The sequence below is a fragment of the Polaromonas sp. P1_E3 genome, from assembly GCF_056405935.1.
The window spans coordinates 1-55,773 of the sequence record NZ_JBFUBD010000009.1; the positions used below are offsets into that span (position 1 = coordinate 1).

Sequence of the window (55,773 nt, forward strand, 5' to 3'; positions counted from 1 at the left end):
CATCTTTAGGAGACAAACATGGGTACGCCACAAGACTTCAAGACTTTCATGAAGCAGCGCAAGGAGGCGGCCACCGCCTATGTGGGTGGCAACGCGGCGCCGCTGGCTGCCKTGTCGGCGCAGGACTTGCCGGCCACTTTTATGGGCCCAGGCGGTGGGGCGGTGCATGGCACGGAGGAGGTGTCGGCGCGGTATGCGCGGGACGCCCGTGTGTTTGAAGCGGGTGGCACTACCGAGCTTGAAATCCTGGACATGGCGGAGAGTGAGACGATCGCTTACTGGACGGGTTTTCAGAAAGCGCGGGTGCGCATGCATGGCAAGCCGGATGTGATCACGATGAAGTTGCGGGTCACTGAAGTGTTTCGCCGCGAGGGTGATGAGTGGAAGCTGGTGCACCGGCATGCGGACTCATTGGCTGAGGTGAATGAGCTGGCCGGCTAGTGCGCTTATTGCTGTTGCGCCGTTGATGTTCGCCTCATGTGAATGAGTGCGTCTGGCAAAGGCGCAAGGGAGTTATGCCGCCAGCGAAAAAGCTTCAGGCGTGCAACACTTCGGCTTTCGTTCGGCCCCCTTGTTGTCTGTTCCGTTGAGTTCCTTAGGTTCAGGCAGCAGCGCCGAAACGCATCAACACCCCAAGCAGCCCAGCAAAGGAAACCCGCATGCCCACGCCTGAAACCGTAGACCGCTTTATTGCCCGCGTTGAACAGAACGCGCACACCGAAGCGATTGAAGAGTTCTACACGCCTGATGCGACCATGCAAGAAAACCAGCAGCCGCCGCGCCGTGGGCGCGACAAGCTGGTGGAAGGTGAAGCAAAAGTGATGGCACGCGTGAAGTCGATGACGTCAACCTGTGTGCGACCGGTGTTTATCAGCGGTGACAAGGTTATCATCCGCTGGGTCTTCAATTTTGTGTGGGCCGACGGCAGCACCATGCGCATGGAAGAGCTCGCCTACCAGCGCTGGGAAGGCGAGCGCATTGCCGAAGAAACGTTTTTCTACGACCCGGCGCAGCGCACGCCGGTGCCGGCCAAGTAAGCAGGCCGGCGGGCCGGCGCGGCGTATGCCGCGGGTTGCCGCAGAGGCGCCGGGGCGCAATCAGGCTGCCTTGATCTCGATGCGCCGGGGCTGTGCGTGCTGCGCCTTGGGTATGCGCAGCTTCAGCACGCCGTTGGCCAGCTCGGCGCTCACTTTCTCGGTGTCGAGCTCCTTGCTGAGCGTGAACACGCGGTGAAAGCGCCCCAGCCCCACTTCGGTGTGGGTGGACTGCAGGCCCTCGGGTGTGGACAGGGCCGACTCGGCGTCAATCGTCAGCGTGTCGGCTTCCACCTGCAGGTGCAGCTTATCGCGCGGTACGCCGGGCAGGTCGGCATACAGGGTGATGCCGTTGCTGTCTTCAATCACGTCGACAGGCGGAGTCAGCGCGCCGTTGGCGTAGCGCGAGGTGTCTTTCTGCGCCACTTCACCGCCCTGCTGGCTGGTTTGCATGCCGCGGCTGGTGCTGCCGTTGCTGGCGGTGCTTGCGTCGCCGTAGCTGCCGTTACTGCGGGTGGCGCCGTTGCCGCCATTGCCGGTATTGCCGCTGTTACCCGTGTTGTTACTGGTTTGGGTGTTTGCGTAGTTCATGGTTTGCCTCCTTTCACTGGATGGTGATGCGGCGCGGCTGGGCCGATGCGCGCCGCTGGATGGTGATATGGACCAGGCCGTCCTTGAAGCTGGCGTTCACGGCGTCAGGGTCGGCTTCGTCGGGCACGGTGAGCACGCGGCGGAAAGCGCCGGAAAAGCGCTCGTTGATGTGCACGGTCGACTGCGAGCCGGCTTCGGGCAGCTCGGTTTTGCGCTCGCCGGCAATGGTGAGCAGGCCGCGCTCCAGGCTGACTTCCAGCGACTTCGGGTCAATGCCCGGGGCAAAGGCATACACCTCTATCGTTTGCGGAGTGCCGCCAATGTTCAGGGCGGGGTAGCTGCTGCGGCCAAAGCCGCGAATGCTGGGAGACAGATCGAAGGCCTGCTGCAGATCACGCTGCAGGCGATCGAGTTCGGCGAACATGTCGCGCGGAAATAACGATCGGTACATGGTGAGTCCTCCATTCGGGGTTTGAACATCAGTGCACCAGGAAGCGGTCCCGGCGCTCCGGATCAGGATGTAGGAGTTGCCCCAAAAAATTTCAAGAGGGCAATTTCATGGAAATCGAATGGCAGGTGCAGCGGGCTCAGCGGCCGGGCTGGGTAAAACTTTTTTCGCAAAAGAAGCCGCATCAAGTCCCCGCGCCAGCCACACAGCACAACACCCCGGCGCACGTGAATGCGCCGGGGTGTCTGGCTGGGGTTCCTGGTGCGTTCTGGCTAGCGCTTGATGAGAAGCCGGTAGAGCAGCAGCAGCACGATGGAGCCCAGCACGGCGGCGATGAAGCCGGCCGTTTCGCCTTGCTGGTACCAGCCCATCGCCGCGCCCAGGTAGGTGGCCACAAAAGAGCCGGCAATACCGATGAGCACGGTGATGATGAAGCCGCCGGGGTCGCGGCCGGGCATCAGGAACTTGGCAACAAGGCCAACCAGAAAGCCGATAAGGATGGTCCAGAGGATGGTCATACAGCAGTTCCTAAAAAGTTAAACAAAGAAAAACGAAACAGGCTCAGCCGCGTGGCTGTTTATTTGGCGGGCACCACGGCCTTGGCCATTTCAAGGTGGCCTTCCACCTTGGGCAGCATCTTGCCGGCAAGGGCCTTCAGGTCGGCGTCTTTGGCGTCCTTCTGGATCTTGTTCAGCAGCTTGATGGTGGCTTCGTGGTCGCCCACACCGGCGCGCTTGGCGTATTCCGTGTCAAACAGGTTGCCTGACAGCGCCTTCAATGCGGTGGCCTTGGTTTTGGCCATGGCGCCGGGGCCGTCGGGCAGGGTCACATTTTTGGCGCGGGCCAGCGCCTGCACTTCGGCCAGTGCGCTGGTGTGGTCGTCAACCATGTGCTGTGCAAACTTTTTGATCTCGGCGTTTTGTGATTTCTCCAGGGCCATCTTGCCGGCTTCGACCTCGGCGATGTTGGCCTGGGCCAGGTCGTCGAGCATGCCCTTGTCGGCACGGGCCAGCTTGCCGGCGTCAGTCGCTGTGGATGAGGTGCCGGCGCCTGTGGTGCTGCTGGTCTGTGCCGTGGCGGGCAGGGCCGCCAATGCCAGGGCAGAAGCGGCCACGCCGGCCAGCGCCATTCGGCTGAGCTTGAATTTGGATGGGTTCAACATAAGGGCCTCCTTTGAAGGGGTAAGTTGTTGATGGGGTTATGCGCGGAAACACATACCGCGAGATACCGCGATAAAACCGCAGCAGGTACGTTGGTACTTTCCCCGCTGCGCCGGCCGCATGGTGCAGGAGGCTGGGCACGCCGGGTGTAGGAATAGGCTTGCGCCTACTGTGCGGCCGGCGCGCACGGGCTGCGGTGGTGGCTCGCTCCACCAATCCGCTGCTTCAACAGTGGTGCACGGTGCGCTACGATTGCGACTGGACAAATTGTCTGAAATTTGAATCGCCCTGACCGGAGGCTGCGCCCCATGAAAAAACCCAGCAACAAGCCCAGCAACGCACATCTGCTCGCCGAGCTGAAGAACATTGCCGAAGGGCTGGGCAAAACCTTTGCGCCGTTTTGTGAAGTGGTGGTGCACGACCTGACGCACCCCAAGAACGCGATCCTGGCGATAGAAAACAACCTGAGCGGCCGCCGCATAGGCCAGCCCGCCACCGAGCTGGGCCTGGCGCGCATCCAGGACCCGGACTATCCGGCCGTGATTGCCAACTACGCCAACCAGTTCGCCGATGGCCGCAAGGTCAAGAGCACGTCGGTGGGCATACGCAACGAGGCCGGTGATTACGTGGCGGCGATCTGCCTGAACGTGGACCTGACGCTGTTCAACGGCTTCCAGGCGGCGATGTCTCAGTTCACCGCGATTGAAAGCAGCGCTGTCACCGAAACGCTGGACGCCTCCAACGCCGACCGCATACAGCAGTGCATTGACGAATTTGCCGCGGCGCGGGCCACGACATCACGCTCGCTCAAGCCTGCCGACCGCAAGCAGTTGGTGCAGGACCTCAAGAAGGCGGGCTACCTGGAGATCCGCCGCGGCGCCGAGATCGCCGCCGCGCACATGGGCGTGTCGCGCGCCACGGTGTACAGCGACGCGAAATAGCCTTAAGCCAATTGGCCTGTAGCGCGCGGTGGCCGTGCGCAAGCAGCTATCAAAAACATAGCGAAGCGACTGACTGCCTGGCAGGCAAACAGACGTGGCAGGCAGCAAAGGCGCGGCTGAGGCAAAAGCCTTACAAGAAAAACCTTACAAATCCGACAGCGGCAAATGCGCGTGCGGGCTCCGTTGCGCTGATGATGTCGTACGAATAACCCGAGGAGGACGACATGACATTCACCCTGATCAAAACCACCATGGCCCTGGCGGCAGTGGCCGCGCTGGGCGGCTGCGCAAGCGGTGTGGGCGTGCAGCCCAACATCAAGCCGGCCTGGCTGGGCGTCATCACCACCGGCGTGTACGACGGCGGTAATGACGACTTGCTGACCGCCGGCCTGGGCAAGACCGGCCTGGCCGCACCTGCGCCGGCGCCTGTTGACCCCTTAAACCCCAGCGCGGCCGAGCTGCGCCGGATTGCGATCTATAACAACTACCGCGCCATCCTCGACATTTCTCCCGGCGGCGGCTACGGCACGCTGTACGGCCCCAACGTGGACGCCAAAGGCAACGTCACAGCCGGCGAGGGCAAGATTGCCGGCACGGAATACATCGCTTACTCAGACGACGGCAGCGGCCGGCAGAACGTGACGATGATGGTGCAGGTGCCGGCGAGCTTCAACCCGGCCAGCCCGTGCATCGTTACCGGCACCTCGAGCGGGTCACGCGGCGTTTACGGCGCCATTGGCTCGTCGGGTGAATGGGGTTTGAAGAACGGCTGCGCCGTGGCCTATACCGACAAGGGCACCGGCAGCGGCATGCACGACCTGCAGAACAACACGGTGCACCTGCAAAACGGTTTGCGCGCCGACGCGGTGGCGGCCGGCACGGCCTCCAACTTCACTGCCAATTTGACACAGGCTGAGCGCACGGCCTTCAACGCCGCCACGCCCAACCGCTTTGCCGTGAAGCATGCGCATTCGCAGCAGAACTCTGAAAAAGACTGGGGCCGCTACACGCTGCAGGCGGTGGAGTTTGCCTACTATGTGCTGAACGAGCGCTATGGCAAGCCTTCGCCCGACGGCGGCAGCCGCCTGAAGACGCTGAACCCGTCCAACACCATCGTGATTGCCTCCAGCGTGTCCAACGGTGCGGGCGCTGCGCTGGCTGCGGCCGAGCAGGACACGCAGGGCCTCATCAGCGGTGTGGCGGTAGCAGAGCCGCAGGTGCAGCTGGTACCCGATGCGCGCCTCAGTGTGCGGCGCGGCAACAGCACGCTGGCCGGCACCGGCAGGCCGCTGTATGACTACATCACGCTGGCCAACCTGCTGCAGCCTTGCGCTGCGCTGGTGTCGCCCACCACCAATGTTTTCAACACGATCAACCCGGTGATTGCCGCAAGCCGCTGCAGTGCGCTCAAGGCCAACGGCGTGGTCATCGGCAACACCACGGCCGAACAGGCGGGCAGCGCCATGGCCACGCTGGTGCAACTGGGCTGGCAACCCGAGAGCAATGACCTGCAGGCTTCGCACTATTCGTTTGCCACGCTGCCGGTGGCGCTGACGTATGCCAATGCCTACGGGCGCGCCGGCGTGCAGGACAACCTGTGCGGCTACAGCTTTGCCGCCACGGCGCCTGCCGCTTCGCCCACGCCCAACCTGCCGGTGCCTGCGCCGGCGGGCCCGCTGGCCACGTCATTCGGCACGGGCAATGGCGTGCCGCCCACGGCGGGCGTCAACATCGTCAACAACGCCAGCCTGGGCGGCCCGATGCTGGACGCGGCCTCGATATCGGCCGGCAACGTGCAGGACTACAACAGCGCCGGTGCCCTGTGCCTGCGCGCGCTGATGACGGGAAGCACGCCTGACGCCCTGCGTGTGCGAGAAGGTGTTCAGCAAGTGCTGCGCACCGCCAACCTGCAGGGCAAGCCCGCGCTGATCGTGCATGGCCGCTCCGACACGCTGGTGCCGGTGGCGTTTACCTCGCGCCCCTACTTTGGCCTGAACAAGATGGTGGAGGGTTCGCGCAGCAAGCTCTCGTACATCGAAGTCACCAACGCCCAGCACTTTGATGCCTTCCTGGGCTTCCCGGGCTACGGCCAGCGGCTGGTGCCGCTGCACCGCTACTTCATCCAGGCCATGGACATGATGTACGCCCACCTCAAGACCGGCGCGCCGCTGCCGGCCAGCCAGGTGGTGCGCACGGTACCGCGCGGCCTTGCCGGCACCACGCCCAACCCGATCACGCCCGCCAATGTGCCGCCCATCAAGCTGCAGGCCGACGCGCCGGACCGGGTCACCTTTGCCGGCAATGTGGTGACGGTGGCGGATTGACGGGCCAGCTTTGCCGAATCACTGGGACCGACATGCGTTCGGGTGCTGCGCCTACGCTGCGGTCCCGGCGGGTCGGTATCTTGGTAAGTGGCCGGCGTTAAACGACGAACGTTGGCCCGGGTATACCTCTCAGGGTTCCTGGAGGTCTCGTCGAATTCATCAGGAGTCATCATGAACAAGGATCAAGTCAAGGGCGCTGCCAAAGACATGGCCGGCAAGACGCAGGAAGCTGCGGGCAAGCTCGTGGGAAGCAAGGAGCAGCAAGCCAAGGGCCTGGCCAAACAGGCTGAAGGCTCGGTGCAGAAGAACTACGGCGATGCCAAGGAAACCGTCAAGGACGTGGCCAAAGGCAACAAGCGCTTCTGAGGCTTTCAAGCCAGCAATGTCCGGCCTGCCGGACACAAAAAAAGCGGCGCATGTGGCGCCGCTTTTTTTGTGGGCGCCTGCTTGTGATTTTGTCTTCAGCTTTGCTGCGGCGGCGCAGGCAGCACCTTGAACAGCAGCGCRCCGACCGCCAGCAGCACGGCAATGCTGGCCAGCACCGCGGTGAAGGGTTCATGCCCGCGTGCGGCGGCAACGGAGGCGACCAGTCCGGTCAGCCACTGCATGCCGGCCACACCCAGGAACATCGCCATGGTGAACACCGCCATCGCCCGGCCCGTGAGTGCTGCGGGGTAAGCCGCACGCACGTCGGCGTACTGCAGCACCAGGTAACCCGACAGCAGGCCGATGATGACCGGCCCCGCCACATCGACCACCGCGCTGTGCGTGAAGGCGAATGCCGCGAACAGCGCCGCCAGCAGCACGGTCAGGCCCGTGATCCAGCGGCGGCGATGGGCGGGGCCCGGGTCAAGCCGGCCAAACAGCGGCGGGCCGAACAGTGACACCACCGACATCACCAGCGCGACGTTGCCGCTTTGCACCAGCGAAAAATCATGGCGCTGCATCAGCAGGGGCCCAAGCCACAGGCCGCGCAGCGAAATGAAGGACGCATAGCCCACCGCCGAGATCACCAGGATGCCCCAGGTATGCGGCAAGGTGAGCAGCGCGCCGAATTTGCCAAAAGCTTCACGCACGGACTCGCGGGGCTGCACGCCTGCCGCCTGTTGCGCGGGCTCGTGCACCAGCGTGAAGATCAGCAGCCAGGCCAGCGCCGCCAGCGCGGCCAGCACCCAGAAGCCCATGCGCCAGGACGTCGCCTCGATCAGCCAGGCCAGGGGCGTGCCTGTGAGCAGCATGCCCAGGCCGCCCAGGCCGAGGGTGAGGCCGGACACCGCGGCAAAACGCTGGGTGGGAAAGTGGCGTGCGATGAAAACGGTGCACACCAGGAAGGCCGGCGCGCAGCCCATGCCGATCAACACCTGCCCGGCCACCAGCGTGCCGTAATTGCCTGCCAGGGCTGACAGTGCGGCACCGGCAATGGCCAGCGGGAAAGCGGCCAGCACGGTGCGCCGCACGCCGTGCAGGTCTATGCCGATGCCCATGAAGAGCTGCATTGCGCCAAAGGGAAAATGGAATGCGCCGGCAAAGAGGCCAAGGGCCTGCGCGGAGAGGTGAAAGTCAGCCTGCAGCGGCGCGGCCATGATGGCGCCCACGGTGCGAAAAGACTGGCTGAGCGCGACGGCGGTCGTCAGCGCAAACAGCATGGTCCAGGCGGCGCGCAGCTTGGGCGCGGGAGGGGTGGAGGTGTTCATCGCAGCCACCGAGCGTACACCGGCGGCGGCTTACAGCACGGCGCGGAGCCGGCATGGGAGATCGCCGCCTGATCGCAGCGCGGTTTATTGCGGTAAAGGGGCCGTGCCGCCCAGGCTGGCCGCATGGGCCTGGCAATACAGCACCAGCTTTTCCACGTCCTGCGATTTGTCAAACACCTCATCGGCGCCAAGCTCGCGGCAGTAGTGCAGGATGTTCTCCTGGTTGTGGCTGGTCAGCACCACAACTTTCTGGCGGGCTGTGCGCTGCTGGCAGTCCTTCAGCACGCCAAAGCCTGAGCCTTCAGCGAGGAAGAGGTCGACGATGGCGAGGTCCCAGTCTTCGTTGTGCGAGCCCAGCCATTGGCGGGCGCTGGTCTCGGAGTCGGCGTGGCCGACGAAACGCAGGGGTGCGATTTCTTCCATGGCCTCGACCAGTGTTCTGCGTATGTCCGGCTTGTCTTCGACAAGAAACGCGTTGATGACCATGGGTACCTCTGAAGTTAATCCATGAAGTTAGCCGTCATCGGGTGCCGGGGTTGTCGTCGTGCGGCATCGGGGGATGTAGGCTCAATCCCACTTTAGTTCAGAGGAGTCTTTACGACGGTAACGGTGCGTAACGCTAACGGCTTAATCGCCGGACGGTCACCCAGCGCAGATTAATGGTGGTGGCCGTGCTCGCCGTGCACGTGCCGGTGGGCGATTTCTTCTTCCGAAGCAGCGCGCACGTCGGTCACTTTCAGGGTGAAGCGCAGGGCCTTGCCGGCCAGCGGGTGGTTGCCGTCCAGCAGGACCGTATCGCCCTTGATCTTGGTCACGTTGAAGACATGCTGGCGGCCGTCGTCGCCCCGGCCTTCGAGCTGGCCGCCCACTTTGACCCCGGGTGGAAACTGCGTGCGGGGGATGGTACGTACCAGGCTTTCGTCGCGCAGGCCGAAGGCGTCTTGCGGCTCCAGCGCCAGCACGGTCTGGAAGCCTTTTTCCTGGCCGTCCAGCGCTTCTTCGATCTTGGGCAGGGTGTTGCCGTAGCCGCCGTGCAGGTAAACCATGGGTGCGCTGCTTTGCTCGACCAGCTTGCCCTGGGCGTCCGCCACCTTGTAGCTAAGGGTAACGGCGGTGTCTTTTCCGATTTTCATGGTGTTTTTCCAGATCTCTGGGTACGTCAAAAACGCTGATTCTCGCCGACTTGGGCGCCAAACCGCCCGCGCAGCCCCGCCTGTGGCTGGAGTGTCCCCTGCACGCGTATGGTTTTGGCGTGGCGCCGCGGCGCGGGAGTCCGTACTCCGTAGAATCATGCAACATGATAAGTTACATGAAATCAAGAGGCCGGCTTTCCGCCGTTTTGCATGCCCTGCTGCACATGGCCCATCGCCAGGGGCCGATGACCTCGGACGAGCTGGCCACCTGTTTGCGCACCCACCCGGTGGTGGTGCGGCGCACCATGGCAAGCCTGCGTGATGCCGGCTTTGTGGTGTCGGAGCGCGGGCACGGCGGCGGCTGGGTGCTGGCGCGGGACCTGGCTTCGGTCACCCTGCTGGACGTGCAGATGGCGGTGGGCGATGCCGGTGCGCCGGCGCCTGAAGAGGGCGCGCATGCGGACGGCTGTGTCATTGAGCAGTCCGTGCAGCGCGCCCTCGCCGGCAGCCTGCGCGAGGCTGAAGCCCTGCTCATGAAACGTCTGGCGGAGGTCACGCTCGCTGACCTGTCGGCCGACTTCAACCGCGCCATGGCTGCGCATGCGGACCATGCCGGCCACGGCGCGCACCCCTTGTCACCGGAGGCTTCCCATGCTGTATGACGCAATCATTGTGGGTGGGAGTTTTGCGGGGCTGTCTGCTGCATTGCAACTGGCCCGCGCGCGGCGCAAGGTGCTGGTGATCGATGCGGGCATGCCGCGCAACCGTTTTGCCTCGGAATCACATGGCGTGCTGGGCCACGACGGCAAGCCGGGCGCCGAACTCCTGGCAACAGCCCGGGAGCAGCTGCTGGCGTACCCGACGGCAAAGATCTTCAGCGGCCGCGTGAGCCGCGTTGACATCGGCACAGCCGCATTTGTGGTGGAAGCCGAAGAAGGGATGCGCTGGTTCACCGGTCGGCGCCTGCTGCTGGCCACGGGCGTGTCGGACGTGCTGCCCGAAATTCCCGGCCTTCGGGAACGCTGGGGCCAGACCGTGGTGCATTGCCCGTATTGCCATGGTTATGAGATTGGCGGCGGCGCAGTCGGCGTGCTGGGCACGGGCCCGATGTCGGTGCACCAGGCGCTGATGTTTGCCGACTGGGGCGAGGTGACCTTGTTTACGCAAGGTGTGGTCGATGTGTCAGCCGAAGAGCGGATGCAGCTGGCCGCGCGCAAGGTCAGGGTTGAGCAAGGCCCCATTGCTGAACTGCAGGGTGAGGCGCCCGCGCTGGAAGGCGTGTTGCTGCAGGATGGCCGGCGCGTGGCGATCAAGGCCCTGCTGGTGGGCACGCAGGTGCGCATGGCCAGCCCGCTGGCTGAGACACTGGGCTGCGCGTTTGAGGATTCACCGTTTGGCCCCATCGTGCGCATCGACGCGTGGGGTGCGACCAGCGTGAACGGCGTGTACGCCGCGGGCGACATGGCGCGCGTGCCGCACAGCATTACTTTTGCCACGGCCAGTGGCGCGGCAGCGGGCGTGCGGCTGCATGCTTCCCTGATCACGGAAGACGCGCAGCGCGGAGAAACTGCCGCTGCGTAAGGGGCGTAAGGGGCGTAAGGGGCGCAGGCGGCGTAAAGAGCTTGGTTACAGTGGTTGAAAGAGGCCGGAAAGGCCCCAGTTGCCTCTTTCCCATTTTTTTAAGCGTCCTGCCATGAACCCGCCCGAGCCCGAAACCATTGAACTGCTGCCCCTGAACGGCGCACCCCGCCAGCTGTTTGTGCTGTTGCACGACGCTGGCGGCACGGCGGCCGACATGCTGGAGCTGGGCAACCTGCTGGGCGGCGCGTTTGCCGAAGCCGCCGTGCTGATGCCGCAAGGCCTGACTGGCCCGCACGCCGATGCGGCTGGCGCCAACGCCGCGGGTCTGGACGATGCGGGGGCGCTGGCTGCCCGGGTGGAAGCGTTGGCAGCGTTTGTGCGCGCGCAACAGCAGCGCTTCGACATCCTGCAGTCCGATACGGCGCTGGCCGGCTTCGGGGCGGGCGCCAGCCTGGCGCTGGCCCTGAGCGACGCGCACGATGGCCTGGCCGGCCGGCTGCTGTCATTCGGCGGTGGCTACCAGGTCTGGCCGGCCCGCGCGCCCGCGCTGACCACCTTGCACCTGCTGCACGGCCAAAACGACGCCGTGGTGCCGTTGGCGCGCACCCGCAGCGATTTCGAGCATCTGATGCAACTGGGCGCCGACGCCACTTTGGACGTAGCCGCCACGCTGGGCCACGAACTCCATCCGGCCCTGATGGACCAGGCCGTAACCCGGTTGCAGACCTGCGTGCCGCTGCGGCACTGGAAGGCAGTCTGAATAAGCCCACCCCCGTCCAGGCTCACTGCGTGTAGCCCGTTCCCCCCTCGAAGGGGCGGTGAACTGGTACACCCCTGTCCAAGCTCACTGCGTGTAGCTTGTTCCCCCCTTGAGGGGGCGGCGCCTGCGGCCCGGCGAAGCCGGTTCCGCGGCCCCTGCTGGCTTGGACTGGGTGTGGCGGCTCAGGTATTTCTCAAGAAAATAGGTGCTGAGAGCCAAGCGGGACGAGCGCAAGCAGCTCCTAAATCGATAGCATGGAGTTCGCCCGGGATACGAGCCTCCGAGAGGCCCGGGATGATCGGATACGCGCTGTGCAACCGCGGCGAGCTCTTAAGCCAGCATGAGCCGTGGAACCGGCTTTGCCGGGCCACAGGCGGGCGGCCCCCTCGGGGGGCAGGGAGCTACACGAAGTGAGCGACCGTGGGGGCCATATCTAGCAAGGCCGCAAGGCCTTGCCCACCAACTGCGGCTTAAGCAGCTCGAGCTTGGCCATGAGCGGCGCGTCGACGGCCGGGAGTTTGAGCAGCTGGCCGCGCAGTTCAGGCTGCTCCTGCACCACCTTGGCGGTGCGTACGCCGCGCGTGGCGACCTTGGCCAGCTCGCGCTCTGCGTCGGCCTGGGAGCTGAAATGGCCCAGCGAGAGGCCTGGCCCCAGCGCGGGGTTGAGCAGGGGCTCGAACGAGACCCCCATGCCGCGCAGCTCGGTGCGCTTTTTGGCCAGCGCGTCCTCGTTGGCGTATTTGCCCATGTAGATGATCCAGCGGCCTGGTTCGGAGCTGTTTTCGAGTGACCAGCTGCCGATGGGCAGACCGGCTTCCAGTCCAGCGCGCAGGGCGATGGTCTGTTCGGGGGTGAAGAGCCCTGCCTGCAGGCATTCGGGTGCGGGGGGAGGCGTTGGCGCCGCTGCGGCGGTAATGCCGGGGCTCTCGAGCTGGCGCGCATCGGTAGACGTCAAAAGGCGCATCGCCTCGGGCCGGATCTGCTGCGACAGGCGCTGCGGTTCGGCCTGTGTGATGGGTGCAAAGCCGTAGTCGGCCAGCAGGCCTTGCGTCCAGGCGAAGTAGCCCGCATTGGCCAGGAGCAGCACCAGCACCAGCAGCCTCAGCATCGGCGCGAGTCCTTCGCGGGCTGCGCTGCAACGGGCCGTACGCTGACTTCGGAGCTGGTGATTTGTTTCATGCCAGCCGCAGTATGCACCAGCAGTGCCCCGTTTTCGCCCACGCCGTGGGCCGTGCCTTCCATGCCGTTCTGCCCGTCAGACAGCTGCACGGTGCGGCCCGCCAGGACGTCGCGCGCCGCAAAACGCGCCTGGAAAGGTGCAAAGCCAAAGCGCTCAAACGCCTGCACCGCCTGCACCAGCGGCGGCACGATGCGCAGCAGGGTGGCGGTGGCGTCCAGTGCCGGCAGCAGTGCCTGCAGGCTGCCCGGCAGGATACCGGGCAGGGGAGAAGCGGATGGGGGTGTTGCGGTGGGGATTTCCACCGTGCGGATGTTGATGCCGATCCCGATCACCACGTAACGCACGCCCTCCCAGCTGGCGGTTTCCACCAGGATGCCGGCCAGCTTGCGGTCACCGTCGGGAGTGGACAGCCAGAGGTCGTTGGGCCATTTCAGTCCGATGCGTGGTTGGCCCGTTTGCCCCGGGACAACCGGCTCAAGGCTTTCGGCCACGCTGATGCCGGCCACCAGGGAGAGGCCGGACCAGTCGACAGGCTGCAGAGGCAGGCCCAGTGAAAACGTGAGGCTGTCGCCGCGGCGGCTTTGCCACTGGCGGCCCAGCCGTCCGCGCCCGGCGGTTTGCTGCTCGGCCACCAGCAGCAGGGGCTCGGGGCGGGGCTCCACCGTGGGGTTGCCGCCGCTACCGGAGGGGCTACCGCGGAAGCGGCGCATCAGCTCGGTGTTTGTGGAGTCAATCTCGGGCAACACCTCGACCGTAAAGCCCGGCAAAGAGGGCGCCACGGCCTCCCAGAGGGCCTCGGCGGGCCATCGGATGGGTTGGGTGGGGGGAGTGGTCATGAAAGCCCAGGGCGCGGGCCTGGCCGGAGGGGTGAAAGAACCTGAAGAAGGTGAATGACCGGGTCAGTCCTTCTTTTGCTTCGCGGGCTTCTTGTCTGACTTGTCAGATTTCTTACCGGCTTTTTTATCGGCCTTTTTTTCCGTCTTCTTTTCCGCCTTCTTCACCGCTTTTTTCTTGTCGGTCTTGGCGTCTGCCTTTTTGCCGGCCTTCTTTTTTGATTTCTTGCTCTTCTTCTTGTCGTCGTCCTTGGGCGCCAGCAGGGTGCCGCGGCAGTTTTTGGCGCCGCACCAGCACGGGTATTCGGCCAGCAACTTCTTGGTATAGGGCGCGTCGATGATCAGGCCGTAGTCATAGAACAGCTCTTCGCCGGCCTTGATGTTGCGCAGCGCCTTGATGAAGACGCGGCCGCCCTCTTCGTCGGCTTCACAGTTGGGCTTGCAGCTGTGGTTGATCCAGCGAGAGGAATTGCCGCCGTGCTTGGCGTCGATCACATGCTCTTCGTCGATGTGGAAGTAGAACGTGTGGTTCGGGTCCTTGGGGTCGTGCGGGTGCCGGCGCAGGGCTTCTTTCCAGTTGATGATTTCGCCGACGTATTCGATCAGCGTTTCGCCCTCCGCCAGGTCCTGCACGGCGAAAACACCCTTGCCGTGCACGCCGGAGCGCCGGGTCTGGATGCGGCGCCCGTCGGCAGCCGGAGCCGCGGGTTTGGAGGGAGATGCGGGGACAGCGGAAGCCTGGGTTTTTGACACGACAGATTTTTTTGGTATGGTTAATTCATGCATGTGCGCGTGCGTGCGCATGCGTGCGCACCCGCGCGCGTACATGCGCGAGAGCCGCTATTGTAGTGATGCGCCCAAGGAGCCCCCCGTGTTCAATCGCCGAAACCTGATGCAGACCGCTGCCGCCCTTGCCTTGCCCACCGCGGCGGGGCTGGGCCTGCCGGCGTGGGCCAAAGGCGGGGAAAGCCCTTTGCCCAAGGCCGGCAGCACCCTGCCCTTGCCCGCCGTCACGCTGCTGGATGGCAGTGCATGGATGCCTGCCGCAGTGGCTGGAAAGACGCTTGTGGTGTACTGGTGGGCCAGCTGGTGCCCTTTTTGTGCGGTCCAGTCGCCCCATATAGAAGCTTTGTGGCGGGCGCAAAAGGCCCAGGGGCTTGAGGTGCTGGCACTGTCCATCGACAAGCAGCAGGCCGCCGCTGCCACTTATATGAAGACCAAGGGCTACAGCTTTCCCGCCGGGATGCTGACCCCCGAGGTCGCGAAATTTTTACCCAAGCCGGTGGGCCTGCCCGTGGTGGTGGTGCTCAAGGTGGCGGCCAACGGACGTGAAGGCAAAGTCGTATTTGCCGAAAGCGGGGAAATGTTCCCCGAAGATGTAGAAGGTTTGAAGAAGTACATATGAAAACCCTTGTGATTGCAGAAAAGCCCTCGGTGGCGCAGGACATCGTCCGCGCCATCACGCCGACGGCCGGCAAGTTTGAAAAGCACGACGAGTACTTTGAAAGCGATGAGTGGCTGGTCACGTCGGCCGTCGGCCACCTGGTCGAGATCCAGGCGCCTGAAGAATTTGACGTCAAGCGCGGCAAGTGGAGCTTTGCCAACCTGCCCGTCATTCCGCCCTACTTTGACCTCAAACCCATCGACAAGACCAAGACGCGGCTCAACGCCATCGTCAAGCTGGCCAAACGCAAGGACGTGAATGCCCTTGTCAACGCCTGTGACGCGGGCCGCGAAGGCGAGCTGATCTTCCGCCTGATCCAGCAATACGCCAACAGCAAGCACCCGGTCAAACGCCTGTGGCTGCAGTCGATGACGCCCGCAGCCATCCGCGAAGGCTTTGAAAGCCTGCGCAGCGAAAAGCAGATGCAGGGCCTGGCCGACGCGGCGCGTTCGCGCTCGGAAGCCGACTGGATGGTCGGCATCAACGGCACCCGTGCCATGACCGCCTTCAACTCGCGCGACGGCGGTTTCTTTCTGACGACCGTGGGCCGTGTGCAGACGCCGACGCTGTCGGTGGTGGTCGAGCGCGAAGAAAAAATCCGCAAGTTCGTGAGCCGCGACTACTGGGAAATCCACGCGACCTTTCTGGCTGAAGCCGGCGAGTACCCCGCCAAGTGGTTTGACCCGAAATGGAAGAAGGCCGCAGCCAACGCCGACAACGCAGAGCCCGACGCCGAGCTGAAGGCCGACCGTGTGTGGACAGAGCGCGAGGCACTGGCCATTGCCGAAGCCGTGCGCGGCAAGGCCGCCACAGTGACGGAAGAAAGCAAGCCCACCACGCAGGCCGCCGGCCTGCTGTTTGATTTGACGTCCTTGCAGCGCGAGGCTAACGGCAAGTTCGGTTTTTCGGCCAAGACGACGCTCTCGATTGCGCAGAGCCTGTATGAACGCCACAAGGCGCTGACCTACCCGCGTACCGACTCGCGTGCGCTGCCGGAAGACTACCTGCCGGTGGTCAAGCAGACCTTTGAAATGCTGGCCGACAGCGGCATGAAGCACCTGGCGCCGCATGCGGCCACGGCCATCAAGGGCAACTACATCAAGCCCAGCAAGCGCATTTTTGACAATGCCAAGGTGAGCGATCACTTCGCCATCATCCCAACGCTGCAGGCGCCCAGTGGCTTGAGCGACGCCGAGCAAAAGCTGTATGACCTGGTGGTGCGCCGATTCATGGCGGTGTTCTTCCCGAGCGCCGAATACCTGGTGACCACGCGCATTTCCCAAGCTGTGGGCCACAGCTTCAAGACCGAGGGCAAGGTGCTGGTCAAGCCAGGCTGGCTCGCGATTTACGGCAAGGAAGCCGCCGACGAAGTGGCTGACGCCAAGGACGGCGACAAGGGCCAGAGCCTGGTGCCGGTCAAGCCCGGCGAGATGGTGCGCGCCGAAGTGGTCGAGGCCAAGGGTTTGAAAACCCGGCCGCCTGCCCGCTATTCGGAAGCCACGCTGCTCGGCGCGATGGAAGGCGCCGGCAAGACGATCGACGACGACGAGCTGCGCGAAGCCATGCAGGAAAAAGGCCTGGGCACGCCCGCCACCCGCGCCGCCACGATTGAAGGGCTGATTGCCGAGAAATACATGCTGCGCGAAGGCCGCGAGCTGATTCCCACGGCCAAGGCCTTCCAGCTGATGACGCTGCTGCGCGGCCTGGGCGTGGAAGAACTCTCCAAGGCCGAGCTGACCGGCGAGTGGGAACACAAGCTGGCGCAGATGGAGCACGGCAAGCTCAGCCGCGAAACCTTCATGGCCGAGATCGCCGCCATGACGGAAAACCTCGTCAACAAGGCCAAGGGCTACGACAAGGACACGATTCCCGGCGACTACGCCACGCTGTCGGCGCCCTGCCCCAACTGCGGCGGCGTGATCAAGGAAAACTACCGCCGCTACACCTGTACCGGCAAAAAAGGCGATGACGGCTGCGGCTTCAGCTTCGGCAAGACGCCGGCCGGCCGCACCTTTGAAGTAGCCGAGGTCGAGCAGTTCCTGCGCGACAAGAAGATTGGCCCGCTGGACGGTTTCCGTTCCAAGGCCGGCTGGCCTTTCACCGCCGAGATGGTGATCAAGTTCGACGAAGAGACGAAGAACTACAAGCTGGAGTTCGATTTCGGCGACGACAAGAACGCCGAGACCGGCGAGATCATTGATTTCAGCGGCCAGCAGTCGCTGGGCCCCTGCCCGCGCTGCGCCTCGCGCGTGTTCGAGCTGGGCAAAAACTACGTCTGCGAAAAGTCGGTGCCCACGAATGAGCAGCCCACGCCCAGCTGCACCTTCAAGACCGGCCAGGTCATCCTGCAGCAGCCGATCGAGCGCGAGCAGATGCACAAGCTGCTGGAAACCGGCAAGACCGACCTGCTCGACAAGTTTGTCTCGATGCGCACGCGCCGCCCCTTCAAGGCCATGCTGGCCTGGGACAAGGAAGCTGACAAGGTGAACTTCGAGTTCGCGCCGTCCAAGTTTCCGCCGCGCAAACCGGCGGCTGCCAAGACCGGGACGGTGAAGACACCTTTCGGCAAGACCGTCGCCGCGAAAACGGCGAAAGCACCGGCCGCCAAAAAGGTTGCCGCCAAGAAGGCGCCCGCCGCCAAAACGGCCAAACCGAAAACGCCGCGCGTCGCCAAGCCGGGCGCAGGCCTCAAGCCCAGCGACGCACTGGCCGCGGTGATCGGCGCAGAACCAGTGGCACGTACCCAGGTCATCAAAAAGCTCTGGGACTACATCAAGGCCGAAGGCCTGCAGGACGCGGCCAACAAGCGCGCCATCAATGCCGACGCCAAGCTGCTGCCGGTGTTTGGCAAGCCGCAAGTGACGATGTTTGAGCTGGCCGGGATTGTGGGCAAGCACCTGAGCGCCGAATAGCCGCTCCAGTGGTCATGCAGCTATCGTTTTGATAGCTACTTGCGCGCGCCCTTATTGGGTTGCGGGCTGTTTTCCTTGGGGTGGACGGTGTCCGGCCGCCCGGCTTGCGCTCAGTGCAGCCGCAGCGCGGGCCAGCCGCGGTCGAACCCAATGGCCGCCAGCATGGCATCGGCGTTCACGGTCACCGGATGTTTCACGGCCTCCAGCAGCGGCAGGTCATTGATGGAATCGCTGTAGGCGGTGCTCTTGCAATCCTTGAAGTGCAGGCCGCGCGCGGTGAGCCAGGCGTGCAGGCGCTCGACCTTGCCTTCACGCATGTTCAGCACGCCGGTGGTGCTGCCGGTAAAGCGGCTGCCCAGCATCTCGGGTTCCGTGGCAATCAGGTGTTCGATGTCGAAGTAGATGGCCGTGAGCTCGGTAATAAAACGGTTGGTGGCGGTTGTCATGACCACCAGGTCGCCGGCTTGCAGGTGTTTGTCGACGAGGGCGATTGYGGCCGGTGTGATGCGCGGCACCACCCATTCGGCCAGAAACTCCTGGCGCATCGGCTCCCACTCCTGGGCTGTACGCCCCGCCAGGGTGCCCACATAAAAATCAGCGAACTCCTTCAAGCCCACGGTGCCTGCCTTGTAACGCGCCGCCATGTCGGCGTTGCGCGCGGTGAATTCGGTCTTGCCCAGATAACCCTTTTCGATCAGGAAGTCGCACCACAGCACATCGCTGTCACCGTTGAGCACGGTGTGGTCCAGGTCGAACAGGGTGAGCTTCATGGTTATTTACCAGGCTTGCAATTTTCCGCCGGGCCGCCCCAAGGAAAATTAGCCCCCAGCCCAATGAAAGGGGCAGCGTGCCGCAGGCTCGAAGTGAAAAGCGTGGGGGTCATTTCCGGAGATGCCAGGCCTTTGGCCGGGTGAAAGTCTGGATGCCGTAGGTGGACAGTGTCAGACCCACACCTGAATCACCGTAGCCGCTCCAGGGCAGGCGCGGGCTCACGCGGTCGCAGCAGTTCCAGTAGACGCTGCCGGCGTTGACCTGGGCCAGCAGGGTTTTGGCGCGCGCCTCGTCGGGTGTAAAGACACCGGCGGTCAGGCCGTAGCGTGTGTCGTTCATGAGTTTGACGGCTTCCGCATCGCCCGACACCTTCTGGATGCCGATGATTGGCCCGAAGCTTTCCTCGCGCATCAGTTCCATGCTGTGGTTGACGTTGCTGAAGACCGTGGGTTCATACCAGGTGCCGGGTCCCGCGCCGCGCTTGCCACCTGCCAGCAGGGTGGCCCCTTTGGCTTTGGCATCGGCGACCTGGGCGTCCAGGACTTCCAGTTGCGGCGCACGGGTAATGGCGCCGATGTAGGTGTCCTCGCTCATCGGGTCGCCGGTCTTGAAGGTCTTCACGGTGTCTACAAAGGCGGTGACGAATGCGTCGTAGATTTTCTCGTGTACGTAGATGCGCTCGACCGAACAGCAGCTCTGGCCGGTGTTGTACATCGCGCCGTCGGCCAGCGACTCGGCAGCGGTCTGGGGGTTCGCGTCTTCGCAGACGTAAGTCGGGTCCTTGCCGCCCAGCTCCAGCTGGAGCTTGACCATGCGCGGACCGATGGACTGCGCAATCTTTGCGCCGGTGGCGTAGGAACCCGTGAAAAAGAGGCCGTCCACCGGCTGCTCCATCAGCGCGGCACCCACCGCGCCGCCGCCGATCAGCAGCACAAACACGTCTTGCGGAACACCGGCCGCATGCAGCAGGCGTGCAATGGCCTGGCCCGTCATGGCGGCATATTCGGAAGGCTTGTAGAGCACGGCATTGCCTGTCAAAAGCGCGGGAATGAACACATTTCCGCCGACAAACCAGGGGTAATTCCAGGCCGAAATATTGGCGACCACGCCCAGCGGCGTGTGTTCGATCTGCTCGGTCATGCCGCCATCGGCAAACACGGTCTGCGTGGCGGTGGCGGTGTCAAGCTCCGCCAGGAAGAAGTCAATGCGGCCCAGCAGGCCGTTGAGTTCGTTGCGCGACATCTTGATCGGCTTGCCGGTTTCACGCGTCATGATGGCCGCCAGCGCGTCCAGCTCGGCAACGATGCCGGCGCGAAAGCGCGTGATGCAGGCCTTGCGCGCCGCCACCGGCACTGCCGCCCAGCCGGCCTGCGCCTTGCGGGCCTGCGCGGCCTTGGCGGCGACAGAGGCCGCATCATCCGCGGGCAGTTCGGCAATCAGCGTGCCTGTGGCGGGGTTGTGAATGGCGAGTTTGTTCATGGTTGTTTTGCTTTGCTTTTGGCGGCCGCTACGGCGGTGAGAAAATCATCGAGCACGGCGGCGTCGTCAATCGTGTCGGATCCGGGTTTGTGGAATTCGGGGTGCCATTGGGTGGCGGCGATATAGCTTTTGGTCTTGTCCTTGCGGCGTATCGCTTCCACGATGCCGTCGTCCACGCTGTAGGCCTCGGCTTCAAATTCGGGCGACAGGTCCTTGATGCCCTGGTGGTGGATGCTGTTGACGCGCACGCGCTCCACGCCGGGGTACAGGGCCGAGAGCCTGGAGCCCTGCACGATATTCACGCTGTGGAAGTTCTGGTCGTATGCGACGGCATCGCGGTGCACAAAAGAGTCGGGCACCTGCGTGTTGATGTCCTGGTAGAGGGTGCCGCCAAATGCCACGTTCAGGAGCTGCAGGCCGCGGCAGACACCAAAGACCGGCTTGCCGACTTTTTCAAACGCCGCCACCAGCGCCTTGTCGTATTCATCGCGGATCCGGTCGCCCGACCATTTTTCTTCCAGCGGCTCTTCGCCGTAGCTGCCGGGCCAGACATCGGCGCCGCCGTGCAGCACCAGGCCGTCCAGCCACTGTGCGTAGTGCTCATACGTCACGTCGCCGCGCTGCGTGCTGCCCGTGGGACAGGGCACCATGACCACCATGGCGCCCGAAGACATGACCCAGTGCGCAATCGACTGCTCGACGTACTGCAGCGTCTTGCCGCTAAAAAAAGAGCGCGTCGGATCGGCGTGCGAGAAGCAGGCCGACAAACCTATTTTGAGACGACTAGCAGCGATCATGGTAGAGCCCCCACGCTTTTCACTTCGCCTTCGGCTGCGTGTAATGCGCGAGGCCTTGCAGGCCGCGGCTCGCGAGACGCTTCGCCTCTGTCGCCCGTCCAAAGCTGCTCAAGCAGCTTTGGAGCCGCGGGCTCCAGCCCCTCGGGGGCGCTGCGCCTGCGGCCCGGCAAAGCCGGTTCCGCAGCCCCTGCTGGAAGGGGAGCCTTTCGAATGATTGTCATGTTGGTACTCATAAAGCCGACTCAAACAGCATCTTGAAGTCTTCGGCCTTGCACGGCCGTGGATTGGTCTGGTGGCAGATGTCGGCCGTGGCGATCTCGACCAGGCGCGGCAGGTGTTCGCGTTTGACGCCGTGTGCCGACAACGGTCCGGTGATGCCCACGCTTTCCTTGAGCTGTTTGAGCCAGGGCACAAAGGCCTTGCCGCCACCCGCAACGCCACACACATGGGCCAGTTCGTCGAACTTGGCGGGGGCCGATTCGTAATTCCAGGCCAGCACGGTGTCGATCATCAGCGCGTTGGCCAGGCCGTGGTGCAGGTCGCAGACGGCGCCGAGCGCATGCGCACAGGAGTGCACCGCGCCCAGGTCTTTCTGGAAGGCAATGGCGCCCATCATGGAGGCCATCATCATGTCGCTGCGCGCCTGCAGGTTCGACGGTTCCTTGACGGCCTTGAGCAATGCATGGGCTGCGATGCGCGTGCCTTCGAGCGCAATGCCATCGCACAGCGGATGGTAGGCCGGCGAGAGATAGCTCTCGATGTTATGGGTGAGCGCGTCCATGCCGGTGGCCGCGGTGACTTGCGGCGGCAGGCCCAGCGTGAGTTCGGGGTCGGCAAACACCACTTTCGCCAGAATTTTCGGGCTGAACACCACGCGCTTGAGGTGTGTGTCGTTTTCGCTCACAACCGACGACCGGCCGACCTCGGAGCCGGTCCCCGAGGTGGTGGGCAAGGCTACAAAATAAGGCAGCTCGTTGACGATGGGGCGCACCTGTGGGTGGTCCCAGACGTACTCGAGGATGTCGCCCTCATGGGTGGCGGCAATACCGACCACCTTGGCCACATCGAGCGCCGCGCCGCCGCCAAAACCAATCACGCAGTCGGCCTTGTGGGCCTTGTAGGCTGCGGCACCGTCCATGACCTGGCTGCAGGTCGGGTTGCCGAAGACGCCCGAGAACACCGCCACGTCCAGGCCTGCCAGGTGGGTCTTGAATTCGGCCAGCACGGGCAAGGTGCCCAGCGCCTTGTCGGTCACGATGAGCGGGCGTTTGCAGCCTGCATCAAGCAGGGCCTGGGCCACCTGTTTGCGTGCGCCGGCACCGAATTTGATGGCGGTCGGGAAAGAGAAAGAGGTGATGCTCATGATGATCGTGGGAGTTGGAGATACATATGGGTTTTACCGAAGCTGACGCCGTTCACGCGGATGGCGTCGGGCTCGGTGCCGAAAGGTAAAAAACCGCTGCGCTCGTACAGCGCAGTGGCCTGCCCGTTGCCGGCGGTTACCGTGAGGACGACAAGTTCAACGTCCGATTGCCGCGCTTCGTCCAGCACTGTGCGCACCAACGCCTTGCCGATGCCGCGGCCATTGAATTCGGGCGCGACATACATTGCGACCAGGGTGGCCTTGTGGCGGTTTTTCAGGCGCGTTTCGCGGGTCAGCCCCACCACGCCGGCCAGCGTGCCGTCGACAGTGGCGCCCCACATCACGGTATCTGATGCGGGGGACAAGCGCTTTTCGGTCTCCGCCAGCGGGCGCAGGTTTTCCTCCTCGAAGCTGGAGGTAAACGCGTCCGCATGCTCGCGCAGGCCGCGCAGGCGGAATTCGCGGTAAACGGCAGCGTCGGGCACGGTGAGCCTGTTGATCAGGATGTCAGATGATTTCAAAATAACGTTTCATTTCCCAGTCGGTGACGGCGTCCAGCCACTGGCGCCATTCCCACTCGCGCGTTGCCGCGAAGTGATCCACGAAAGTATCGCCCAGCCAGTCGCGCGCGATGTCCGATTTCTGGAAAATACGTGTGGTTTCGATCAGGGTGCGCGGTGCGCGGGCAATGTGTTCAGCCCCCTGGTTGGTGCCGGTAATGGGCGCGCCCAGTTTGAGTCCCTTTTCGACGCCATGCAGGCCCGCTGCGATGACCGCGGCCATCGCCAGGTATGGGTTCACGTCGGCGCCCGGGCAGCGGGTTTCCAGGCGGGTGGCCTTGGCGCTGCCTGCGATCACCCGGAAACTCGCGGTCCGGTTGTCCATGCCCCAGGTGGGTTTCACGGGGGCCCAGAAACCGTCGACCAGGCGTTTGTAGCTGTTGATGGTGGGCCAGATCATGGGACCGAACTCCATCATGCAGGCGACCTGGCCGGCGACATAGCTTTCGAACAGCTTGCTCATCTTGCGCGGGCTCTTCGCGTCGAAAAACAGGTTGGTCTTGCCGTCCGACAGGCTCTGGTGGATGTGGCCGCTGCAGCCCGGCAGCTGCTGGTGGGGCTTGGCCATAAAGCTGGGCATGATGCCGAAGCGCGAGCCGATCTCTTTGGCGCCGGTCTTGAACAGGATGGCGCGGTCGGCCTGCTCAAGCGCTTCGCTGAAGCCGATGGCGACTTCATACACGCCGGGCCCGGTTTCGGTGTGCAGGCCTTCAATCGGAATGCCAAAGGCCAGCATTTCGTCCATGATGGCGTTGAAGTAGTCCTGGTTCTGGTTCATGCGCAGCAGCGAATAACCAAACATGCCGGGGGTGAGTTTCTCGGCCCCTACGCCGTTCTTGGCGGCCCAGCTGTGCGGCGTCTCCAGGAAATTGAACCATTCGAACTCCATGCCGGTCATGGGCACGAAGCCCATTTTTTCCGCGCGCCTGAGCACACGCTTGAGTGTCTGGCGGGGGCAGACGGCGTGCGGCGTACCGTCTGCGTTGACAAATTCGCCCAACACAAAGGGGACGTTGTTGTCCCAGGGTACGCGGCGCGCGGTATCAAGGTCCAGCCGCGCCAGGGCGTCGGGAAAACCGTGCTGCCAGCCCGTGACGGACGTGTTGTCGTAGCAGTTGTCCATCATGTCCCAGCCCAGCACGACATCGCAGAAGCCGAACCCCCCCGCGGGATAGGGCTCCGCGGCCCCGAAGAACTTGTCCTTGTGCAGGTATTTGCCGCGCAGCACGCCGTCAATGTCGCTGACCGCGACTTTCATCTTGTTGGCCCCCGACTGGCGCAACTTTTCGAGGAGTGGATGGGGTTTGGAGGGGCTGGTCTTTTTTTGCATGAGTTGCCTTATGGGTGGGCGTTTGCGTGGGCTTTTTCAGCCAGGCCAATCGCAAACTCTTCTTCGGGTGAAAGAATCAGCCGGTGCCGGCCCATCACGGCGAAGTAGCTGACGCCGATGGCGAACCACAGCGCGACCCACAGCACGCCTACGCGGTAGATCGGGTCGCTGAGCTGGAAGTAGATGGTGACCAGGGCAATAAGCAGGGTCAGCACCGCGCCCGTGACGCCCAGGGGGCTGCGGTAGGGGCGCTCCATGTGGGGCAGCTTGCTGCGCAGCCGGATGAACGACAGCGCCTGCATGACATAGGAGAACATGGCGCCGAAAACTGCCATGTTGAGCAGCGTGCCGCCGATGACGGCAGAGCCTTTATCAACCCCCAGCGTGAACCACAGCACGAACATGACTACCAGCGCCACCACCGAGCCGACGATCATCGCGATGTGCGGGGTTTTGCGGCTGCCGTGGGTAACCGACAGGCCCGAGGGAAAGTACCCAGCACGGCTCAGCGAGTAGATTTGCCGGCCCTTGGCAAAGATGATGGTGTGAAAACTTGCCACCAGGCCCAGCACGGCCACCAGCGCCAGTATCTTGGCGATGCCGCCGCCGTAAATCGCCTTGAAGCCGTCGAGCAGCGGCTCTGCGGAGGTGCTGAGCGCATGCGAGCCGATGCCCGCGACAGACGGGTTGAGCCAGAGGATCATGAAAGCAGACAGGATGAGCGTGAAGATGCCGGCGATGATGCCGCGCGGCATGTCGCGGCGCGGGTCTACAGATTCTTCGGCCGCCAGCGGCAGCTGCTCGATCGCCAGGAACAGCCATACGGCGAAAGGGAGCGACGCCAGCACGCCGGTGAAGCCCAGCGGCAGGAAGGGGCCGCGACCTTCAGGCAGCACCGCGCCGCCGGCGCCGACATTCATGGCCCAGCGCGCGAAATCTATCTTCGGAAAGGCGCTGACCCAGAACGCCACCAGGCAGGCCAGTGCCAGCAGGGTAACGGCCAGAGTGATCTTGAACGAGAGCTCGACGCCGATGATGTTCAGGCCGATGAAGACGATGTAAAAACCAATCCACCACAAAGGCTGCCAGGCCGGCGGTGTGCCAAAGATGCTGCCCATGTAACTGCCTATGAAGAACACAATGACCGCCGGCGTCAGCACGTATTCCACGTTCTCGGCCAGCCCCGTCAGGAAGCCGCCCCAGGGCCCCATCGCGGTGCGCGCGAAAGAGTAGGCGCCACCGGTGTGCGGCAACGCGGGGGACATTTCGGCCAGTGAAAAAGTCAGGCCCAGGTACATCACGGAGATGATGATGGTGGCCAGCAGCATGCTGCCCCAACCGTTGGCCAGGCCCAGGTTCCAGCCCGCAAAATGGCCGGAGATCACGGCGCCAACGCCGAGTGCCCAGAGCGACCAGACGCCGGCATAGCGGCGCAGCCCCCTCTTCTCAAAATAGCTACCGTCGACTTTTGCGTATTGCACGCTGGAACGTTCTGCCATGGTGGCTCCCTTATAGGTTGCAAGGTTGAGGGCCCGGTGGGGCTGTTTTGCATCGTAGGGCGAGGGTGGGTGCGCTGAAATCCCATTTCGGCAAGTCACGCAGGGAGATTGAGCTTAAAGAGCCGGAGAGTAGGTCGAAGTGTTTCAAAGCGTTGCTTGCACACGGCACGAATCCTGCAAGAATGCGGCCATGGTTCACACGCCTGACACTCTTCAACCCGCCCTGCTGTCCCGCGCGTCGTTTGCCGACGCAGACGAGCAGGCGGCGGCGCTCACAGGCTGGAACCAGAGCTACCTCCAGCTGTCCCGCGGCGCGTTCGGCGGAGAGGTTCGCCAGCTGGAATTTGCGGGCCTTCGCCTCTTTGTGGAAAGCCTGCGGGAATCGGTGTACCAGACCGGACGGATACGTGATGGTGCCCTGGCCTTGGGACTGCCGCTCCAGGTCGAAGGCCCCAGCGTTTTTTGCGGTGCGCCCAGCGACGCTGGTGCATTGCATGTGTTTTCGGGTGCATCGGGTTTTGAGTTCCGCTCTTCCCGGCGCCATGTGATGCTGGGGCTGGAGCTCGACGAGGCGGCCTGGCGCCGCTGCAGCCGGCATGACCCGGCACTGCAAGCCCGGCTGGGTGCGCAGGCCGGCTTGCGCAGGCTGGACGCTTCGGCACAGGCCAGCCTCCGGCAATGCCTCACGGGGGTGATGGATACCGTGGAGGCTGCCCCGGCGCTGCTGCAGTCTGCAGCCGTCCAGGCGGCGATGCTTGACACCGTGATGGAGCAGCTCGGCCGGGTTCTTGCGCCTGTGGATGCCGTGGATCCTGCCGGCACCCACGCACACTGGACGCTGACGCGGCGCGCCCGTGAGCTGGTGCATACGCAGCTCGATCAGCCACCTACCGTGCTGGCCTTGTGTGAGCAGCTCGGCGTGAGCCGCCGAACCTTGCAAAATGGTTTTCAGACGGCGCTGGGCATCAGCCCATTGGCCTATTTGCGCGCCGTTCGCCTGAACGCCGCCAGGCAGGCACTGAAGACCGCTACGTCCGTGACGGCGGCTGCAACAGACCTGGGGTTTTGGCATTTTGGTCATTTCGCGCACGACTACCAGCAAATGTTTGGCGAGCTTCCTTCCGAAGCATTTCGCCGATTCCATTAGGCCCCCACGCTTTTCACTTCGCCTTCGGCTCCGTGTAATGCGCTGCCCCCCGAGGGGGCGCTGCGCCTGCGGCCCGGCAAAGCCGGTTCCGCGGCCCCTGCTGGTGAAGACAAGTAGTCCCACGACCTGTGTGTGGGTGGCTCTCCACTCAGGTGGCCGGCGCTGCGGAGGTGATGCCCATGTCTTGCAGGGCGCCTGCCACCGCGAGCACGGCCTGTTCGATCTCATTCGGGCCGATCGCACCGATACAACCCACCCGGAAAGTTTCTACCTGTGTGAGCTTGCCCGGGTATAGGACAAAGCCGCGATCGCGCGCGGCGGCATAAAACTTCTTGAAGTCATAGCGGCTGTCGGCCGGGGCGTGGAAGGTCACGATGATGGGCGCCTGGATGGCCGGGTCCAGGAAAGGCTTGAAGCCAAGCTTGGCCATCCCGGTGATCAGGGTTTTGTAGTTGGCGGTATAGCGCGCGAGGCGTGCCGGCTGGCCACCTTCTTCCTCAAACTGGGCAATGGCCTCGGCCAGCGCCACCACCACATGGGTGGGTGGCGTGAATCGCCACTGCGTGGTTTTTTCCATGTAGACGTACTGGTCGTGCAGGTCCATGGCCAGTGACTGGCTGCGGCCTGCGCAGCCGTCAAGAATGGCCTTGCGGATGAACACAAAGCCCATGCCGGGAACGCCTTCAAGGCACTTGCCGCTGGCGGCGACCAGGGCATCGAAGTGCACCTTGCGCGCATCAATCTCGATCGCGGCAAAAGAGCTCATCGCGTCCACCAGCAGGCCCTTGCCGTGGGCCTTGCAGACGTCGGCCACTTCCTGCAGCGGGTTAAGTACACCCGCGCCGGTTTCGCAGTGGATCAGCATGACATGGGTGATGCTGGAATCGGCCTTGAGCTTGTCCGCTAGCGCCGCAGGCGATACCTGCGCGGCCTCGTCGAAAGGCATCACGGTGCAGCGCCGGCCCATCAGTGTGGTGAGTCTGGCGGCGCGTTTGCAGTATGCGCCGTTGTCCATCACCAGCACGTGGCCGTCGCGCGGCACCACGGTGGCCACCGCGGCCTCCACGCTGAAGGTGCCGCTGCCTTGAAGCGGCACGACGACATGCGAATCCTGGCCATGGATGATGTCCAGCAGGCTTTTGCGCACGCTGGCGGTGACGGCATTGAAGTCGCCGTCCCAGGAGCCCCAGTCCTTGAGCATCGCGAGTTTGGTGCGCAGCGTGGTGGTCAGCGGGCCGGGGGTTAAAAGGATTTTGTCTCTGTCCATGGATTGCCTCGTTGTTTTTGGTGGGGGTCAGCTTCAGTCCAGGTCGGGAGCGGCGTCACGCAGGAAAACCGGCAGGTCCATGCTGGGCGGGCGTGCCGGAACCTGGTACATCATGTCGGCCACATAGCCGCGGTGAAAAGTCTTGTGGTTGACGATGTGCAGCAGCATGTCGCCGCGGGTCATGGCGCCTTCGCCGCCGTCGACAAACCTGAAATGCACGATCTCGCGTTGCAGGTCGCCGGTCAAACCGTCTGCATAACGGATGTACCAGCCATCGAGCGCCTGCTGCTGCTCCTGCAACTGCGCAAGCGTTGGCGTGCTCTCGGCATTGCGGGATGTGAAGCCGTGTTGCCGGCCCTCCAGGTGTGCCTGCCAGATCAGGTCAACGACGTGCGCATGGCTCAGCGTACGGATCATGTTGCCGAAGGAGGTGGCCCGGGGAGCGGTCACCTCGGCAGGCGGCAACTGGTGCAGGGCCTCAAAGAGACGGCCATTTGCCCAGGCGGTGTAGCGCGTCAGCATGCGAAGGCTGCGGTGGTCTTGCATCCCCGTTCTCAGCGTGCGCCGCCGCGCCATGCCTGCGTGCGGCGGTTAATCCACCACGCCAGCGCCATGAACAGCAAGGTTGCAATCGTTGATGCCATGCCGATCAGCACGGCCATGGCAGCCGCAGCCCCAATCTCGCCGGCCTCGTCGAGGTTCAGGATGGCGATGGAGGCCACCTTGGTCTCGGGCGAGTAGAGGAAGACGACGGCGGAAATCGTCGTCATGGCATTGATGAAAAAATAGCGCGCAATATCGACCAGGGCGGGTGTGCAGATCGGCAGGGTGACGCGCCAGAAGGTCTTGAAGAAGGGGACTTTGAGCGAGGCGCTGACGGCTTCGAATTCGCCGTCCAGCGCCTTGAGGGCCGTGACTGCCGTGAGATGGCCCGTGGTGTAGAAGTGGACGATGGTGCACAGCGTGAGCAGCGTCAGCGTGTGGTACAGGCTGTTCAAGGGGTTGTCGGGCGCATTGAAAAAGAAGATATAGCCCAGGCCCAGCACCAGGCCGGGCACCGCCATGGGCAGCATGGCCAGCATGCGCACAAAGCCCCGCAGGCCGTCCATACCCTTGGTTTTTTCGAGCAGGTAGGCGCTGACGAACACCAGCGCGGTGCCGAAGAAGGCGGTGCCCGCAGCCATTTTCAGGCTGTTGACGAACCCGACGCCGACCTCTGCATCGACCAGTCCCATGGTGTAGTGGCGCAGGCTGGGCGAGAGGTTGTAGGGCCAGAAGCTCGCGAAAGAGGCGAACACTGCCATGCCAAGCATCGCCAGCACCAGAAAGGCAATGGCGCAGCAATATAGCGTCATGACCCAGTCATAGCCGCGCGAGGGCGTGGGCCGGTAGGGCACGGCGCGCGCCGTCAGCATGGCGGTCTGACGCTTGCTGACGTATTTGTCGACGGCGAAGGTCAGTACCGCCGGCGCCAGCAGCAGGATGGCGACGACGGCGCCTTTGGCAAAGTCCTGCTGGCCGATGACCAGCTTGAAGACATCAGTGGCCAGCACATTGAAGTTGCCGCCTATGACTTTGGGAATGCCGAAGTCGGTCATGACCAGCGTGAAGGTGACGAGCGCGGCCGAGATCAGGCCGTACTTTGCGCCCGGCAGGGTGATGGTTAAAAACTTGCGCCTGGCGTTGGTGCCCATGGCGTTGGCGGCCTCATACAGGCGAGCATCTGACAGGCTGAGCGCCGTAACCAGGATCATCAGCGCGTGCGGAAACACCGCAAAGCATTCGGCCACCACGATGCCGGGTGCGCCGTAGATCTGCTCAATCCCAAGGCCCTGCATCCAGCCCTTGAGCACGCCCTGGTTGCCGAACCAGTAGATCAGCGAGATGGCCGACAGCAGGGAAGGCGCCAGCAGCGGGATCAGCGTAATACCGCGAAACAGCGCCTTGTACTGCATGCAGGACCGCGTCAGTGCATAGGCAAACCCAAAGGCCAGGGGGACAGCTACCAGTGTGACGGCCGTGGATACCCAGAGGCTGTTCCACAAACTTTCCAGCAACGCTGGGGTCTTGGCGTACTCAATGAAGTTGTCGAACCAGACGAAGTCGCCGGATTTCCCCAGCAGCGCCTGCTGAAGAATGGCCAACAGCGGCGCCGCCAGAAATGCTACTAAGACGATAGCTACCAGCGCAAGCGCCGCATAGGCCAGGTTGTCAATCCAGTGCGTTTGCTGACGTACTGCGGCCGGCGCAGGGGCGGTGAACACAGGCATCAAAACACCTTGATGCGCTCGGGCAGCAGCTTGAGAGGCAACGACGAGCCGACCTGCAGCGATTGCTCGGAAAGGAAATTGAGGGAGAGGTACACCGTGAGCTTGTGCCCGCCTAGTGCGGGCGAATCCACATGCACATGGCAGAACGAACCCAGAAACTCGATCTTCTCGATGGTGGCCTCAAACACGTGGGCATCGCCGGCGGCAATCGGACGGGCCAGTACATCTTCGGGCCGCAGGTAAATTTTGGCGTCGCGGTCGACGCCGTCGCAGGGCAGGCACAGGGCGCCGAACTTCATCTCGCCGCCGCTCACGCGCACCGGCATGACGTTGACCTTGCCGACGAAATCCGCCACAAAAGGCGAAGCAGGTTCACGGTAAATCTCCATGGGCGTGCCCACCTGCTCAATCAGGCCGTGGTTCATCACCACGATGCGGTCGGCCACGCTCAAGGCTTCTTCCTGGTCGTGCGTCACCATGATGGTGGTCACACCCAGCTTTTGCTGCAGCGCGCGGATTTCTGATCGCAGACGCACCCGCTCCAGTGCGTCGAGCGCCGAAAGAGGTTCATCCAGCAACAGCAAGCCCGGCGATGTGGCCAATGCACGTGCCAAGGCTATGCGCTGCTGCTGGCCGCCTGACAATTGGCTGGGGTACTTGGCTTCACTGCCCGGCAGCCCCACCAGCTTGACCAGCTCGCTCACCCGTTTGGCCGCCTCCGCCTTTGGCGTCTTGCGGTTGACCAGTCCATAAGCCACGTTGTCTGCCACGCTGAGGTTGGGAAACAGCGCGTAACTCTGAAACACGATGCCGTAATCACGCAAAGCCGGCGGCAGCCGCGAGATGTCGCGCCCGCCCTGGTGCACCTCGCCGGAGGTCTGCACTTCCAGCCCTGCAATGATCCGCAGCAAGGTTGTCTTGCCGCACCCCGAAGGCCCCAGAAAACAAACAAACTCGCCCTTGCGGATGTCCAGGTTGATGTCTTGCAGCGCAGTGAAGCCGCCGAACTCCTTGCGGATGTGGCGCAGGCTCAGAAAAGTGTCGTTGTTCATGCCTGGTGTGACGCCTTGGGCTACAGCTGATTGACTGGACGCGATGTAAAAAAAGTATGCAGTGCAAGCACCAGCGTGGAACCGGCTTAGCCGGGCCACAGGTGGTGTCCCCTGAGGGGGAGAGGCGGCCGCCAGGCCGCCTACAGGGGGCTACTTCTTCTCTGTTTTGGAGTTATAGCGCTTGGTCCATTCATTGAGGATGCGCTCTCGGTTGTCTGCTGCCCAGCTGAAGTCCATCTTGACGAGACGCGATTCGTAATCTTTGGGCACATTGGCCAGCGGCGGCGCCAGACCCGGCTGCGCCGTGATGGCAAAGTTCTTGCCATACAGCATCATCGCGTCCTTGCTTGATGCCCAGTCGGCCAGCTTCTTGGCGGCGTCCAGCTTCTTGGTGCCTTTGTGGATGGCAAACGCTTCCAGGTCCCAACCCAGGCCTTCCTTGGGAAATACCAGTTCGATGGGCGCACCCTTGGCCTTGTTGGTGTTGCCGCGGTACTCGAACGAAATGCCCGCAAGAAATTCTCCGGAGGCTGCCATGTTGCAAGGCTTGGAGCCCGAGTGGGTGTACTGCGCGATGTTTTCGTGCAGGGCGTCCATGTACTTCCAGCCGCCGCCTTTGCCGTCCTTGTCGCCAAAGAGGGTGAGCCAGGCGGTCACGTCGAAGTAGCCGGTACCGCTGGAGGCGGGGTTGGGCATGACGACCTGGCCTTTGTAAATGGGTTTGGTCAGGTCCTGCCAGGTCTCCGGGGTAGGGATGTTCTTCTTCTTGGCTTCGACGGTGTTGAAGCACACTGTGGCGCCCCACACGTCCATGCCGAACCAGGCGGGGACCTTCTTCTTGTCACGGTACTGGCTCATGATGCCGTCAAGGTTGATCGGCGCATACGGCTCGAGCATGCCCTGCTTGTCGAGCAACGCCAGGCTGGAAGCGGCCACGCCCATGATGGTGTCGGCCTGGGGGTTGGACTTTTCGGCCAGCAGCTTGGCGGTGATCACACCGGTCGAGTCACGAACCCATTTGATCTCGATGTCGGGATAGACCTTGTTGAAGCCTTCCTGATAGGCCTTGATCTGGTCGGTTTCCAGCGCGGTGTAGACCAGCAGCTGGGTTTTTTGCGCGAATGCACCGGTGGCGGCGGTGAGCAGGCCAAAAATGCCGATAAGAGCGATCGCCTTTGGCAGGGATTTGAGATGGGTAGCCAGCTGCATAAAAAGTCCTTTGTGGAAAACCTGCAATGTTGTGACCTGTTCGTGTCGGGGCAGTGACACTGCGATGACCAACCTGTGTTCAGGTCATATCAACCCAGCTCAATATTTATTTAACGCTGCCCCTTTTGTCTTGTCAATTGTTTTTTGCAGATTGTTGACAATCCTGGGTTTTGTGCTTCAATGCAGGGCATGAATGCCGTGTTCCATCCCACTATCGCGCTGCTGCAGACCAGTTCACTCACCACGGTGGTGCAGCAGGAAATCGAGCGAGCCATTCTTGTTGGCGAATACGAACCCGGCAGCAAGCTCATTGAGGCTGCGCTGGCCGAAAAGATGGGCGTCTCGCGCGGCCCGGTGCGTGAGGCCTTCCGCATGCTGGAGGAAGCCGGCCTGGTGCGCAATGAAAAAAATCGCGGCGTCTTTGTGCGCGACATTCCCATTGAGGAGGCCGTCGAGATTTTCGATCTGCGCGCCGCGATGGATGAGCTTGTGGGGCGCCAGCTTGCAAGAAACATCACGCCTGCGCAGTTGAAGGAAATCAGGGGTCTTGTCGACTCGATGGAAAAATCCGTCAAGGCGGAAGACGCCTACAACTACCACCTGCTCAACCTGAAATTCCACGACCGGCTGGTAGAGATGGCGGGCAACAGCAAGCTCACGGCCATCTATCGCAAGCTCATCAAGGAGCTGTCGCTGTTCCGGCGACTGAACCTCGCCGACGGGTGGCTCATGCCGATTTCGGCCAATGAACACCGGCAGATCGTCAAGGCCATCGCCTCCGGTGACGCGGATGTCGCAGGCCGTGCCATGTACGACCATGTGATCGAAAGCAAGGAGCGCACGATTGAGAACGACCTGCGGCGCCAGGCGCGCCTGCAGGCCAGCCCGGCAGCCCGTACGGCGCAGGCCAAGGCGGCGCATCTGCTCGACGACAGTACCGCCAGAGGCACAGAAAAAAACATGGACAAAGGAAGGCTCCAACGTGGCAGTCGCTGACAAACAAACCAACGTGACCGTCAACGGCCGCATGTACCGGCTGCCGACCCAGCCTGTTGTGGTGGTATGCGTGGATGGTTGTGAACCCGATTACCTGGCCCAGGCCGTGGCCTCGGGCCATATGCCGTGGCTCAAGCGCACCCTGGCGCTGGGCTCGGGCCTGACAGGTGACTGTGTGGTGCCGAGCTTTACCAACCCGAACAACCTTTCCATCGTGACCGGCGCGCCCCCCAGCGTGCACGGCATTTGCGGCAATTACCTGTTCGATACCGCCAGCGGTACCGAAGTCATGATGAACGACCCCAAGTGGCTGCGCGCGCCCACGCTGCTGGCGGCCCTTGCGGATGCCGGCAAGTCCCTGGCGGTCATAACGGCCAAAGACAAGCTGCGCAAGCTGCTGGGCCACAAGATGAAGGGCATCTGCTTTTCATCCGAGAAGGCCGACCAGGTCACGCTTGAAGAAAACGGTATAGAAGATGTCCTGGGCCTGGTAGGCCAGCCGCTGCCCAGCGTGTACAGCGCCGACCTGTCGGAGTTTGTGTTTGCCGCCGGCGTGAAGATCATGCAGAAGTACAAGCCCGACGTGATGTACCTCTCGACCACCGACTATGTGCAGCACAAGCATGCGCCGGGCACCGATGGCGCCAATTCCTTCTACCGCATGATGGACGGCTACATGCAGCAGCTTGAAGATCTCGGGTGCGTCATTGTGCTGACCGCCGACCATGGCATGAATGCCAAGGTCGCCATGGACGGGACGCCCGACGTCATCTATCTGCAGGACTGGTTCGACAACTGGCTGGGCGCCAGCGTTGCGCGCGTGATCMTTCCGATCACTGATCCTTATGTCGTGCACCACGGAGCGCTGGGTTCTTTCGCCACGGTGTATCTGCCCGAGGGCACGAACATCGAGGCTGCGCGCAGACGGCTCGCGGCGCTCAAGGGCATGGAGCTGGTGCTTTCGCGAGAGCAGGCCGCCGAACGTTTCGAACTCCCGGCCGACAGGATCGGCGACATTGTGGCGGTGTCTGAACGTTTCACGGTGATCGGCACCTCGGCTTCGCGTCACGATCTTTCCGCGCTGGAAGTGCCGCTGCGGTCTCACGGCGGCATGAGTGAGCAACGCGTGCCGCTGATCGTGAACCGTCATCTCCCGGGCCTGGACCGCACCCGGCGCTTCCGCAATTTCGATGCCTTCGACCTCGCGCTCAATTACGCCCGGTAGACCTGTCTGCCAACAAGAAGCGTCCCGCCTGTACCTTTAACCCCCACGAAAGCTGCCGAGTGATTGACCAGTACATTCGCGACCACCAGCTCAACACCATGCGACTGGCCGGCCGCAAGGTCGGCGCCGGCCGGACCGGTGACCGTTCCATCGAAGTATTCAACCCCTACACCGAAAAGCTGCTGGGGAGCGTACCCAAGGCCACACTCGAGGAGGTCCGCGAGACCTTCGCCAAAGCGCACGCCTGCAAACCCGAGCTGAGCCGCTATGAACGCGCGGCCATCCTCAACCGCGCCGCAGCCATCGTGCAGTCACGGCTGATGGAGATTGCCAACCTCATCACGGCGGAAGCGGGCCTGTGCCTGAAGGACTCCATCTACGAGGCGGGGCGGGTGAGTGACGTGCTGCTCTTCGGCGCAACCGAGGTGCTGAAAGACGACGGCCAGATCTTCAGCTGCGATCTCACGCCGCACGGCAAGAAGCGCCGCGTTTATACGCACCGCTCGCCACTCCTGGGCGTCATCACCGCCATTACGCCTTTCAACCACCCGATGAACCAGGTGGCGCACAAGGTGGTGCCCAGCATTGCGACCAACAACCGCATGGTGCTCAAGCCCTCCGAGAAGGTGCCGTTCTCGGCCATTTTGTTTGCCGACATCCTGTACGAGGCGGGGTTGCCCCCCGAGATGCTCAGCGTGGTGACAGGCGATCCGCGCGAAATCGCCGATGAGCTGATCACCAATCCCCTGGTCGACCTGGTGACCTTTACCGGCGGCGTGGTCATCGGAAAATATATTGCATCAAAGGCAGGTTACCGCCGCGTGGTGCTGGAGCTGGGTGGCAACGACCCCATCATCGTGATGGAAGATGCCGATCTCAACGAGGCCTCCACGCTGGCCGTGCAAGGCTCCTATAAAAATTCGGGACAGCGCTGCACGGCCATCAAGCGGCTCCTGGTGCATGAAGCGGTGGCGGGCGAGTTTGTAGAGCAGGTGCTGGCCAAAACCCTTGCGTGGAAATACGGTGACCCGGCTGACAAGGCCAGCGACATGGGTACGGTGATTGATGAGCCGGCGGCCATGCTGTTTGAGTCGCGGGTGAATGAAGCGGTGGCACAGGGCGCGAAGCTTCTGGCCGGTAACCAGCGCCGCGGCGCACTGTATTCACCTACGCTGCTGGACCATGTGTCACCGCAGATGACGGTGGCGCGCGAGGAGACCTTCGGGCCCGTCTCTCCGGTCATACGTTTCAAGAATATTGACGAAGCCATCCAGATTTCTAACGGCACGGCTTATGGGCTTTCAAGCGCCGTCTGCACCAACCGCCTGGACTATATCAACCGGTTTGTCAGTGAGCTGCATGTCGGAACGGTCAATGTGCGCGAGGTGCCCGGCTACCGCCTGGAGCTCACCCCGTTTGGCGGCATCAAGGACTCGGGCCTTGGGTACAAAGAAGGCGTGCAGGAAGCGATCAAGAGCTTTACCAATCTGAAGACCTATTCACTTCCCTGGAATGGCTGACTTTTGAGGAAATTCACGTGCTGAGCTTTGACGACATCGAACACCTCTTTAAAGAGCGCGGCGGCGAACAATACAGCGGCGAGCCCGTGACGCAGCTGCAGCATGCACTGCAGACTGCCGCGCTGGGCGAGGCCGAGGGCGCAAATGATGCGCTGGTCACTGCCGCACTGTTGCATGACCTTGGGCACCTGTTGCATGACCTGGGCGAGACACCGTCGCTGCGTGGTGTGGATGATGTGCACCAGTACCGCGCCCTGCCTTTTCTGCGGGGTCTTTTCCCCGACGAGGTGCTGGACGCCATCAAGCTGCACGTGGATGCCAAACGCTACTTGTGCGCGGCACGCCGCGGCTACCACTCAAGCCTTTCGGCGGATTCCAAGCGTAGTCTCCAATTGCAGGGCGGCATCTTCTCGGCGGAGGAAGCGGCGCGTTTCATCGCACAGCCCGGTGCCTTAGATGCCGTGAAGTTGCGCCTTTGGGACGACCTGGCCAAAGAGCAGAACAAGGCCACGCCCTCACTGGCTCATTTTCTGGGACGGGCACGGCGCTGCGCCCTGACAGTTTCCGGGTCTGCGCTTGCCCTCTGACATTCTGGTGCTGACATGGYCGGTGCTGGGCGCCGTGCTGTTTGGTGCGCTGCTGCACGCGGGCTGGAATGCCCTGGTCAAGTCCAGTGCCGACAAGGCGCTGGACATGGCGGTCATTCACCTGATTGGGTCGGTGCTGGCATTGCCGCTGGTGCTGCTGGTCGGCTGGCCGCGGGCTGAGGCATGGCCATTCATCGGTGCGTCGGTACTGATTCACATCGGCTATTACATTGCGACCACGCGCGCCTACCAGCATGGTGACTTAGGCCTGACCTACCCGCTGATGCGCGGTGTAGCGCCGCTGCTGGTGGCGCTGTCGGCCAGTTTTACCCTCGGTGAAACGCTCACGCCGCTGGCCTGGGCAGGCATTCTGGGTATTTGCTGCGGTGTGCTGGTACTGGGCCTGAGCCGCCACGCCCTGCATGCACCCAAGGCTGTTGGTTTTGCGCTGACGAACGCCGTCATCATTGCCGTCTACACCATCGTCGATGGGCTGGGTGTTCGCGCTTCAGGCAACGCGCTGCAATACGTCGCTGCCCTCTTTCTATTTGATGGTTGGCCTTTCGGCATCCTGATGATGGTGCGCCGCGGCCGGGCGATGGCGGACTACGCCCGCCATCGCTGGCCAGTGGCCACGGGGGGCGCGCTGGCCTCACTGGGTTCTTATGGGATTGCGCTGTGGGCCATGACACGCGCGCCCGTGGCTACAGTGGCGGCGCTGCGCGAAACCTCGGTGCTGTTCGCTGTGCTGCTCGGTTGCTGGCTGCTGAAAGAAGTTTTTACCGTGCGCCGCTTTGTGGGGACCTGCGCCATTGTCGGTGGCGTCATGGCCATAAGGCTGGCCTAAATATGAGCTCCCCCCCGAAGCGCCTTCGGCGCCTCCCCCTCAAGGAGGCGCAGCCTGCGGCCCGGCGAAGCCGGTTCCGCGGCGGCCGCTGGGTTGATTGTCAAAGAGGATTCCACGCATGAATCTCCCTACTCACGCACAGATCATCATCGTGGGCGGTGGCATCGCTGGCTGCTCCGTCGCGTATCACCTGGCAAAGATGGGCAAGACCGATGTGCTGCTGCTCGAGCAGGGCAAGCTCACCAGCGGTACGACCTGGCATGCGGCCGGCCTGGTCGGCCAGATGCGGCCCAACCGCAACATGACGCAGATGAGCAAGTACGGCATTGAGTTGTATGCATCGCTTGAAGCCGAAACAGGGCTGGCCACGGGCTGGAAACAATGCGGCAGCGTCAACGTGGCGAGCACGCCGGAGCGCATGAAGGTGCTGAAGAAACAGGTGGCCATGGCCAACAGCTTTGGTGTCGAATKCCACGAGATATCGCCGCAGGAAGCCGGCGACAAATATCCCATCATGCGTACCGACGATCTGCAGGGTGCGATCTGGCTGCCGGGTGACGGCAAGGCCAACCCGGCGGATCTGTGCATGTCGCTGGCCAAGGGCGCGCGCAATCGTGGCGTGAAGATGGTTGAGGGCATCGAGGTCACCGGCGTCATCACGGAAAACGGCAAGGCGGTGGGCGTGCGCACCGCGCAGGGCGAGGTGCGCTGCGAAGTCATCGTCAACTGCGCCGGCCAGTGGGCGCGGCAGTTCGGCAGGCTTGCCGGCGTGAACGTGCCGCTGTATTCGGCCGAGCATTTCTACATCGTCACCGGCAAGATCCCAGGCGTGCATCCCATGCTGCCGGTGATGCGTGACCCGGACGGTTTTATCTACTACAAGGAAGAAGTCGGCGGCCYGGTGATGGGCGGCTTCGAGCCGCAGGCCAAGCCCTGGAAGATGGACCCTATTCCGTCGACCTTCCAGTTCGAACTGCTGGACGAAGACTGGGACCAGTTCGAACCGCTGATGACTGCCGCGATGCACCGCACCCCGTGCCTGGAGACGGCTGAAGTCAAGATGCTGCTCAACGGCCCAGAAAGTTTTACGCCCGACGGCAATTTCATCCTGGGTGAAGCTCCCGAACTGCGTAACTATTTTGTCTGTGCGGGTTTCAATTCGGCCGGCATTGCCAACAGCGGCGGCGCTGGCCGGCTGATGGCGGAATGGATCGTAGGCGGCGAGCCGAGCACCGACTTGTGGGATGTGGACATTCGCCGCTTCGGCAGCTTCACCGGCAATCGCAAGGCGCTGGCCGAGCGTACCGGTGAAACCCTGGGCCTGCATTACGCCATGCGCTGGCCGAGGCAGGAGCTGGAAACGGCGCGGCCGCTGCGGACCTCGCCGCTGTACGACGTCCTGGCCACCAAAGGGGCGGAGTTCGGCAGCAAGAATGGGTGGGAGCGGGCGAGTTATTTCAGACCCGAGGGCATGCGTCGCCCCGACTACACGCTCGATAAACCCGGCTGGCTGCCCTGGATGCTCGAAGAGCAAAAAGCCACACGCGAAACCGTGGCCCTCTACGACCAGACTTCATTCTCTAAATACCTGCTGCAGGGCCGCGACGCGCTGGCCGTGCTGCAGCGCCTGTGCGCCAACGAGATGGACGTACCCGTCGGCAAGATGGTCTACACCGCGATGCTCAATGAGCGCGGCGGCTTTGAGAGCGACCTCACCGTCATTCGGCAAGCGGTGAATCAATTCTTCGTCGTCACCGGGTCCGCGCAGACCGTGCGCGACTTCGACTGGATCACGCGGCACATTGGCGAGGCGGAGCATGCGGTGCTGACCGATGTGTCGGCGATGTATTCCGTGCTGTCGGTCATGGGACCGAAGGCGCGTGAATTGCTGGCGCTGGTCAGTCCCGACGACCTGTCGCCTGACGCGCTGAAGTTCTCCTGGACCCAGGAGATCGACGTGGGCTTTGCGCGCGTGCGCGCGGCCCGCATGAGCTACGTCGGAGGGCCGGGCTTTGAGCTTTACACGCCGGTGGAAATGGCACGCCATGTCTATCTCGCGCTGATGGAAGCCGGCAAAGTGCTCGGCATTCGGGACGCAGGCTATTACGCGCTGGATGCCCTGCGCGTCGAGCAGGGCCGGCGCGCCTGGGGCGCAGAGCTCGGCCCGGACGAAACGCCTTGGGAGGCCGGGCTGGCCTTCAGCGTCAAGCTCGATAAACCGGCCGATTTCATCGGCAAGGCGGCGTTGCTGAAGACGCAGGGGCTGGCGCTTCGAAAGAAGCTGGTGACGGTGGTGTTCAATACGCCGGAGGCCTTTGCGTGGGGCGGTGAGGCGATTGTGCTGGGCGGGCAGACGGTGGGCGAAATCTCATCGGTTGGCTGGAGTCCCCTGGCCGGCGCCTGCGTCGCGTTAGGCTATGTGCGCGGCGACAGCGCTAATCAGGCGCATGCCGGCACGCCGGCGCAGATTGAGTTGTGGGGCGAGCGCGTGGCTGTGAAACTCCACGACAAGTGGCCATCTGTCAAAACCTGAATCGCTATGGTTTTAGGAGCTGCTTGCGCAGGTGGCTATTGGGCTACAGGCTTATTTGCTTGAAATTGCGAGTAGAGGCGCGCAGCACGGCCGCCTGCCGACCTATTGGCCCTCGGGTAAATCCATGCCGACAAAACGCACCGTGACGCGCGTGCCCGGTGTCTGCGTGTGCCCCGGGAGGGCCGCATCTTCAATGGTGATGGTGGCCCCATGCTGCTTGGCGATTTCCAGCACGATGGCCAGGCCCAGGCCTGAACCATCGACGTTGGTGCCCAGCGTGCGGTAGAACGGCTGGAACACCAGCTCGCGCTCGGATTCGAGGATGCCGGGCCCGGAGTCCTCCACCAGCAGCACCAGCACGCCGCTGAAACGGTCTGTCATCAGCCGCAGCGTGACCTGGCCTTTTTCGGGCGTGTAGTTGATGGCGTTGTCCAGCAGGTTGCGCACCAGCTCCTTGAGCAAGGTCGGGTTGCCTTCGAGCTGTGTCGCCTGTTCGCCGGCGGCGGGCCCGTCGTAGCCCAGGTCTATCTGCTTTTCAAGCGCGCGCGGCACCGAGTCGGCCATCACCTCCGACACGATGTGCACCAGGTCGATGTGCAGCTTGGCAAGGCTGCGGCCCGTGGTTTCGGCGCGGGCCAGGGCCAGCAGCTGATTGACGGTGTGGGTCGCACGTATGCTGGCGCGGCCGATGTGTTTGAGTGATTTTTTCAGCTCGTCGGCATCGGTCTCACGCTGCGCCAGGTCGGCCTGCATGCGCAGGCCCGCCAGCGGCGTCTTGAGCTGGTGGGCCGCATCGGCCAGAAAGCGTTTTTGCGTGGTCAGCGACACCTTGAGCCGGCTCAGCAGGTCGTTGATGGAGGACACCAGCGGCGCCACCTCTTCCGGCACCGCGGTTTCGTCGAGCGGGCTCATGTCGTCGGACTTGCGTGCGCGGATTCGCTTTTCAAGTTGCGCCAGCGGTTTGATGCCGCGCACCAGCGCCAGCCACACCAGCAGTACGGCCAGCGGCAGGGTGACGAATTGCGGCACCATGGTGCCCTTGACGATTTCGGTGGCCAGCGTCTTGCGCTTTTCCAGCGTCTCGGCCACCTGCACCAGCACCATCTGGGCGGGCGCAGCTTCAGGTGTGCCTGGGCTCTTGTCATTGCGCGGCGTGGCCGGCTTGCCTGTCGGCGCCGGGGCTTTGACCTCGACCTTGAGCCAGGTGTAGGCCACGCGAACATCTTCCCCCTGGATCAGGTCTTCACGCAGCCGCACCTCGCCGTTGGTGGGCTTGTCCTCATCGGKGGGCATGGGCAGGTCGTGCTCGCCACTGAGCAGTTCGCCTTGTGTGCCGACGACCTGGTAATAGACCAGGTCGGTGTCATCGGCGCGCAGGATCTCGCGGGCAGGCGCCGTCAGGTTGAACTGCACCTGGTTGTTTTTGACCGCCACCAGCTTGGCCAGCGCCTGCACGTTGTATTCGAGCGCGCGGTCAAAAGGCTTGCCGGCAATGTTCTGCGCCACCAGCCAGGTCAGCGCCAGGCTGATCGGCCACAGCAGCAGCAGCGGCGTGAGCATCCAGTCCAGGATTTCGCCGAAGAGGCTTCGGCGCTCGCGTTGGAAGAGTCTAAGGGCCACAGGTCAAGAAGCGAGGTGGACGCTCGCCCACCGAACGCCCTCTTCACGCCAGCCGGGGCCGCGGAACCGGCTTTGCCGGGCCGCAGGCGCAGTGGCCCCCTCGGGGGGCAGGGAGCTACACGAAGTGAGCGACCGTGGGGGCATCTCTACCCTGGGATTTTCTCGAGGCAGTAGCCCAAGCCGCGAACTGTTGCAATCCGCACTGGCCCTTTTTCAATCTTCTTGCGCAGCCGGTGGATGTAGACCTCGATCGCGTTGTTGCTGACTTCTTCACCCCATTCGCACAGGCGCTCGACCAGCTGGTCCTTGCTGACAAGGCGGCCCGCACGCTGCAGCAGCACTTCAAGCAAGCCAAGCTCGCGCGCCGACAGCTCCAGCATCTGGCCGTCGATGGTGGCCACGCGGCCGGCCTGGTCGTACACCAGCGGGCCGTGCTTGATGGTGCTGCTGGCGCCACCCATGCCGCGGCGTATCAGCGCGCGCACGCGGGCTTCCAGCTCCTGCAGCGAAAACGGCTTGGCCATGTAGTCGTCGGCGCCGTAGTCCAGGCCCTTGACGCGTTCTTCCACGCTGTCGGCGGCGGTGAGGATCAGCACAGGCATCGCCGAGCCACGTGCGCGCAGGCGCTTGAGCACCTCCAGCCCGTGCATGCGCGGCAGGCCCAGGTCCAGGATCAGCAGGTCGAATTCGGTGTTGGTGAGCAGCGCGGCGTCGGCTWCGGTACCGCTGGCCACGTGGTCGGCCGCCGCGCCCGAGGCGCGTAGCGTACGCAACAGGCCATCGGCCAGAACCTGGTCGTCTTCGGCAATCAGAATGCGCATGGTTGTCTCCGGGAATTGATCCGCATTGCGGGCTGCGGGCCAGTTTTACTTGTTCGGCAAATTTTAGGCTTTTGTCGCCAGAGGTTTGCTGACGTCGGCGGGGATCAAGCTGTTGCGTAGGCTTCGAGTCCCAACGCGACCACCGTAGCGACATCATGCCCCACTGCCTGGCGAAACTCATCCTCGGCTTGACGAACCGCCCTGTGAAAGGCTTCGAGCCACAGCAGGCCCGATTCTGTGAACACCACCCGCCGCGCGCGTTTGTCATGCGGGTCGGGCTGGCGCGTCACCAGGCCCCAGGCTTCGCACTGGTCAACCAGGTCGCCCATGGCCTGCTTGCTCATGCCGGCGCTTTGTGCGAGGTCTGTCAGGCGCGAGCCGCCAACGGCCAGGTGGCGCGTGATGTGGATGTGTGCGGCACCGACCTGGTCGCGTGCGGCCAGATTGGAGAGCGCCAGCGGCACCTCGATGCTGCTGGCCATCAGTGCCAGTACACGCTCGTCGAAGCGGCGCAGCGCATGGCCCATCAGGCGGCCGAGGTGGGTTTGCCGCCAGCTCGCTTCGGTGGCGCCAAAGGGGCTGGAGAGAGTGGTTGAGGAAGGAGGCGAATCTGCGTTTTCTGCCATGAAATCATGGTATCTCAATTGATCAGGCAAACTGACTAAAAATAGGGTTTACTTATTTTTATAGCGCCCATAAAGTACTGGTCATGCATCCAGCGCTGTGATTAAAAGCAGAGGCTGGAATCAATAGCAAAAAGTTTTACATCATTGATTTTCAAGGAGTTTTTCATGGAACTGACCAGCAAACTGAACCCCGCCCAAAACCCTGCACAAAGCGCCGCCCTGAACACCGAAAAGGCCAAGGCCCTGCAGGCCGCCCTGGCCCAGATCGAAAAGCAGTTCGGCAAAGGCACCATCATGAAGCTGGGCGACGGCGAAGTGATCGAAGACATTCAGGTCGTTTCCACCGGCTCGCTGGGTCTGGACATCGCCCTGGGCGTTGGCGGCCTGCCACGCGGCCGTGTCGTTGAAATCTACGGCCCTGAGTCGTCCGGCAAAACCACGCTGACCCTGCAGGTCATCGCCGAAATGCAAAAGCTGGGCGGCACCTGCGCCTTTGTCGATGCCGAGCACGCACTGGATATCCAGTACGCGCAAAAGCTGGGCGTCAATCTGCAAGACCTGCTGATCAGCCAGCCCGACACCGGTGAGCAGGCGCTTGAAATTGTGGATTCGCTGACCCGTTCCGGCGCGGTCGACCTGATCGTGGTCGACTCGGTGGCGGCGCTTACGCCCAAGGCCGAACTGGAAGGCGAAATGGGCGACTCGCTCCCTGGCCTGCAGGCCCGCCTGATGAGCCAGGCGCTGCGCAAGCTCACTGCCACTATCAAGAAGGCCAACTGCATGGTCATTTTCATCAACCAGATCCGCATGAAGATCGGTGTGATGTTCGGCTCGCCCGAAACCACCACCGGCGGCAATGCGCTGAAGTTCTACGCCTCGGTGCGCCTCGATATCCGCCGCATCGGCTCCATCAAGAAGGGCGAAGAGGTGATCGGCAACGAAACGCGGGTGAAGGTGGTCAAGAACAAGGTGGCGTCGCCGTTCAAGACGGCGGAGTTCGACATCCTCTACGGCGAGGGCATCAGCCGCTTGGGCGAGGTGCTGGATCTGGGTGTGGCCGGCCATATCGTCGAAAAAGCCGGCGCCTGGTATGCCTTTAACGGCGAAAAAATCGGCCAGGGCCGCGACAACTCGCGTGAGTTCCTGAAGGAAAACCCCGAACTCGCCATCGAGATCGAAAACAAGGTGCGTGAATCGCTGGGCATCCCGCTGGTGCAGGTCGCCGGTGGCGTCGACGCCCCGGCTGAAAAGCCGGCCAAGGCCGAGAAAGCCGAAAAGGCTGAAAAGCCCGCCAAGGCGGCCGCCTGATTTTTAATGCCAAATAAGGCTCCAGCCCAGTTGGAGCATGCGCCAGCAGCTATTAAAAGAATAGCGCGCGTGTTGGGCTTGGCCTTCTAGCCATGGAAAATCCGGTAGATCACAAACCAGCCAAACCCGCCTCCCGTGCGGGTTTTGGCCTTTCCCTCAAAGGCCGCGCGCTGCGTTACCTGGCCGCGCGCGAGCATTCACGCGCGGAGCTGGAACGCAAGCTGGCCCCGCATGAGGAAACCCCCGGCCAGCTGGCCCAGGTGCTCGATGACTTGGAGGCCAAGGATTTGATCAGTGAAGCGCGGGTGGTCGAGTCAGTCATCAACCGGCGTGCCGGGCGGTTTGGTGCAGCGCGCATCAAGCATGAGTTGTTGACCAAGGGCTTGAGCGCCGAACGTGTCGCCGGGGCGGTGGCCAGCCTCAAAGGCAGTGAGCTGGAGCGCGCCCGGGATATCTGGCGCAGGAAGTTCGACGGGCCGGCGCCTGACGCCGCGGCGCGGGCAAAGCAGATGCGCTTTCTGGCGTCGCGCGGTTTTGGCGGTGACGTGATCCGCCGCGTGGTGTCCCAAGCTGACGAGGATTGACCCCCCTCATCCCCCTCTTCAAGCCAGCATGAGCCCCGGAACCGGCTTTGCCGGGCCGGAGGGCGGGCGGCCCCCTCGGGGGGCAGGAAGCGACACGAAGTGCGCGACCGTGGGGGCTATATGTCCAGCATTAACTTCAAGTTCTGCACGGCCGCGCCCGACGCACCCTTGCCCAGGTTGTCCAGCCGCGCCACCAGCACCGCGTGATGGTGTTCTTCATTGGCGAAGACGCGCAGTTCCATCTTGTTGGTGTCGTTGAGTGCCAGTGCATCCAGCTTGCCCGACTCAGGGGCGGCTTCCACCGTCACCCATTCGCTGCCGGCGTAGTGTTTGGCCAGCACGTCATGCAGCTTGGCAGCGGTCGGCTTGCCCGGTAGCAGATCAAGATGCAAAGGCAGCTGCACCAGCATGCCCTGCTTGAAGTTGCCTACCGAAGGAATAAATATCGGGCGGCGCGTAAGGCCCGTGTATTTCATGATCTCGGCGAGGTGCTTGTGCTTCAGGCCCAGGCCGTACAACTCAAACAACGGTGCCGTGCCGGCCTCGTAATCCTCAATCATTTGCCGTCCACCGCCGGAGTAACCGCTCACGGACGGAAGGCTCAAAGGAAAATCGGCTGGAACCACGCCGGCGTCGACCAGCGGACGGACCAGCGCGATCGCGCCGGTGGCGTAGCAGCCCGGGTTGCCGACGCGGTCGGCGGCGGCCACGGCCCCGCGCTGCGACTGGGTCAATTCAGGAAAGCCGTACACCCAGCCCGGCACGGTGCGGTGGGCGGTAGAGGCATCGATGATCTTGGGCTTTTTGCCCGCCAAGGAGTCGATCATGGCGACCGACTCGCGCGCCGCGTCATCGTGCAGGCACAGGATCACCATGTCGACCTGCGCCATCAGCGCGCGCTTGGCGGCCGCATCCTTGCGCAGCTCAGGCGCGATGCTGACAAGCTCGATTTGCGGCATGGCTTGCAGCCGCTCGCGGATTTGCAGGCCCGTGGTGCCGGCTTCTCCGTCAATAAATACTTTAGGCATGAGCTTCCAGGTACAAAACAAGGTGCAAAGTGGGCAGCCTGGCTGCTCGAAAAGGCCATTTCGGCCCAATTCAGGGTGTCAGGCGGGCACAGGAATTGTGCGTCGCACCATGATACAGTTCTGCGTTGCTGCGTGCAGTGACCGCCGACGTGGTTTTTTGGGCCGGTGTGGCCTCTATCCGACACCCCATCGCCCTGCCCAAATCCCTGTTGCACCCCCCACTTTTACTGAATTCTGAAGGTTTTTCATGAAAATTCACGAGTACCAGGGCAAGGAAATCTTGCGCAATTTTGGTGTGCCTGTGCCGCGCGGCATCCCGGCATTCACGGTGCAGGAAGCGGTCGAAGCCGCCCAGAAACTTGGCGGCCCGGTGTGGGTGGTCAAGGCCCAGATCCACGCGGGCGGCCGCGGCAAGGGCGGCGGCGTGAAGGTTGCCAAAACCATTGAAGACGTCAAGCGCATTGCCGGCGAGATCCTCGGCATGCAGCTCAAGACGCACCAGACCGGCCCTGAGGGCCAGAAAGTCCGCCGTCTCTATATTGAAGACGGCGCCGACATCAACAAGGAATACTACATCTCGGCCGTGACCGACCGCGAGTCGCAAAAGGTGGCTTTCATCGCCTCCAGCGAAGGCGGCATGGACATCGAAGAGGTGGCTCACTCGAATCCTGAAAAAATCATCAAGGTGTTCGTCGACCCGCTGGTCGGCATGACGGACGCCCAGGCCAGGGAAGTCGCTTCCGGTATCGGTATGCCCGCCGACTCCGTGGCACAAACCGTCGACATCCTGCAAAAGCTCTACAAGTGCTACATGGAAACCGACGCGTCTCTGGTTGAAATCAACCCGCTGAACCGCAACAGCAAGGGCGAAGTCATGGCCCTGGACGCGAAGTTCAACTTCGATGCCAACGCGCTGTTCCGACACCCCGAAATCGTCGCCTACCGCGACCTGGACGAAGAAGATCCAGCCGAAGTCGAAGCCAGCAAGTTCGACCTGGCCTACATCAGCCTGGACGGCAATATCGGCTGCCTGGTCAACGGCGCAGGCCTGGCCATGGCCACCATGGACACCATCAAGCTGTTCGGCGGCGAGCCGGCCAACTTCCTGGATGTCGGCGGCGGCGCAACGGCTGAAAAAGTCACCGAAGCCTTCAAGATCATGCTGAAGAACCCCGATGTCAAAGGCATCCTGGTCAATATCTTCGGCGGCATCATGAAGTGCGACACCATCGCCGACGGCGTGATCACCGCCTGCAAGGCCGTGAACCTGTCGGTTCCGCTGGTCGTGCGCATGAAGGGCACCAACGAAGACCTGGGCAAGAAAATGCTGGCGGACTCCGGTTTGCCCATCATTGCCGCAGACACCATGGCTGAAGCCGCGACCAAAATCGTGGCCGCCGTCAAGTAAGCCCCAGGAGCACACAAACATGTCGATCTACATCAACAAAAACACCAAAGTCATCACCCAGGGCATCACGGGCAAGACGGGCCAGTTCCACACCCGCATGTGCCGCGACTACGCGAACGGCAAAGAAGCCTTTGTGGCCGGTGTGAACCCCAAGAAAGCCGGCGAAGACTTCGAAGGCATCCCGATTTTTGCCAATGTGACTGAAGCTGCCAAGGCGACCGGCGCGACCGTGTCGGTTATCTACGTGCCGCCTGCAGGCGCTGCCGCCGCCATCTGGGAAGCTGTTGAAGCCAACCTGGACCTGGCCATCTGCATCACCGAAGGCATCCCCGTGCGTGACATGCTGGAAGTGCGCAACCGCATGAAAGCCAAGGAAGCCGCCGGCGGCAAAAAAACCCTGCTGCTGGGCCCCAACTGCCCGGGCCTGATCACTCCCGACGAGATCAAGATCGGCATCATGCCCGGTCACATCCACCGCAAGGGCCGTATCGGTGTGGTCAGCCGCTCCGGGACGCTGACTTATGAAGCTGTGGCGCAACTGACCGAAATCGGCCTGGGTCAGTCCAGCGCCGTCGGTATCGGTGGCGACCCGATCAATGGTCTCAAGCACATTGATGTGATGAAAGCCTTCAATGACGATCCGGACACCGACGCGGTCATCATGATCGGCGAGATCGGCGGCCCGGACGAAGCAGAAGCCGCCCAATGGTGCAAGGCCAACATGAAAAAGCCCATCGTCGGTTTCATCGCCGGTGTGACGGCTCCGGCCGGCAAACGCATGGGCCATGCGGGTGCGCTGATTTCCGGCGGCGCCGACACGGCTGATGCCAAGCTGGCCATCATGGAGGCTTGCGGCTTCACCGTGACGCGCAATCCGTCGGAAATGGCCAAGTTGCTCAAGGCGTTGCTTTAAGCGCGCCGCCAAAAAGTGATTTGAAAACTTGACCGCGGTCAAGCAGATAAGCAGTAATACCAATCGAGATGGGCTTATTGCGGCTTAGACTCTCCAAAACAAAAAAAGCGCTTTCCGGCGCTTTTTTAATTCCTAACAGGAGCTGCCATGTTTTTTGGACTGGACCTCGCGTCCCCCCTCTTCTGGAGCGCTTTCGGCTCCATCCTTCTTGCCAACATCGTGCTGTCGGGCGACAACGCTGTGGTGATTGCCATGGCCGCCCGGACGCTCAAACCGGAGCAGCGAGGCAAGGCCATTTTCTGGGGCAGCGCCGCCGCAATCGTCATGCGTATCGTGCTGACCATTGTGGCAATACAGTTGCTGAGCTTGCCCTACCTGAAGATGATTGGTGCGGTCCTGCTGGTCTATATCGGCGTCGACCTTCTCAAGGGCGAAGAAGACGAAGATGGCGAAGGCCATGAAATCAACGGTATGGCCGCTGCCATCCGTACCATCCTGATTGCCGATCTTGTGATGAGCCTGGACAATGTGCTGGCTGTTGCCGCAGCCGCCAAGGGCAACCTGCCGTTGCTGGTGCTCGGCCTTCTGGTGAGCATTCCACTGATTATTTTTGGCGCCACCTTGCTAACCAAGGTGATGGAGCGCTTCCCCATCATCATTACTATCGGCGCGGCTCTTCTAGGCTTCCTGGCGGGTGAGATGTTGTTGACGGATCCCGCCGTGGTGAGCTATTTCGGCCCTGTGAGTGAGCACACTGTAACGGCCGGCGGCATCCTGGGTGCCGTATTGGTGGTGGCCTTGGGTACCTATCTGACCAAACGGCAGCAGAAAAACGCGCCTTCCGCCTGAGGGGGTGTAGCGGGCCCCTCGCCACAGTCCCCGGCGGCGGCCCGCCTTTTTGACGTTCATCCGCCTGTGGTGGACGCATGCGCGCCGCGCATACCAGAAAACCACTTATTTGCAACAGTCAGCACGCTTGCGGTGCAGAAGTCGCTTGTCCAGCCGCACCCCGTCTGTTAATGTCCATTGTCAGGAGACTTGTAACCTGCCGAAACAGTCGGCGGGCGGTAATGGGCGCACGAAATTTTGTGGCCGGAGATACCGATAGTACAAAGCAATTACAAAAACGGCTGGGCTATGCAACGTGAATCAGGACAAGGGACGGGAAGTGGCCAAAACATCTAGAAAACTGAGTCAGTTCTGGCGAGCCGACTGGTTTGTGGGCGTTCTGGTGGTGCTGGCCGTCCTTTTTCTGCATGGCCTGACCGATTTTTTCGGCACGCTTGAGCGTCGCTACTACGACTATGCAAGCACCAGCACCTCAAGGCAACCCTCAGACCGCATAGCCATAATTGCGATCGATGACCAGAGCATCGCCAACATTGGACGATGGCCGTGGCCGAGAGACGTTCATGCGCAGCTCATTGAGCAGCTTTCAGCTGCCAAGGCTAAAACCATTGCGCACACGGCCTTCTTTTTTGAGCCCCAGACAGATCGGGGATTGGTTTTTATTCGTAAAATCAAGGAAGCACTCGGGCCGGTGGCGGATCCTGCTGCGGCGCCTCAGGGAGGCTTGCCCGAGCAACTCGGCAAAGTTATCGCTGAGGCTGAAATTGCCCTGGACACGGACGCCAAGCTCGCAGCCAGCATGGCCAAGGCTGGCAACGTCCTGGTGCCTTCGGTTTTTTCGCTGGGGGTGCCGCAAGGGCGACCCGACAATCCTCTGCCTGCTTACGCTCTGAAGAGCGCCGTAGATGAGCTGAGTGGATTTTCCTTGCCGGCCATCCGCGGTCAGCAACCCATCGAACTAATAGGTGCGGCGGCGGCAGGCATTGCCCACCTGAACCAGTTGCCCGACGTAGACGGTGCCGTGCGGCAGGAGCCCTTGCTGATTAACTATTATGGGAAGGCCGTGCCCTCCATGAGTTTGCTCGCTGCGGCCAAGAGCCTGAACCTGGGGCCTGCCGACATCAAACTCAATGTGGGCGAATCCGTGCAGATCGGCAAGCTGGTCATCAAGACCGATGATTCCGCCCTGATGCTTCCCCAGTTTTACAAGGGCAAGGACGGCCGGCCGGCCTTTGCGGTTGATTCGTTCTATGACGTGATTTCCGGAAAGATTCCTGCGGCCAAATACGCCGACAAGATCGTGATCATCGGCGCCACCGCGGCGGGGGTTGGTACGCAGTTTCCAACACCGGCAGGTCCGGGACTTTCGCCGGCAGAAACCATTGCGCACATCACCTCAAGCATCCTGAGTGAGCATTTCATCGTGCAGCCCGGTTGGGGCGTCTGGGCCACTTTGGCTGTGCTGCTGGTGGTCGTGGCGTATCTTGTTGCTGGCTTGCCCCGGCTATCAGCTGGTAAGGCGGCCATCATCACGCTGTTGCTGTTCGTGGTTTTGCTGGTAGTCGAATTCGCCTTGCTGTCGGCGGCCGCGACCTGGCTCAAGTTTGTCTTTCCTGCTGCCCTGCTGGTGATTGGCCATTTGGCATTGACCACCAAACGCTTCCTCATGACTGAGGCCGGCAAGCTCAAGTCCGACGAGGAATCGGCTGAAACCAACCGCATGATGGGCCTGGCGCTCCAGGGCCAGGGCCAGCTCGACATGGCCTTCGACCGTTTCCGCCGCGTGCCGTTCACCGATGCGTTGATGGACAACATGAACAACCTCGCGCTGGATTTCGAACGGAAACGGCAATTCAACAAAGCGCAGGCTGTGTACGAGTACATGGCCACCTACAACAAGAACCATAAAGACCTGCAGTCCAAGCTCAATCGGGCAAAGAACCTCTCGGAAACCGTGATTCTTGGGGGTGGTGGGGCGCACCCGGGTGGGACCATGTTGCTTGACGGCGGTGGTGTTGAAAAGCCCATGCTGGGTCGTTATCAGGTTGAGAAGGAGCTGGGTAAGGGTGCCATGGGCGTCGTTTACCTCGGCAAGGACCCGAAAATCGGCCGTGTCGTCGCAATCAAGACCATGGCCTTGAGCCAGGAGTTCGAGGGTGAGGAGCTTGACGATGCGCGAGAGCGTTTCTTCAGGGAGGCCGAGACCGCTGGCCGGCTGCAGCACCAGAACATTGTCACGATCTTTGATGCCGGCGAGGAGCATGACCTGGCTTTCATTGCCATGGAGTTCCTCAAAGGCAAGGATCTGGCCGATGTCACCAAAGACGGCCATTTGCTGCCGGTGCCCAAGGTGCTTTCCATCGTGGCTCGGGTCGCTGAAGCCCTGGCTTATGCGCACAAGCAGAACGTGGTGCACCGGGATATCAAACCCGCCAACATCATGTACGAGATTGAAAGCGACACGGTAAAGGTGACCGACTTCGGCATCGCGCGCATCACGGATTCAAGCAAAACCAAGACCGGGCTTGTGCTGGGTACGCCCAGCTTCATGTCGCCCGAGCAGATTGCCGGCAAAAAAGTCGACGGGCGCTCGGACCTGTACTCGCTGGGCGTCATGCTGTTTCAGATGCTGGCCGGGGTTTTGCCGTTCAGGGGTGATTCCATGGCTGAGTTGATGTACAAGATCGCGAACGAAGAAGCCCCCGATATCCGTATCATCCGGAAGGAACTGCCGGTGCGGCTGGCCGAAGTGGTAGCGCTATCTCTGGCCAAGAAGCCAGAGCTGCGATACCAGGATGGCGACCAGCTGGCGGCGGATTTGCGCGCCGTTATTGCTGCGATGGAAGGCTCCGCGCCGGTTTCGTCGTTTGCCCCTCAACAGGATGCACGGGCAGTTCAATTTGACGCCACGGTCGTTCAATCAGCCGCTGCGCCGGCTGCCGGCCCAAGGACCTATGATGCGACCCAGGCGGTGAATGTCGACGGTGCGCAGACGTTTGAGAAAACCGTGGTTTCCAAAGCGCCTGCCGCCGATACCGACACCCAGTGACGACACGAACAAGATGAACTACGAGATTTGTACACATACCGACCCGGGGTTGACGAGAGACAACAACGAGGACGCAGTTGCCTTTGATGCTGCAACGCGGCTTTGCATCCTGGCGGACGGGATGGGCGGCTATAACGCAGGCGAAATTGCAAGTGGCATGGCCGCCGCCTTCATCAAGTCGGAAATGGGCCGTTGGCTCTCCCAGGCAGGCAGGCACGCCAATGGCAAGGAGGTGCGCCGCGCTCTCGAAATCTGCGTGGAAAATGCCAATCATTCCATTTTTAATGCGGCGAACTCCAATCCCCAATATGCAGGAATGGGCACTACGTTGGTGGTAGGCGTGTTCCAGGACGGGCGATTGATGCTGGGTCATATTGGAGACTCCCGTTGTTACCGCCTGCGCGGCCAGGAATTGCAACAGATCACTAAAGACCATTCGCTGCTGCAGGAGCAGATTGACGCCGGGTTGATCACCCCCGAACAGGCCCTGACTTCGTTGAACAAGAACCTGGTTACACGCGCGCTGGGTGTGGAAGACACAGTACTGGTGGAGGTCAATGAGCATCGTGTAGATGCAGGAGACCTTTATTTAATGTGCTCTGACGGGCTGTCGGACATGGTTGCAGATGCGGGTATTGCGGCTATTCTTACAGGCGCAGGGACCCTGGAGCAAAAAGCAAAGCAGCTGATTGTGGCGGCGAATGAGGCTGGCGGACGCGATAATATTTCCGTACTGCTGGCATACGCGAAAGAAGACTCGACCAAGCGCGGCCTTTTGTCCAGAATGCTGGGAAAATAGCGGTGACTGAAATATTACAAACAGACAGGAGTCGGCCATGCCGAAAATGATCGTCTCTATTGACGGCGTTGTGATCAAGGAAGTCCAGTTAACGAAAGACCGGACTTCTTTGGGGCGTAGGCCTTACAACGACATCGTTATCGACAACCTAGCAGTCAGCGGGGAGCATGCTGTATTGCAAATGTCCGGCAACGAGGTCTATCTGGAAGATCTCAACAGCACCAATGGCACATACGTCAATGGCAAGGCCGTCAAAAAACTGCTGCTGCAAAACAGCGACACTGTTGAAATTGGCAAGTACAAGATCAAGTATGTCAACGAGGCCGCACCTGCAGGTTTCGAGAAAACCATGATCATCAAGGCGGGCTCCGCAGGTCTTGCTCCCCCGGCACCGGCAGGCGCTCCAGTGGCTTCAGCAGAGGCCGGTATGGGTCTTACGGCGGCTATCAAAGTGATGTCGGGTGCTGCCGCTGGCCGTGAAGTGGCGCTGGTGAAGGTCGTCACGACCATCGGGAAACCAGGGGTAGCGGTTGCCGCCATCACCAAGCGGCCTCAGGGTTTCGTCGTTGCCCATGTGGAGGGCTCTGGCAAACCGACGCTCAACGGAGCCCCCATTGGGGCTGAGCCGGTTGTCCTGAAAAATGGCGACATGCTTGAGCTGGCGGGAACGCAAATGCAGTTCGTCCAACACTGATATCAGTGCTGAGCGATTCGCAGAAGCGGACCGCAAGCACTCTTCCAACGAGGTCGCATGAGACTCCTCTCCCGGCACTGGCCTCGTATCGCCGTCACGTTGATTCCGCTGGTTTTTGCCTTGATGCATGCCAGTGGAGTCGTTCGCATTGGCGTGCTGCAAAGACTTGACGACATCATTTATGATGCGCGCCTTCGTGCAACCATGCCGCACACACTGGACGAGCGCATTGTCATTGTTGACATTGATGAGAAGAGTCTTGCAGAGGTTGGTCGCTGGCCTTGGGGCCGGAACAAGCTGGCGGAGTTGGTCGAAGAGCTGCAGGACCGCCAGAAAACGGCTTTATTGGGGTTTGACGTCGTATTTGCCGAGGCCGACGAAAGTTCAGGTCTAAAACGGCTCAAGCAGCTCGCGCAGGCAGAACTGAAAGACCAGCCGGGATTTTCGGAGAAACTCAGCCAGCTGCAGACCAGTCTGGATTACGACGCAATTTTTGCGAAGGCGATTGAAAAACGCCCGGTGGTGTTGGGGTATTACTTCACCAGCGACAGGGATGGAAGGGTCAACGGTGTCCTTCCGCCACCGGTTATGGGTAGCGATGCGCTTGGCGGCCGCCCCATCAAGTTCACCAGTTGGAACGGATATGGGGCGAATATAGAGTTACTGGCCAAGGCGGCCCCTCTAGGCGGATTCTTTAACTCCATTACCGAGGGTGATGGCGTGGTTCGTTCCATTCCCCTCCTGGCGGAGTTCAAGGGCCAATATTACGAATCATTGGCGCTCGCCATGTTTCGCATGCTTGCGGGTTTGCCCAAAGTGGAGCCAGGCTTTCCGCAGGAAAAATTCCTGACCCGCAACTATCAGGGACTCGAAAGTATTTTGCTCAAGCAGGGCAATAAGACCTTGGCGATTCCAGTTGATGACCGTGTCGCCACTCTGGTGCCATTCAGGGGTAATGGCGGAGCGAATGGCGGCTCCTTCCGGTATATATCAGCGGCCGACATCCTCGCGAAGCGCCTCGCGCCCGGTACGCTCAGGGACAAGATCGTCCTTGTCGGCACCACAGCGCCTGGCCTGCTCGATTTAAGGGTGACGCCGGTGGGAGAAACCTACCCAGGTGTAGAAACGCACGCCAATGTGATCTCGGGTTTTCTCGATGGAAAGGTATTTGTCAAGCCGGACTATGCCATCGGGTTCGAAGTGGTCATTCTGCTTTTGTCGGGATTGACGCTAGCCTTCGCATTGCCTTTGCTCTCCGCTTCCCGAGCTGTTCTTGTCAGTCTCGCCGTGATCGCCGCCATAACCGGCCTGAATTTCTGGTTGTATTCTGGTTTCGGCTTGGTGCTGCCGCTGGCCAGTGCGTTGGTGATGGCGCTGACCGCATTTGCGTTGAATATGAGTTACGGGTATTTCGTGGAAAGCCGATCCAAGCGCGAGTTGGCTCATCTCTTCGGAACTTACGTACCTCCCGAGCTGGTTGATGAGATGGTGAAGGACCCTGACAGCTACAGCATGAGGGCGACGACCAAAGAGTTGACAGTCATGTTTTGCGACATGCGTGGTTTTACCAAAATGTCAGAGTCGATG

General features: G+C 62.2%; 52 protein-coding genes. 26 read left to right on the plus strand and 26 right to left on the minus strand.

Annotated features, from left to right (window positions below; genetic code table 11):
- Positions 1-18 precede the first annotated feature (18 nt).
- Together AC1D0Z_RS03290 and AC1D0Z_RS03295 are read left to right on the plus strand one after the other, a co-directional pair.
- The gene (locus AC1D0Z_RS03290; protein WP_477656812.1) at positions 19-441 is read left to right on the plus strand and encodes a YybH family protein; all 423 of its coding nucleotides are present in this window, start codon (positions 19-21) and stop codon (positions 439-441) included.
- Positions 442-659: 218 nt separating this feature from the next.
- A complete protein-coding gene (locus AC1D0Z_RS03295) occupies positions 660-1,037 on the plus strand; it encodes a nuclear transport factor 2 family protein (RefSeq protein ID WP_477656813.1) in 378 nt (125 codons plus the stop codon).
- A 60-nt stretch (positions 1,038-1,097) separates the two neighbouring features.
- On the opposite strand, the gene AC1D0Z_RS03300 is transcribed toward AC1D0Z_RS03295, so the two are convergent.
- From AC1D0Z_RS03300 to AC1D0Z_RS03315, 4 genes are all read right to left on the minus strand, one after another.
- Complete coding sequence (locus tag AC1D0Z_RS03300; RefSeq protein WP_477656860.1) at positions 1,098-1,487, minus strand: Hsp20/alpha crystallin family protein; 390 nt, start codon at positions 1,485-1,487, stop codon at positions 1,098-1,100.
- Positions 1,488-1,638: 151 nt separating this feature from the next.
- Positions 1,639-2,076 carry an Hsp20/alpha crystallin family protein gene (locus tag AC1D0Z_RS03305; protein ID WP_477656814.1) on the minus strand — a complete coding sequence of 146 codons (438 nt, stop codon included), beginning with the start codon at positions 2,074-2,076 and terminating at the stop codon, positions 1,639-1,641.
- 269 nt (positions 2,077-2,345) lie between these two features.
- A complete protein-coding gene (locus AC1D0Z_RS03310; RefSeq protein ID WP_477656815.1) occupies positions 2,346-2,591 on the minus strand; it encodes a GlsB/YeaQ/YmgE family stress response membrane protein in 246 nt (81 codons plus the stop codon).
- A 59-nt stretch (positions 2,592-2,650) separates the two neighbouring features.
- Entirely contained in the window at positions 2,651-3,235 is a 585-nt protein-coding gene (locus AC1D0Z_RS03315) for a DUF4142 domain-containing protein (protein ID WP_477656816.1), read from the minus strand.
- Between the two features lie 306 nt (positions 3,236-3,541).
- Here AC1D0Z_RS03315 and AC1D0Z_RS03320 point away from each other — a divergent pair, with 306 nt between their 5' ends.
- The 3 genes from AC1D0Z_RS03320 (at position 3,542) to AC1D0Z_RS03330 (ending at position 6,864) form a co-directional block, all read left to right on the plus strand.
- Positions 3,542-4,174 carry a helix-turn-helix transcriptional regulator gene (locus AC1D0Z_RS03320; RefSeq protein WP_477656817.1) on the plus strand — a complete coding sequence of 211 codons (633 nt, stop codon included), beginning with the start codon at positions 3,542-3,544 and terminating at the stop codon, positions 4,172-4,174.
- A 224-nt stretch (positions 4,175-4,398) separates the two neighbouring features.
- Positions 4,399-6,498, plus strand: coding sequence for a D-(-)-3-hydroxybutyrate oligomer hydrolase (locus AC1D0Z_RS03325; protein WP_477656818.1), 2,100 nt, complete (start codon positions 4,399-4,401; stop codon positions 6,496-6,498).
- A 171-nt stretch (positions 6,499-6,669) separates the two neighbouring features.
- Complete coding sequence (locus tag AC1D0Z_RS03330) at positions 6,670-6,864, plus strand: CsbD family protein (protein ID WP_477656819.1); 195 nt, start codon at positions 6,670-6,672, stop codon at positions 6,862-6,864.
- A gap of 95 nt (positions 6,865-6,959) precedes the next feature.
- Here AC1D0Z_RS03330 and AC1D0Z_RS03335 read toward each other — a convergent pair whose 3' ends face one another.
- The 3 genes from AC1D0Z_RS03335 to AC1D0Z_RS03345 form a co-directional block, all read right to left on the minus strand.
- Complete coding sequence (locus AC1D0Z_RS03335) at positions 6,960-8,192, minus strand: MFS transporter (RefSeq protein WP_477656820.1); 1,233 nt, start codon at positions 8,190-8,192, stop codon at positions 6,960-6,962.
- Between the two features lie 84 nt (positions 8,193-8,276).
- Positions 8,277-8,678, minus strand: coding sequence for a response regulator (locus AC1D0Z_RS03340; RefSeq protein WP_477656821.1), 402 nt, complete (start codon positions 8,676-8,678; stop codon positions 8,277-8,279).
- Positions 8,679-8,848: 170 nt separating this feature from the next.
- Entirely contained in the window at positions 8,849-9,325 is a 477-nt protein-coding gene (locus tag AC1D0Z_RS03345; protein WP_477656822.1) for an FKBP-type peptidyl-prolyl cis-trans isomerase, read from the minus strand.
- A 176-nt stretch (positions 9,326-9,501) separates the two neighbouring features.
- Here AC1D0Z_RS03345 and AC1D0Z_RS03350 point away from each other — a divergent pair, with 176 nt between their 5' ends.
- The 3 genes from AC1D0Z_RS03350 (at position 9,502) to ypfH (ending at position 11,666) form a co-directional block, all read left to right on the plus strand.
- Complete coding sequence (locus AC1D0Z_RS03350) at positions 9,502-9,987, plus strand: Rrf2 family transcriptional regulator (RefSeq protein ID WP_477656823.1); 486 nt, start codon at positions 9,502-9,504, stop codon at positions 9,985-9,987.
- Complete coding sequence (locus AC1D0Z_RS03355) at positions 9,977-10,906, plus strand: NAD(P)/FAD-dependent oxidoreductase (RefSeq protein WP_477656824.1); 930 nt, start codon at positions 9,977-9,979, stop codon at positions 10,904-10,906. The genes AC1D0Z_RS03350 and AC1D0Z_RS03355 overlap by 11 nt, the downstream gene beginning before the upstream one ends.
- 112 nt (positions 10,907-11,018) lie before the next feature.
- On the plus strand, positions 11,019-11,666 hold the full coding sequence (ypfH, locus tag AC1D0Z_RS03360; RefSeq protein ID WP_477656825.1) for an esterase: 648 nt from the start codon (positions 11,019-11,021) through the stop codon (positions 11,664-11,666).
- Between the two features lie 433 nt (positions 11,667-12,099).
- Here the strand turns inward: ypfH and AC1D0Z_RS03365 are convergent, their stop codons facing one another.
- The 3 genes from AC1D0Z_RS03365 to AC1D0Z_RS03375 form a co-directional block, all read right to left on the minus strand.
- Positions 12,100-12,774, minus strand: coding sequence for an SPOR domain-containing protein (locus AC1D0Z_RS03365; protein WP_477656826.1), 675 nt, complete (start codon positions 12,772-12,774; stop codon positions 12,100-12,102).
- Positions 12,768-13,682: a biotin--[acetyl-CoA-carboxylase] ligase gene (locus AC1D0Z_RS03370; protein WP_477656827.1), complete on the minus strand. Its 915-nt coding sequence runs from the start codon at positions 13,680-13,682 to the stop codon at positions 12,768-12,770. Before AC1D0Z_RS03370 ends, AC1D0Z_RS03365 begins: the two co-directional genes overlap by 7 nt.
- A gap of 63 nt (positions 13,683-13,745) precedes the next feature.
- On the minus strand, positions 13,746-14,465 hold the full coding sequence (locus AC1D0Z_RS03375) for an SET domain-containing protein (protein WP_477656828.1): 720 nt from the start codon (positions 14,463-14,465) through the stop codon (positions 13,746-13,748).
- Positions 14,466-14,550: 85 nt separating this feature from the next.
- Between AC1D0Z_RS03375 and AC1D0Z_RS03380 the strand changes: the two genes are divergently transcribed.
- The gene (locus AC1D0Z_RS03380) at positions 14,551-15,084 is read left to right on the plus strand and encodes a TlpA family protein disulfide reductase (protein ID WP_477656829.1); all 534 of its coding nucleotides are present in this window, start codon (positions 14,551-14,553) and stop codon (positions 15,082-15,084) included.
- Positions 15,081-18,035 (plus strand): DNA topoisomerase III, encoded by a 2,955-nt coding sequence (locus AC1D0Z_RS03385; RefSeq protein WP_477656830.1) that lies wholly within the window; start codon positions 15,081-15,083, stop codon positions 18,033-18,035. The genes AC1D0Z_RS03380 and AC1D0Z_RS03385 overlap by 4 nt, the downstream gene beginning before the upstream one ends.
- A 110-nt stretch (positions 18,036-18,145) precedes the next feature.
- Here the strand turns inward: AC1D0Z_RS03385 and AC1D0Z_RS03390 are convergent, their stop codons facing one another.
- The 7 genes from AC1D0Z_RS03390 to AC1D0Z_RS03420 form a co-directional block, all read right to left on the minus strand.
- Positions 18,146-18,805, minus strand: a complete 660-nt coding sequence (locus AC1D0Z_RS03390; protein WP_477656831.1) for an HAD family hydrolase — start codon at positions 18,803-18,805, stop codon at positions 18,146-18,148.
- 109 nt (positions 18,806-18,914) lie between these two features.
- Positions 18,915-20,285 carry an aldehyde dehydrogenase family protein gene (locus tag AC1D0Z_RS03395; RefSeq protein ID WP_477656832.1) on the minus strand — a complete coding sequence of 457 codons (1,371 nt, stop codon included), beginning with the start codon at positions 20,283-20,285 and terminating at the stop codon, positions 18,915-18,917.
- Complete coding sequence (locus AC1D0Z_RS03400; RefSeq protein WP_477656833.1) at positions 20,282-21,082, minus strand: gamma-glutamyl-gamma-aminobutyrate hydrolase family protein; 801 nt, start codon at positions 21,080-21,082, stop codon at positions 20,282-20,284. Before AC1D0Z_RS03400 ends, AC1D0Z_RS03395 begins: the two co-directional genes overlap by 4 nt.
- Positions 21,083-21,311: 229 nt before the next feature.
- Positions 21,312-22,445, minus strand: a complete 1,134-nt coding sequence (locus tag AC1D0Z_RS03405; RefSeq protein WP_477656834.1) for an iron-containing alcohol dehydrogenase — start codon at positions 22,443-22,445, stop codon at positions 21,312-21,314.
- Positions 22,442-22,966, minus strand: coding sequence for a GNAT family N-acetyltransferase (locus tag AC1D0Z_RS03410; RefSeq protein ID WP_477656835.1), 525 nt, complete (start codon positions 22,964-22,966; stop codon positions 22,442-22,444). The genes AC1D0Z_RS03405 and AC1D0Z_RS03410 overlap by 4 nt, the downstream gene beginning before the upstream one ends.
- The gene (locus tag AC1D0Z_RS03415; protein ID WP_477656836.1) at positions 22,953-24,335 is read right to left on the minus strand and encodes a glutamine synthetase family protein; all 1,383 of its coding nucleotides are present in this window, start codon (positions 24,333-24,335) and stop codon (positions 22,953-22,955) included. The genes AC1D0Z_RS03410 and AC1D0Z_RS03415 overlap by 14 nt, the downstream gene beginning before the upstream one ends.
- An 8-nt stretch (positions 24,336-24,343) precedes the next feature.
- A complete protein-coding gene (locus AC1D0Z_RS03420; protein WP_477656837.1) occupies positions 24,344-25,834 on the minus strand; it encodes an amino acid permease in 1,491 nt (496 codons plus the stop codon).
- Between the two features lie 190 nt (positions 25,835-26,024).
- Between AC1D0Z_RS03420 and AC1D0Z_RS03425 the strand changes: the two genes are divergently transcribed.
- Entirely contained in the window at positions 26,025-26,981 is a 957-nt protein-coding gene (locus AC1D0Z_RS03425) for a helix-turn-helix domain-containing protein (protein WP_477656838.1), read from the plus strand.
- Between the two features lie 148 nt (positions 26,982-27,129).
- On the opposite strand, the gene AC1D0Z_RS03430 is transcribed toward AC1D0Z_RS03425, so the two are convergent.
- The 5 genes from AC1D0Z_RS03430 to AC1D0Z_RS03450 all read right to left on the minus strand — a co-directional run bounded on the left by AC1D0Z_RS03430 (position 27,130) and on the right by AC1D0Z_RS03450 (position 32,779).
- The gene (locus AC1D0Z_RS03430) at positions 27,130-28,248 is read right to left on the minus strand and encodes a 2-aminoethylphosphonate--pyruvate transaminase (protein ID WP_477656839.1); all 1,119 of its coding nucleotides are present in this window, start codon (positions 28,246-28,248) and stop codon (positions 27,130-27,132) included.
- 33 nt (positions 28,249-28,281) lie between these two features.
- A complete protein-coding gene (locus AC1D0Z_RS03435; protein WP_477656840.1) occupies positions 28,282-28,794 on the minus strand; it encodes a DinB family protein in 513 nt (170 codons plus the stop codon).
- Positions 28,795-28,802: 8 nt separating this feature from the next.
- Positions 28,803-30,518 (minus strand): putative 2-aminoethylphosphonate ABC transporter permease subunit, encoded by a 1,716-nt coding sequence (locus AC1D0Z_RS03440; protein ID WP_477656841.1) that lies wholly within the window; start codon positions 30,516-30,518, stop codon positions 28,803-28,805.
- Positions 30,518-31,570: a putative 2-aminoethylphosphonate ABC transporter ATP-binding protein gene (locus AC1D0Z_RS03445; RefSeq protein ID WP_477656842.1), complete on the minus strand. Its 1,053-nt coding sequence runs from the start codon at positions 31,568-31,570 to the stop codon at positions 30,518-30,520. The genes AC1D0Z_RS03440 and AC1D0Z_RS03445 overlap by 1 nt, the downstream gene beginning before the upstream one ends.
- A 150-nt stretch (positions 31,571-31,720) precedes the next feature.
- Positions 31,721-32,779 (minus strand): putative 2-aminoethylphosphonate ABC transporter substrate-binding protein, encoded by a 1,059-nt coding sequence (locus AC1D0Z_RS03450; protein WP_477656843.1) that lies wholly within the window; start codon positions 32,777-32,779, stop codon positions 31,721-31,723.
- Positions 32,780-32,968: 189 nt separating this feature from the next.
- Here AC1D0Z_RS03450 and AC1D0Z_RS03455 point away from each other — a divergent pair, with 189 nt between their 5' ends.
- The 6 genes from AC1D0Z_RS03455 to AC1D0Z_RS03480 all read left to right on the plus strand — a co-directional run bounded on the left by AC1D0Z_RS03455 (position 32,969) and on the right by AC1D0Z_RS03480 (position 40,487).
- Positions 32,969-33,775 carry a phosphonate utilization associated transcriptional regulator gene (locus tag AC1D0Z_RS03455; RefSeq protein ID WP_477656844.1) on the plus strand — a complete coding sequence of 269 codons (807 nt, stop codon included), beginning with the start codon at positions 32,969-32,971 and terminating at the stop codon, positions 33,773-33,775.
- Complete coding sequence (gene phnA / locus AC1D0Z_RS03460) at positions 33,762-35,000, plus strand: phosphonoacetate hydrolase (protein ID WP_477656845.1); 1,239 nt, start codon at positions 33,762-33,764, stop codon at positions 34,998-35,000. Before AC1D0Z_RS03455 ends, phnA begins: the two co-directional genes overlap by 14 nt.
- Before the next feature lie 98 nt (positions 35,001-35,098).
- The gene (phnY, locus tag AC1D0Z_RS03465) at positions 35,099-36,520 is read left to right on the plus strand and encodes a phosphonoacetaldehyde dehydrogenase (RefSeq protein WP_477656861.1); all 1,422 of its coding nucleotides are present in this window, start codon (positions 35,099-35,101) and stop codon (positions 36,518-36,520) included.
- A gap of 17 nt (positions 36,521-36,537) precedes the next feature.
- Complete coding sequence (locus AC1D0Z_RS03470) at positions 36,538-37,107, plus strand: phosphonate degradation HD-domain oxygenase (RefSeq protein ID WP_477656846.1); 570 nt, start codon at positions 36,538-36,540, stop codon at positions 37,105-37,107.
- Positions 37,108-37,114: 7 nt separating this feature from the next.
- Positions 37,115-37,954 carry an EamA family transporter gene (locus AC1D0Z_RS03475; protein WP_477656847.1) on the plus strand — a complete coding sequence of 280 codons (840 nt, stop codon included), beginning with the start codon at positions 37,115-37,117 and terminating at the stop codon, positions 37,952-37,954.
- Positions 37,955-38,072: 118 nt separating this feature from the next.
- Positions 38,073-40,487 carry a GcvT family protein gene (locus AC1D0Z_RS03480; RefSeq protein WP_477656848.1) on the plus strand — a complete coding sequence of 805 codons (2,415 nt, stop codon included), beginning with the start codon at positions 38,073-38,075 and terminating at the stop codon, positions 40,485-40,487.
- A 102-nt stretch (positions 40,488-40,589) separates the two neighbouring features.
- Here AC1D0Z_RS03480 and AC1D0Z_RS03485 read toward each other — a convergent pair whose 3' ends face one another.
- The 3 genes from AC1D0Z_RS03485 to AC1D0Z_RS03495 all read right to left on the minus strand — a co-directional run bounded on the left by AC1D0Z_RS03485 (position 40,590) and on the right by AC1D0Z_RS03495 (position 43,455).
- Positions 40,590-42,047 carry a sensor histidine kinase N-terminal domain-containing protein gene (locus AC1D0Z_RS03485; RefSeq protein WP_477656862.1) on the minus strand — a complete coding sequence of 486 codons (1,458 nt, stop codon included), beginning with the start codon at positions 42,045-42,047 and terminating at the stop codon, positions 40,590-40,592.
- A gap of 206 nt (positions 42,048-42,253) precedes the next feature.
- A complete protein-coding gene (locus AC1D0Z_RS03490) occupies positions 42,254-42,928 on the minus strand; it encodes a response regulator (protein WP_477656849.1) in 675 nt (224 codons plus the stop codon).
- Between the two features lie 104 nt (positions 42,929-43,032).
- Positions 43,033-43,455 (minus strand): MarR family winged helix-turn-helix transcriptional regulator, encoded by a 423-nt coding sequence (locus AC1D0Z_RS03495; protein ID WP_477656863.1) that lies wholly within the window; start codon positions 43,453-43,455, stop codon positions 43,033-43,035.
- A 264-nt stretch (positions 43,456-43,719) separates the two neighbouring features.
- Between AC1D0Z_RS03495 and recA the strand changes: the two genes are divergently transcribed.
- Both recA and recX read left to right on the plus strand, forming a co-directional pair.
- Positions 43,720-44,862, plus strand: a complete 1,143-nt coding sequence (recA, locus tag AC1D0Z_RS03500; protein ID WP_477656850.1) for a recombinase RecA — start codon at positions 43,720-43,722, stop codon at positions 44,860-44,862.
- Between the two features lie 92 nt (positions 44,863-44,954).
- Positions 44,955-45,446 carry a recombination regulator RecX gene (recX, locus tag AC1D0Z_RS03505; protein ID WP_477656851.1) on the plus strand — a complete coding sequence of 164 codons (492 nt, stop codon included), beginning with the start codon at positions 44,955-44,957 and terminating at the stop codon, positions 45,444-45,446.
- A 116-nt stretch (positions 45,447-45,562) separates the two neighbouring features.
- Here the strand turns inward: recX and argC are convergent, their stop codons facing one another.
- Positions 45,563-46,474, minus strand: coding sequence for an N-acetyl-gamma-glutamyl-phosphate reductase (argC, locus tag AC1D0Z_RS03510; protein ID WP_477656852.1), 912 nt, complete (start codon positions 46,472-46,474; stop codon positions 45,563-45,565).
- Positions 46,475-46,721: 247 nt separating this feature from the next.
- On the opposite strand from argC, the gene sucC reads away from it, so the two are divergent.
- The 7 genes from sucC to AC1D0Z_RS03545 form a co-directional block, all read left to right on the plus strand.
- Positions 46,722-47,882 (plus strand): ADP-forming succinate--CoA ligase subunit beta, encoded by a 1,161-nt coding sequence (sucC, locus tag AC1D0Z_RS03515; RefSeq protein WP_477656853.1) that lies wholly within the window; start codon positions 46,722-46,724, stop codon positions 47,880-47,882.
- 19 nt (positions 47,883-47,901) lie between these two features.
- On the plus strand, positions 47,902-48,795 hold the full coding sequence (gene sucD, locus AC1D0Z_RS03520) for a succinate--CoA ligase subunit alpha (RefSeq protein WP_477656854.1): 894 nt from the start codon (positions 47,902-47,904) through the stop codon (positions 48,793-48,795).
- A 147-nt stretch (positions 48,796-48,942) separates the two neighbouring features.
- The gene (locus AC1D0Z_RS03525) at positions 48,943-49,644 is read left to right on the plus strand and encodes a TerC family protein (protein ID WP_477656855.1); all 702 of its coding nucleotides are present in this window, start codon (positions 48,943-48,945) and stop codon (positions 49,642-49,644) included.
- A 295-nt stretch (positions 49,645-49,939) separates the two neighbouring features.
- Positions 49,940-52,693: a CHASE2 domain-containing serine/threonine-protein kinase gene (locus tag AC1D0Z_RS03530; RefSeq protein ID WP_477656856.1), complete on the plus strand. Its 2,754-nt coding sequence runs from the start codon at positions 49,940-49,942 to the stop codon at positions 52,691-52,693.
- 13 nt (positions 52,694-52,706) lie between these two features.
- Complete coding sequence (locus AC1D0Z_RS03535) at positions 52,707-53,492, plus strand: Stp1/IreP family PP2C-type Ser/Thr phosphatase (RefSeq protein WP_477656857.1); 786 nt, start codon at positions 52,707-52,709, stop codon at positions 53,490-53,492.
- A 37-nt stretch (positions 53,493-53,529) separates the two neighbouring features.
- On the plus strand, positions 53,530-54,186 hold the full coding sequence (locus AC1D0Z_RS03540; RefSeq protein ID WP_477656858.1) for an FHA domain-containing protein: 657 nt from the start codon (positions 53,530-53,532) through the stop codon (positions 54,184-54,186).
- Positions 54,187-54,243: 57 nt separating this feature from the next.
- Positions 54,244-55,773 (plus strand): CHASE2 domain-containing protein (locus AC1D0Z_RS03545; RefSeq protein ID WP_477656859.1); only part of this gene is annotated, 1,530 nt, incomplete at its 3' end.

Excerpts from the sequence above, each read along its gene's own strand:
- AC1D0Z_RS03295 (WP_477656813.1), top strand. The coding sequence starts at position 660 with ATGCCCACGCCTGAAACCGTAGACCGCTTTATTGCCCGCGTTGAACAG.
- AC1D0Z_RS03300 (WP_477656860.1), bottom strand. The coding sequence starts at position 1,487 with ATGCAAACCAGCCAGCAGGGCGGTGAAGTGGCGCAGAAAGACACCTCG.
- AC1D0Z_RS03305 (WP_477656814.1), bottom strand. The coding sequence starts at position 2,076 with ATGTACCGATCGTTATTTCCGCGCGACATGTTCGCCGAACTCGATCGC.
- AC1D0Z_RS03310 (WP_477656815.1), bottom strand. The coding sequence starts at position 2,591 with ATGACCATCCTCTGGACCATCCTTATCGGCTTTCTGGTTGGCCTTGTT.
- AC1D0Z_RS03315 (WP_477656816.1), bottom strand. The coding sequence starts at position 3,235 with ATGTTGAACCCATCCAAATTCAAGCTCAGCCGAATGGCGCTGGCCGGC.
- AC1D0Z_RS03320 (WP_477656817.1), top strand. The coding sequence starts at position 3,542 with ATGAAAAAACCCAGCAACAAGCCCAGCAACGCACATCTGCTCGCCGAG.
- AC1D0Z_RS03325 (WP_477656818.1), top strand. The coding sequence starts at position 4,399 with ATGACATTCACCCTGATCAAAACCACCATGGCCCTGGCGGCAGTGGCC.
- AC1D0Z_RS03330 (WP_477656819.1), top strand. The coding sequence starts at position 6,670 with ATGAACAAGGATCAAGTCAAGGGCGCTGCCAAAGACATGGCCGGCAAG.
- AC1D0Z_RS03340 (WP_477656821.1), bottom strand. The coding sequence starts at position 8,678 with ATGGTCATCAACGCGTTTCTTGTCGAAGACAAGCCGGACATACGCAGA.
- AC1D0Z_RS03345 (WP_477656822.1), bottom strand. The coding sequence starts at position 9,325 with ATGAAAATCGGAAAAGACACCGCCGTTACCCTTAGCTACAAGGTGGCG.
- AC1D0Z_RS03350 (WP_477656823.1), top strand. The coding sequence starts at position 9,502 with ATGAAATCAAGAGGCCGGCTTTCCGCCGTTTTGCATGCCCTGCTGCAC.
- AC1D0Z_RS03355 (WP_477656824.1), top strand. The coding sequence starts at position 9,977 with ATGCTGTATGACGCAATCATTGTGGGTGGGAGTTTTGCGGGGCTGTCT.
- ypfH (WP_477656825.1), top strand. The coding sequence starts at position 11,019 with ATGAACCCGCCCGAGCCCGAAACCATTGAACTGCTGCCCCTGAACGGC.
- AC1D0Z_RS03365 (WP_477656826.1), bottom strand. The coding sequence starts at position 12,774 with ATGCTGAGGCTGCTGGTGCTGGTGCTGCTCCTGGCCAATGCGGGCTAC.
- AC1D0Z_RS03370 (WP_477656827.1), bottom strand. The coding sequence starts at position 13,682 with ATGACCACTCCCCCCACCCAACCCATCCGATGGCCCGCCGAGGCCCTC.
- AC1D0Z_RS03375 (WP_477656828.1), bottom strand. The coding sequence starts at position 14,465 with ATGCATGAATTAACCATACCAAAAAAATCTGTCGTGTCAAAAACCCAG.
- AC1D0Z_RS03385 (WP_477656830.1), top strand. The coding sequence starts at position 15,081 with ATGAAAACCCTTGTGATTGCAGAAAAGCCCTCGGTGGCGCAGGACATC.
- AC1D0Z_RS03395 (WP_477656832.1), bottom strand. The coding sequence starts at position 20,285 with ATGAACAAACTCGCCATTCACAACCCCGCCACAGGCACGCTGATTGCC.
- AC1D0Z_RS03400 (WP_477656833.1), bottom strand. The coding sequence starts at position 21,082 with ATGATCGCTGCTAGTCGTCTCAAAATAGGTTTGTCGGCCTGCTTCTCG.
- AC1D0Z_RS03405 (WP_477656834.1), bottom strand. The coding sequence starts at position 22,445 with ATGAGCATCACCTCTTTCTCTTTCCCGACCGCCATCAAATTCGGTGCC.
- AC1D0Z_RS03415 (WP_477656836.1), bottom strand. The coding sequence starts at position 24,335 with ATGCAAAAAAAGACCAGCCCCTCCAAACCCCATCCACTCCTCGAAAAG.
- AC1D0Z_RS03420 (WP_477656837.1), bottom strand. The coding sequence starts at position 25,834 with ATGGCAGAACGTTCCAGCGTGCAATACGCAAAAGTCGACGGTAGCTAT.
- AC1D0Z_RS03425 (WP_477656838.1), top strand. The coding sequence starts at position 26,025 with ATGGTTCACACGCCTGACACTCTTCAACCCGCCCTGCTGTCCCGCGCG.
- AC1D0Z_RS03430 (WP_477656839.1), bottom strand. The coding sequence starts at position 28,248 with ATGGACAGAGACAAAATCCTTTTAACCCCCGGCCCGCTGACCACCACG.
- AC1D0Z_RS03435 (WP_477656840.1), bottom strand. The coding sequence starts at position 28,794 with ATGCAAGACCACCGCAGCCTTCGCATGCTGACGCGCTACACCGCCTGG.
- AC1D0Z_RS03440 (WP_477656841.1), bottom strand. The coding sequence starts at position 30,518 with ATGCCTGTGTTCACCGCCCCTGCGCCGGCCGCAGTACGTCAGCAAACG.
- AC1D0Z_RS03445 (WP_477656842.1), bottom strand. The coding sequence starts at position 31,570 with ATGAACAACGACACTTTTCTGAGCCTGCGCCACATCCGCAAGGAGTTC.
- AC1D0Z_RS03450 (WP_477656843.1), bottom strand. The coding sequence starts at position 32,779 with ATGCAGCTGGCTACCCATCTCAAATCCCTGCCAAAGGCGATCGCTCTT.
- AC1D0Z_RS03455 (WP_477656844.1), top strand. The coding sequence starts at position 32,969 with ATGAATGCCGTGTTCCATCCCACTATCGCGCTGCTGCAGACCAGTTCA.
- phnY (WP_477656861.1), top strand. The coding sequence starts at position 35,099 with ATGCGACTGGCCGGCCGCAAGGTCGGCGCCGGCCGGACCGGTGACCGT.
- AC1D0Z_RS03495 (WP_477656863.1), bottom strand. The coding sequence starts at position 43,455 with ATGGGCCATGCGCTGCGCCGCTTCGACGAGCGTGTACTGGCACTGATG.
- recA (WP_477656850.1), top strand. The coding sequence starts at position 43,720 with ATGGAACTGACCAGCAAACTGAACCCCGCCCAAAACCCTGCACAAAGC.
- recX (WP_477656851.1), top strand. The coding sequence starts at position 44,955 with ATGGAAAATCCGGTAGATCACAAACCAGCCAAACCCGCCTCCCGTGCG.
- argC (WP_477656852.1), bottom strand. The coding sequence starts at position 46,474 with ATGCCTAAAGTATTTATTGACGGAGAAGCCGGCACCACGGGCCTGCAA.
- sucC (WP_477656853.1), top strand. The coding sequence starts at position 46,722 with ATGAAAATTCACGAGTACCAGGGCAAGGAAATCTTGCGCAATTTTGGT.
- sucD (WP_477656854.1), top strand. The coding sequence starts at position 47,902 with ATGTCGATCTACATCAACAAAAACACCAAAGTCATCACCCAGGGCATC.
- AC1D0Z_RS03525 (WP_477656855.1), top strand. The coding sequence starts at position 48,943 with ATGTTTTTTGGACTGGACCTCGCGTCCCCCCTCTTCTGGAGCGCTTTC.
- AC1D0Z_RS03535 (WP_477656857.1), top strand. The coding sequence starts at position 52,707 with ATGAACTACGAGATTTGTACACATACCGACCCGGGGTTGACGAGAGAC.
- AC1D0Z_RS03540 (WP_477656858.1), top strand. The coding sequence starts at position 53,530 with ATGCCGAAAATGATCGTCTCTATTGACGGCGTTGTGATCAAGGAAGTC.